Source organism: Pseudomonas sp. G2-4 (assembly GCF_030064125.1).
Classification (GTDB): Bacteria; Pseudomonadota; Gammaproteobacteria; order Pseudomonadales; family Pseudomonadaceae; genus Aquipseudomonas.
On record NZ_CP125957.1, the window covers coordinates 1653634 to 1711304 of the forward strand.

A 57671-nucleotide genomic window follows, 5' to 3' on the forward strand; every position below is an offset into this window, starting at 1 on the left:
CGGTGATGGTGTCGGCGCCGATCAGTTCGAGTTTGGCGCTGAGCCCGCCGTAGATGGTGTAGTCGTAGGCGCTGAACTTGACCATGGCTTTCTGGCCGGGATGGAGGAACGCCACGTCCTGGGGGCGGACCTTGGCTTCGATCAGCAGGTTGTCTTCCAACGGTACGATTTCCACCATGTCGCTGCCCGGCTGCACCACGCCGCCGATCGTGTTGACCTTCAGTTGCTTGATCACCCCGTGCACGGGCGAGACCACGGTGGTGCGGGTGACGCGGTCGTCGATGGCGATACTCGACGCGGCGATTTTCGACAGTTCGGTGCGTTTCTCGTTGAGGTCCTTGGCCGCGTCGGAGCGGAAGGATTGTTCGGACTCGTCGATCTTGCTCTTGATCTCATTGATCGCTGATTCGGCCCGAGGGATTGCCAAGGTGGTGGCGTTGAGCGAGCCGCGGATTTCCACTGCGCTGCGTTTGAGCCGCAGGATCTCTACCGGCGATACGGCACCGGTGCGCACCAGTGGCGCGGACATGTTCATTTCTTCTTGCAGCAAGGCCAGGGAGGAGCTGAACTGGCCTTGCTTGGAGCGAAACTCCGCCAGCTCCTGGGTCTTCTGCCGCAGTTGCTCGGTCAGGGTCCGTTGTTCGCTGGCCAGGCGCCGCTGCCGTTGCTCGTACAGCGAGCGCTCGTCCTCGGCCACTTGCGGGGCCTTGGCGATCACCTCTGCGGAAAGCTTGAATGGCCGGCCCTCGGCCTCGGCCGACAGGCGCTCGACCTGGGCGGTCAAGGCATAGCGATCGGCCTCGCTCTCACCCTTGTTCGACAGAAACCGTGTGTCGTCCAGGCGCAGCAGGGTGTCGCCCTTGTTCACCATCTGGCCTTCACGGGCGAAAATCTCGGTGACGATACCGCCCTCCAGATTCTGGATCACTTGGATCTTGCTCGACGGAATTGCCTTGCCTTCACCCGTGGTGACTTCCTGCAAGACCGCCAATTTCGCCCAGACCAGCGCGGTGATGATCAGCCCGGCGGCCAGCCACACGGTGACACGCGAGCGCCGGGGCGAATCCTGCAACGTGGCGCCGGCGGTTTCCGGCATGAACTCGCTCTCGGCGCTTTTGCTGAAACTGCCGAAGTAGCTTCGAACGGCGGATTCCGGTGTTTGGGTAGACATGGGGCGATACCCGTCGGTTAAGTGAAATGGAGCTAGGTGCGGCTTTTTAGAAGAGAACTGAGTGCTGCTTTTGAGAAGAGAGCCAGGTGCTGCTTTTTGTGGCGAGGGAGCTTGCTCCCGCTCGGCGGCGAAGCCGTCGTAAAACCTGCCGACGCGGTCTGCCTGACGCTGCGAGGTGAATGGCTTTGGGGCTGCTTCGCAGCCCAGCGGGAGCAAGCTCCCTCGCCACAAAAAGCAGCACCCAGCACAGGTGTCGGATGAGCATTCAAACCGCCGCAGCCCCCACCCGTCCTTTACGCAACGCATCGATGACCGCGTCCTTCGGCCCATCGGCCACAATCCGTCCGTTGTCCAGCACCACCAACCGGTCCACCAGGCTGAGCATCGAGGTGCGGTGGGTCACCAGCAGCACCGTCTTGCCCTGGACATGGGTGTGGAGTTTCTGCCGCAGGACGTCTTCACTGCTGTTGTCCATGGCACTGGTGGGCTCGTCCAGCAGCAGGATCGGTGGGTCGAGCAACAAGGCCCGCGCCAGCAGCACGGCTTGGCGCTGACCACCGGAGAGCAACTGGCCGCGCTCGCCCACCGGGCGGTCGAAACCTTGGGGATGCTGGCGGGCCAGTTCGGTGACCCCGGTCAACTCGGCCACTTCCAGCATGCGCGCGTCGCTGATGTAGCGGGCGCCGAGGGTGAGGTTGTCCCGCAGGCTGCCGGCCAGCAACGGCAGGTCGTGGGCGACGTAGCCGATCTGTTGGCGCAGGTCGGCGACGTCCAGTTGGCGCAGGTCCAGGCCGTCGAGCAGCAACTGGCCTTCCTCCGGCGCATAGAAGCCCATCACCAGCCGCGCCAGGGTACTTTTGCCCGAGCCACTGCGACCGATAATGCCTACCCGCTCACCAGGCTTGAGGCTGAAGCTGATGTTGTCCAGCGCCGCAGCGTTCTGCCCGTTGTAGTGGAACGTCACGCCGTTGACGTCCAGCGCGCCCTGCAACTGGGTGCGATCCAACGGCCGCTGCTTGGCATCGCGCTCCTGGGGCAACGCCATCAAGGCATCGGTGCTGCGCATGGTGAGCTGGGCTTGCTGGTAGCGGGTGATCAGCCCGGCGATCTGCCCCAGCGGAGCGAGCACTCGGCTGCCGAGCATGTAGGTCGCCACCAGCGCACCGACGCTGAGGTTGCCGGCGATGATGCTGTAGACCCCGGCGACGATGGTCGCCATGCCAGCCAGTTGTTGCAGGAACAACGTGCCATTGGTCGCCAATGCGGAGAGGTTGCGTGCGTGGCTGTCCAGGCGGGTGAGGGCGCCGTGGGTGCTTTCCCACTGATGCTGGCGCTCGCTTTCGGCGCTGCAGGCCTTGAGGGTTTCCAGGCCACCGAGGGTTTCAATCAACAAAGCTTGGCGCTGGGCGCCGAGGGCCAGGCTTTTTTGCACGGTGTCGCGCAGGCGTGCCTGTATGATCATCGCGAAGGCAATGGTGAGCGGAAAAGCTATCACCGGAATCACCACCAGCCAGCCGCCCAGCAGGCCGATCACCACCAGCATCAGCACGGCGAAGGGCAGGTCGATCAGGCTGGTGAGGGTCACAGCGGTGAGGAATTCCCGCAGGCCCTGGAAGTCGTGGATGCTCTGGGCAAATCCGCCGATGGTCACCGGTTTGGCCTTCATCGCCATGCCGGTGATGCGCTCGAACAGCGTGGCGGAAAGAATGATGTCGGTTTTCCTGCCGGCGGTGTCCAGCAGATGGGCGCGCACCACCCGCAGTACCAGTTCGAAGCCGGTGCCGATCAACAGCCCCACGGCCAACACCCACAGCGTAGAGGTGGCTTGATTCGGCACCACGCGGTCGTAGGTCTGCATGACGAACAACGGCACCATCAGCCCCAGCAGGTTGATCAGGAAACTCGCCAGGATCGCGTCGCTGTACAGCCAGCGCGACAGTTTCAAGGTGTCGCGAAACCACGCCTCGACCCGCGGTATCAGAGGCGAGCGCAGGTCTTCGAGTTCATGGCGCGGCCGGGCGAACAACGCCTGGCCGCTATAGTCGGCGGTCAGCTCCTCGCGACTGACCCATTGCTCGCCGCCATCGGCTTCGCTCGGCAGGATCAGCGCCTTGCCGTCCTCGCCCCAGCGCCGCAACACTGCGCACCGGCCACCGGCCAGAATCAGCATCACCGGCAAGTTGAGCGGCGAGATGTCGCCCAGGTCGCGGCGCAGCAACCGCGCCTGCAAACCGGCCCGGGCCGCTGCACGAGGCAGCAGCTCCAGGCTCAGGCGTTGGTGCGCCATAGGAAGCCCGGCGCTGAGGCTGGCGCGGCTGACTGTCGCGCCATGGAGTTTGCAGAGGATCAATAGACCGTCGAGCAAAGGATCGTCGAAGTTCAGGCGCGGATCGGCGCCAAGGGTTGCGGGTTCCATGCTGGTCACATTGATCGTTCCCATTTTTTTTGGGGGGGCTACTTCAGTTCGGGCAGCCGTGCGTCGCTTTTGACTTCGGTCTGGGCGACCGCGTCGGCCGGCAGCACTATCCGTTGTTTACTCAGGAGCTGACCCATGTTCGCCAGCACCCGGTACATCGAGTACTCCTCGGTGTACCGCACCTCGGTGTAGCGACGGTTGGCGTTGTACAGCTCGTTTTCGCTGTCGAGCACATCGAGCAAGGTCCGCTGGCCGAGCCCGAACTGATCCTGATACGCGGCGCGCACGCGAGAGGTGGTGTCGGCATATTCGCGGGCGGTGGGCGTCTGTTTGCGGGCGTTGGTCATCGCGTTCCAGGCCAGGCGCGTGTCTTCATTGAGCTGGCGCAGGGCGTTGTTGCGAATGTCCATGGCCTGGTTGATCTGGTGGGCATTGGACGCCAGCCGGGCTTTGTCGCTGCCGCCGCGGAACAGGTTGTAGTTCATCACCACACCGACACGCCAGTTGTTGTCGTGACCTTCTTCTCCGCCGATGTTGTTGTTGGCGCCCACGGCCGCCTCGGCATCGAAGCGTGGGTAAAACGGCGACTTGGCCACTTCGTACTGGCTTTCGGCGGACTGTATGTCGGCTTGGGCCGACTTCAGGTACGGGTTGTTATCCACCATGCTTTGCTGGGCTGCGCGCAGGTCGGTCGGCATTTCGCCTTTGGTCGAGGGCGGCGCTTCCAGCTCATCGGGCATGCGCCCGACCACGCTGTAGAAGTTCGCCTCGGCATCGGCCAGATCGACCTGGGCGGTATCGTAGTTGTTTTCCGCCAGGGCCCGACGGGCATTGGACTGATCGGAGTCGGCCGTACTGCCGACCCCGCGCTCGGTGCGCAGGCCGATCTGGTCGTTGACCCGCAGGTGCGCTTGCAGGTTGTTCTTGGCCAGGGTCACCAACTCGCGCCGCTTGAGCACTTCCAGGTAGACCTCGATGGTGCGCAGGGCCAGGTCCTGAGCGGTGCCCTGGGCGTAATAGGCCCGGGAGTTGACCACGCCTTTGGTGCGTTCCACTTCGTTGGCGGTGTTGAACCCGTCGAAGATCATCTGCCGCAGGCGCAGCTCCGATTGGGTGTAGGTGAGGATATTGGTGTGGTGGTTGCCCAAGGCCCGTGTGTTGGTGTTGTCGCTGTAGCCACGACCGTAACCGGCATTCAAATCCACCGATGGGAAAAAGCCCCCTCTGGCGACTTTGACGTCCTCATTGGCCGACAGACGGCTGTCTACCCGTTGTGCCAGCTCCGGGTGAGTCGCAATGGTGCTCTGGATAGCTTCGGTCAAGGACATGGCCTGCGCCTGAGAAGAACAGGCCATGGCCAGCAAGACCGCGCTGCAGAGGGGGGTTAGAACGCGCATGGGGTACATCTCCTGAGGTCTGTAGTATTTCGATGTCGCCATAAAATTGACGTATTAAAGATCAAAACCGTTTCAAGCTTGTAACAACACAGCTAAGAACATTCTGCGCAGAACCTAAGAAGGATTTTTCATAAGGCTTATTCCAAAAAAAACTTATGTGCTTGGAAAAAACCGGCACATTGTTCAACGGGAAAGCCTTTGGATACGCGGCTTCTGACGGTTTTAAGGCGTCAATAAAAGTTCCATTCAAATTTTGAAACGTATGTGAAGAAGTGCTGAACGGACAGGATGAGAGGCGATTCGGGGTGACGGTTTTTTGTCATTGCGGCGAATGGCTAGCACCTCTCACTGACACGAAAGCTGGCAGATTTTCCAGATTTTCGGGTTGCCGACCTGAGTACGAATTCTTCACCCAGACAGGTGCCGACTGCGGTTGGCAACGGAGGAAATGCACATGGCAGCGCTCATCGGTACCGTCAGCAAGGTGGTAGGGCAGGTTTTCGCAGAAGCGGCCGGTGGTCTGCGGCGACCTCTGGTGGAAGGTGATCGGCTCTATGCCGGCGAACACCTGATCACCGGGGCCGAGGGCGCGGTAGCGGTGCATTTGCAGAACGGTCAGGAGTTGACCCTGGGTCGCGGAAGCAACCTGACCCTGACCCCGCAGCTGCTCGCCAACCATGCGCCTCATGTCGACACACCTGAAGCGGTGACACCGAGTGACGCGCAACTGACCGATGTGCAAAAACTGCAACAAGCCATCGCCGCCGGTGCCGACCCGACCCAGACCGGCGAAGCCACGGCTGCGGGCCCCGAGGGCGGCAACCCCGGCGGGGTGGGTGGCGGACACAACTTCGTGTTGCTGGAAGAAGTCGGCGGGGAAGTCGATCCGCAGATTGGTTTCCCCACGGCGGGGTTCAATGGGATTCCTGAGTTTCCACCTCTAGAGCTGGCGGGTGATCCGGATAACAACGGCGACGATGGCGCGGTACCGCCCGAAACACCGGACAACCCCGTGACGCTCGATGGGGTCGATGTGGAGGGGGGCGAACTGACCACCCACGAGGCCAGCCTGGCCGACGGCACCACCAGCAATCCGTCGGCGCTGGTGCAAAGTGGCACCTTCACGGTTTCTGCCCCCGATGGGCTGAGCAGCCTGAGCATCGGCGGCATCAGCGTGATCGCTGGCGGCGTGCCCGCAGGCTTTCCTCAAACCATTACCTCGGCGCTGGGCAACACGTTGACCATCACCGGCTACAACCCGGCCACCGGTGTGGTCAGCTACAGCTACACCCTGACGGACAATGAAACGCACCCTGCCGGCGGTGGGGCTAACAACATCACTGAACAGTTCCCGGTCGTGGCCGTCGACACCGATGGCGACACCGCCACGGGTACCCTGGACGTCAACATCACCGACGACGTGCCCCAGGCAATCGACGACAGTCACGCCAGCACGGCATCGGAAACCCTCGTCACGCTCACCGGCAACGTATTGCCCAACGATCATCAAGGCGCGGACCGTATTCCTGTCGGGCCCGACAGCGGGCCGATCATTGGCGGGACTTTCACCGGCACCTACGGCACCCTGGTGCTCAACCCCAACGGCACGTACACCTACACCCTGAACACCAGCGATCCACAATTTGTCGCGTTGCACGGCGGAGGAAGCGGCACCGAAACGTTCACCTACACCCTCACCGATGCCGACGGCGATACCAGCACCGCGAACCTGGTGCTGCAGGTCCACAACAACGACGATCCGGTAATCATCGACGGCCTCGACACCGAGGGCGGTGAGCTGTCATTGCAGGAGAAAAACCTCAGCGACGGCAGCAGCCCGGACGCACCGGCCCTGACCCAAAGCGGCACCTTTACCGTCACTGCGCTGGACGGTGTGCAGACCTTGAGCGTCGGCGGCATCAACGTGGTCAGCGGTGGCGTGGCGGCCGGTTTCCCTCAATCGATTACCACTGCACTCGGCAACACGTTGACCATCACCGGCTTCAACGCCGCGACTGGCGTGGTGAGCTACAGCTACACGCTGCTGGACAACGAAGCTCATCCGAATGCCAGCGGCGCCAACAGCCTGAGCGAACAGTTCGCCGTCGTCGTGACCGATGACAACGGCACCACCGCCAACGGCAACCTGGACGTGAACATCGTCGACGACTTGCCGAACGCCGTGGACGACAGCAACGCCGGTACCGCGTCGGAAACCAACCTCACCCTGACCGGCAGCGTGCTGACCAACGACACCCAAGGTGCGGACCAAGTCGCTTCAGGTCCCATCACCCCCGGCACGTTCACTGGCACTTACGGCACCCTGGTCCTCAACGCCGACGGCTCCTACACCTACACCCTCAACACCGCCGACGCCGACTTCAAAGGCCTGCACGGCGGTGGCAACGGCAGCGAAACGTTCACCTACACTCTGACCGATGCCGACGGCGACACCAGCACCGCAAACCTGGTGCTGCAGGTCCACAACAACGACGATCCAGTGATCATCGACGGCCTCGACACCGAGGGCGGTGAGCTGTCATTGCAGGAGAAAAACCTCAGCGACGGCAGCAGCCCGGACGCACCGGCCCTGACCCAAAGCGGCACCTTTACCGTGACTGCGCTGGACGGTGTGCAAACCCTGAGCGTCGGCGGTATCAACGTTGTCAGCGGTGGCGTGGCGGCCGGTTTCCCTCAATCGATTACCACTGCACTCGGCAACACGTTGACCATCACCGGCTTCAACGCCGCGACTGGCGTGGTGAGCTACAGCTACACGCTGCTGGACAACGAAGCTCATCCGAATGCCAGCGGTGCCAACAGCCTGAGCGAACAATTTGCCGTCGTCGTGACCGATGACAACGGCACCACCGCCAACGGCAACCTGGACGTGAACATCGTCGATGACTTGCCGAACGCCGTGGACGACAGCAACGCCGGTACCGCGTCGGAAACCAACCTGACCCTGACCGGCAGCGTGCTGACCAACGACACCCAAGGTGCGGACCAAGTCGCTTCAGGCCCCATCACCCCCGGCACGTTCACCGGCACCTACGGCACCTTGGTGCTCAACGCCGACGGCTCCTACACCTACACCCTCAACACCGCCGACGCCGACTTCAAAGGCCTGCACGGCGGTGGCAACGGCAGCGAAACCTTCACCTACACCCTCACCGATGCCGACGGCGATACCAGCACCGCGAACCTGGTGCTGCAGGTCCACAACAACGACGATCCAGTGATCATCGACGGCCTCGACACTGAAGGTGGAGAGCTGACGCTCCAGGAGAAAAACCTCAGCGACGGCACCAGCCCGGACGCACCGGCCCTGACCCAAAGCGGCACCTTTACCGTGACTGCGTTGGACGGTGTACAGACCCTGAGCGTTGGCGGTATCAACGTGGTCAGCGGTGGCGTGGCGGCCGGTTTCCCTCAATCGATTACCACTGCACTCGGCAACACGTTGACCATCACCGGCTTCAACGCCGCGACTGGCGTGGTGAGCTACAGCTACACGCTGCTGGACAACGAAGCTCATCCGAATGCCAGCGGTGCCAACAGCCTGAGCGAACAATTTGCCGTCGTCGTGACCGATGACAACGGCACCACCGCCAACGGCAACCTGGACGTGAACATCGTCGATGACTTGCCGAACGCCGTGGACGACAGCAACGCCGGTACCGCGTCGGAAACCAACCTGACCCTGACCGGCAGCGTGCTGACCAACGACACCCAAGGTGCGGACCAAGTCGCTTCAGGTCCCATCACCCCCGGCACGTTCACTGGCACTTACGGCACCCTGGTCCTCAACGCCGACGGCTCCTACACCTACACCCTCAACACCGCCGACGCCGACTTCAAAGGCCTGCACGGCGGTGGCAACGGCAGCGAAACGTTCACCTACACTCTGACCGATGCCGACGGCGATACCAGCACCGCAAACCTGGTGCTGCACGTCCACAACAACGACGATCCAGTGGTTATCGACGGCCTCGACACTGAAGGTGGAGAGCTGACGCTCCAGGAGAAAAACCTCAGCGACGGCAGCAGCCCGGACGCACCGGCCCTGACCCAAAGCGGCACCTTTACCGTCACTGCGCTGGACGGTGTACAGACCTTGAGCGTCGGCGGCATCAACGTGGTCAGCGGTGGCGTGGCGGCCGGTTTCCCTCAATCGATTACCACCGCGCTGGGCAACACCTTGACCATCACCGGCTTCAACGCCGCGACTGGCGTGGTGAGCTACAGCTACACCTTGCTGGACAACGAAGCTCATCCGAATGCCAGCGGTGCGAACAGCCTGAGCGAACAATTTGCCGTCGTCGTGACCGATGACAACGGCACCACCGCCAACGGCAACCTGGACGTGAACATCGTCGATGACTTGCCCACTGCTCATGCCGATTCCGCTTCGGTGGATGAGGGCGGGACGGTCAGTGGCAACGTCTTGAACAACGACGTGGGCGGCGCCGATGGGCCCGCCGCGAGCGGTGCGGTGATCGGCGTACGCGCCGGCGACGACACCTCGACCCCGGCGGTGGGCGGCCTCAACACTCAGATCAACGGGGCCTACGGCTACCTGACCCTGGATGCCAACGGCAACGCCGTCTACCACAGCAATCCGAACACCGTCAGCGCCCCCGGTGCCACCGATGTGTTCACCTACACCGTGCGCGATGCCGACGGTGATGAAAGCACCACCACCATCACCATCGATGTCCATGAAAGCTGCCTCGTCGCCGCGTCCGACCAGGAAATCAGCGTTTACGAAAAGGCCCTCGACCTGAACCAGGACGGCCAGGACCTGGCGCCCGGCACCGTCATCGGCAGCGCCCCGAATAGCACCAGCGAAACCGCCACGGGTAGTCTGGTGGGCTCGGTCAGTGGTGCCGTCGGTGCCGTGACTTTTGCCCTGGTGGGCAATGCCACCGGTGCCTACGGCCAGCTATTGCTTCATCCTGACGGGTCCTACACTTACACCTTGACCTCGCCGGCCACGACCGCACCCGCCGCCAACGACGGGCCGAACGTGTTGAGCGAAAGTTTCACCTATCAGGCCACGGACTCCCTGGGCAATACCGTCACCAATACCATCGTCATCGAGATCGTCGACGATGTGCCCAAGGCTCATTGTGATACCGCTTCGGTGGTGGAGGGCGGGACGGTCAGCGGCAATGTGCTGGACAACGACGTACTCGGCGCCGACGGCGGTGCAGTCATCGGTGTGCGCGCCGGCAACGACACGTCGAACCCCGCCACTGGCGGTCTCAACAGCCAGATCAACGGCACCTACGGCTACCTGACCCTGGACGCCAACGGCAATGCCGTTTACCACAGCAACCCGGATTCAGTCGGCGCGCCGGGCGCCACGGATGTGTTTACCTACACGGTGCGCGATGCCGACGGTGACGAGAGCACCACGACCATCACCATTGACGTGCACAACAGCTGCCTGGTTGCCAATCCCGATCAGGACATTGCCGTCTACGAAAAAGCCTTGGATCTTAACCAGGATGGCCAGGATCTGGCCCCCGGCACCGTCACGGGCAGTGACCCGGGCGCCACCAGCGAAACCGCCACCGGCAGTCTTGTCGGTTCGGTGACCGGTGCTACTGGCGCAGTGACCTTCAGCCTGGTGGGCAATGCCACGGGCGCTTACGGTCAGCTATCACTCCACCCCGATGGCTCGTACACCTACACGCTGACCTCGCCCGCCACGACGACGCCCCATGCCAACGACGGCCCGAACGTCCTGGGTGAAAGCTTTACCTATCAAGCGACGGATGCCTTGGGCAACAGCGTCACCGGCAACCTGGTGGTGAGCATCGTCGACGACGTGCCCAAAGCCGTCGCGTCCGAGCGTTCGGTGACGGCGGTGGAGATCGATTCGAACCTGCTGATCGTGCTCGACGTGTCCGGCAGCATGAAAGACGATTCCGGCGTGCCGGGGCTCTCGCGTATGGATCTGGCCAAACAGGCGATCAGTGCCTTGCTCGACAAATACGACGACATGGGCGACGTCAAAGTCCAGCTGGTGACCTTCAGCGGCAGTGCCACCGACCAGAGCGCCGTGTGGGTGGACGTGGCAACTGCCAAGACGCTGATCGCCGCGCTGAACGCGCACGGTGACACCAACTACGATGCGGCCGTGGCGATGGCCAAGACTGCGTTCGCAACCCCCGGACAACTGACCGGCGCCCAGAACATTGGTTATTTTTTCTCCGATGGCAAGCCGACCTTGGGCGAAATCGGCTCGGCGGACGAGGTCGCGTGGAAAGCCTTTCTCGATGCCAACAGCATCAAGAATTACGCCGTCGGCCTGGGCAGCGGCGCCAGAAACGTCAATCTCGACCCGTTGGCCTATGACGGCAGCACCCACACCAACACCAACGCGGTGGTGGTCACCGACTTGAATCAACTCAATTCGGTGCTCTCCGGCACCGTGCAAGGTGCGCCGGTTACCGGCAACCTGCTGGGCGAGGGTGGCTCGTTCGGCGCCGATGGCGGGTTTATCAAAAGCCTGGTGGTCGACGGCACCACGTACAGCTACAGCCCGACCGCCAACGATGGTCATGGCGCACTGACCGCCAGTGGCGGGATCAACCACGGCAGCTTCAATACCGCTACCAACACCCTGAGCATCGCCACTGACCATGACGGCACCCTGGTGGTCAACCTTGACACCGGTGCGTTCAGCTATACCTCCCAGACCGCCACCAGCACGTTGATCACCGAGAACATCGGCTACACTGTCAGCGACAACGATGGTGACCTGGCCAGTTCCAGCCTGGTGATCAAAGTCGTTCCCAACAGCCCGCCGGTGGCGATGGACGACAACATCATCACCAACGTGCTGTCGGGCAACATCGTGGTTCCTGGAGAGTTGCTGCTGGGCAATGACAGCGACGCCAACGGCGATCCGCTGACTGCTTCGCCCACCGGTTTCAACACCGGCTGGGTCGCCAAAGGGGCGGACTTCACCGGCAGCACTGGTACGGCCAGTTTCACCGGTAGCAATGTGCAGTCGATCAATCTCAATCGCAGCGCCTTCGTTGCCAATAGCGCGACCATGACGGCGGTGCTGGTGGTCAGCGGTGCGCTGGGAATGGTGTCGAACAACAACGCCAACGATGAAGACCGGCTCAACGTCACCCTCAAGCAGGGCGAAACCCTCACCCTGGATCACAACCTGGCGGGCGGTCGCATTGCCCTAGAATACTCCCTCAATGGGGGGCCATTCATTGCGATCAGCGACGGCGCTTCGTTCACTGCGGCGGCGACCGGCAACTACCAGATCCACGTCACCAACATTGCCAATGGCAGCGGCGGCAACCCCAACGGTGCGGAGAACTATCAACTGACCATGACCGTCAACTACGCCGGCGCCCAGGACAGCACACCGGATTATCACGGCACCTATACCGCCAGTGACAACCACGGCGGTAGCGACAGCGCGACGGTGGGCATCAGCTACCAGGCGGGCCACACCCTGACGGGCACCGCGGGGGACGATGTGCTGATGGCCGGCAACGGTGACAACATCCTCAATGCGGGCGACGGCAACGACATACTCAGTGCCGGCACGGGCAACAACGCCCTGCATGGCGGGGCGGGCAATGACTTGCTCTACAGCGGCACGGGCAACGATCTGCTCGACGGCGGTACGGGTAGCGACACTGCGAGCTATGCCCATGCGACTGCCGGGGTCACCGTGAACCTGGGGCTGTTGGCGGCGCAAAACACCTTGGGCGCCGGCACCGACACATTGGCGGGCATCGAAAACCTGATCGGCTCGAACTTCAACGACACCCTTACCGGTGACGGCGCGAGCAACCGCATCAACGGCGGATTGGGCAATGACGTGCTCAACGGTGGTGGCGGCGACGACTTGCTGATCGGCGGCCTGGGCAACAACACCCTCACCGGCGGCAGCGGCGCCGATACCTTCCAATGGCAGGCGGGCAACACTGGTCATGACGTGATCACGGACTTCACACCCGGCCTCGATAAACTCGACCTGTCCCAACTGCTGCTGGGGGAAAACGGCAGCGCCGCGTCCCTGGACGACTACCTGCACTTCTCCGTCACCGGCAGTGGCGCTTCGGTCACCACCAGCATCGACGTCAGCAGCATCGCGGGGGGGACGCCGAACCAGACCATCGACCTGACCGGCGTCAACCTCGCCAGCCAATATGGCGTCACACCGGGCGTGGACGGAATGATCGCGGGCGCCGATACGGCGACCATCATCAACGGCATGTTGAATGACCACTCGTTGAAGGTGGACACGGTGTGAGGTGAGCTGAAATAACAAAACCCGCGATTTCCGGTCTGGAAATGGCGGGTTTTGTTTTTCTGAAACTTGTGGGTGGATCCACAGATTTGCTGGACGCATGCATGCCTTTGTGGCGAGGGAGCTTGCTCCCGCTCGGCTGCGCAGCAGTCGTAAATTGCCTGACGCGGTGTGCCTGGAGGATTGAGTTGTTGCATCTGGGGCGGCTTCGCCACCCAGCGGGAGCAAGCTCCCTCGCCACAGGAGATCCAGGCTCGTGCCACATTCAAGGCCTGCGCAATGTCTTCTGCCTGAGGATGTAGACCGTCACCAGCACCGCACTGGTCAGCATGAACCCTCGCGCCCACGGCAGGGGCACCAGGTAGCAGGAAAAGAGGATGCTCACCCACATCAGCCCGATGGCGTAGACCTTGCCCTTGAGCGGGATGCCGTTGCCACTGAGGTAGTCGCTGATCCAGGGGCCGAGGCGGGGATGGCTCACCAGCCAGCGATAGAAGCGTGGCGAGCTGCGGGCGAAGCAGGCGGCGGCCAGCAGCAGGAAAGGAGTGGTGGGCAGTACGGGAACGAAGATGCCAATGACCCCCAGTGCCACGCTCAGCCAGCCAATGGCCAGCAGAACGTAACGCAGGATCAGCGAGCGATTGCCAATGGGCGCGTGCACCCGGTCGCTCAGTGGTGGCGCGGCTTGAGGATCGCCGGTTTCTCGTCTGGAGCGTTGCACAGCAGGTACAGGGCGGTGAGGGCTTCCGGGATCTGTACGATCATGTCGTCCATCAGGTTCGCGTCGGCGGCGATATCGGAAAACTCCGGTTGTTCGTCGAACAGGCCGGAACCCACCATGATCGGCAGCAACATTTCGCTGACTTCTTCCTCGGCGGTTTCGAACCAGGCGGCTTCGCGCAGGAACACACCTTCCATGAAGCCGATGCACCAGCCACGCAGTTCCGAATCGTCCGGGTCATCGCCCAGGTCCAGTTCGCACGGCAGCTCGAATTCTTCGTCGGAAGCCAATTGACGGGCGATGTGGGCCTTGAGGCCTACCAACGTGGCTTCGATTTCGGCGCGCTGGGCTTCGTCGCTGTAATGCGGCTCCTCGGCGAACAGGGCGTCGATCCATTCACGATCCGGCACCGTTTCGGAGCAGATCGACAGGGCGGTCAGATAGCCGTGAGCGGCCACGTAATCCAGCGCCTCTTCGTGCAGCTCATCAGCGTCGAGGAAGACTTGCAGGCGGGTCAGTTGCTCAGCGAAGGACATTACGGGCTACCTTGGGGAATAAACAATGCGGGAATTCTAGGCCTTCTTGAGCGCACAGGCCAGCCGCGTGGCGTATTTGCCTTGCCGGTAAGGGCTGGGTTGCCCCCATGCACTGGCACATATCCCCCGTGGCGAGGGAGCTTGCTCCCGTTGGGGCGCGCAGCGGCCCTGTTTTTTTGGGGCGGCTTCGCCACCCAGCGGGAGCAAGCTCCCTCGCCACGGGTTCGTGCCTTTTCCAGCTCTCGTCTCAAGCACCTCTTGTCAGCAGCGCCCTTCGCGACGAAGGCCTCGGGTATACTGCCGCGTTTTGTGATGCCCTGCGGCGTCCCCACCGGTTCGAAACGCGCACTTACGATTTGCCGGTGCGGCTTTTGTGATTCTGAACCAGCCTTGCAGGGATGTTTCGGTGATTTTTGGAGTTTCTATGCTCGAACAGGCTCAACGCGTCCTCAAGGACATCTTCGGCTACGACAGTTTCCGTGGCCGTCAGGGTGCCATTATTGAGCGCGTGGCCAGCGGCGGCGATGCCCTGGTGCTGATGCCCACCGGCGGCGGCAAGTCTTTGTGTTTCCAGGTGCCGGCGCTGCTGCGCGACGGCCTGGCGGTGGTGGTATCGCCGCTGATCGCATTGATGGATGACCAGGTCGCGACCCTTGAAGAGCTGGGCGTTGCCGCGGCGGCGCTGAATTCCACCTTGAGCGCCGAGCAACAGCGAGACCTGGCGACGCGCATCAAGCGTGGCGAAGTGAAAATGCTCTACCTGGCGCCCGAACGCCTGGTGCAGCCGCGCATGCTGGCGTTCCTGCAGAGCCTGGAAATCGCCCTGTTCGCCATTGATGAAGCCCACTGCGTGTCCCAATGGGGTCATGATTTCCGCCGCGAATACCTGCAATTGGGGCAACTGGCGGAGCTGTTCCCCGACGTGCCGCGTATCGCCCTGACCGCCACCGCCGACAAACGCACCCGTGAAGAAATCGTCGAGCGCCTGCACTTGCAGGACGCCGAGCGGTTCCTGTCGAGCTTCGACCGGCCCAACATTTTCTACCGCATCGTGCCCAAGGAGCAGCCGCGCAAGCAGTTGCTGGTCTTCCTCGCCGAGCGGCGCAGCGATGCCGGCATTGTCTATTGCCTGTCGCGCAAGAAGGTCGATGAAGTGGCGGCGTTCCTGTGCGAGCAGGGCTTTCCGGCGTTGCCATATCACGCTGGGCTGCCCAATGACCTGCGGGCTTACCATCAGAAGCGTTTCCTCAACGAGGAAGGCCTGATCATGGTGGCCACCGTGGCGTTCGGCATGGGGATCGACAAACCCAACGTGCGTTTTGTCGCTCACCTGGACTTGCCCAAATCCCTCGAGGCCTATTATCAGGAAACCGGGCGTGCCGGCCGTGATGGCTTGCCGGCCGATGCCTGGATGGCCTACGGCCTGCAAGACGTGGTGATGCTCAAGCAGATGCTGCAGAACTCCGAAGGCGACGAGCGCCACAAGCGCCTGGAGCAGCACAAGCTCGACGCCATGCTCTCGCTCTGCGAAGAAACCCGCTGCCGTCGCCAGACCCTGCTGGCCTATTTCGATGAAGACATGCCCCAGCCTTGTGGGCATTGCGACAATTGCGTCGACGGCGTGGAAACCTGGGACGCCACCGAACCGGCCCGCCAGGCGTTGTCGGCCATCTATCGCACCGGCCAGCGCTACGGGGTGGGGCATTTGGTGGACGTGTTGCTGGGCAAGGACAACGAGAAGGTCCGCAACTTCGGCCACCAACATCTTTCGGTCTTCGGGGTGGGCAAGGCCCGCACCGAGGGCGAATGGCGATCACTGTTCCGACAGCTGGTGGCCCGCGGCCTGGCCGACATCGACCTGGAAGGCTACGGCGGCCTGCGCCTGAGTGCGAGCTGCCGGCCCTTGCTCAAGGGCGAGGTCTCCCTCGAACTGCGCCGCGACCTCAAGCCGGCGACGGCGGTCAAGAGCAGCAAGAGCCAGGCCAGCCAACTGGTGCGCGGTGAAGAGCGCGATCAGTGGGAAGCCTTGCGCGCCCTGCGCCGCAAGCTGGCCGAAGAACACGGTGTGCCGCCGTACGTCATTTTCCCCGACTCGACGCTGCTGGAAATGCTCCGCAGCCAGCCTACGTCCCTGGCCGAAATGGCCCGGGTCAGTGGCGTCGGCGCGCGCAAGCTGGAACGTTATGGCGAGGCCTTCCTCCAGGTGCTCGGTGGCGAGGTCGAGGCGCCGAAAGTGGTGGCCGATGTACGCCACGAACTGATCACCCTGGCCCGCGCCGGAATGACGCCGCTGCAGATCGCCGGGCAACTGCAATGTTCTGAGAAGAACGTCTACGCGATGTTGGCCGAGGCCATCGGTAAACAGCAATTGTCCCTGGAGCAGGCACTGGACTTGCCCGAGGAGTTGATGGGCGAGGTGCAGGATGCGTTTCTGGATGGCGAAGGCGAGTTACCGCCGGTGTCGGAAATCGCCGCGCTGTTTGTCGGCCGAGTGCCTGAAGGTGTCCTGTATTGCGTCAGGGCTGCATTGCAGTCGGAATTCGAAGTTTGATCAATGAGTTACGCACCTTTAACGATTCAGTACAGGGCAAACCTTGCTTGAATCCGAAGCTCATGCTTAGCTGACTAATAATTAGTTTTTCTCTATTTCAGATCTGATGAGTTCTTATATGCCTTTAACCGATCAACACCGTTTTGGCATGCAGCTGGCGCAAATGTCTCGAGGCTGGCGCGCCGAGCTGGATCGTCGCCTGGCCGGGCTCGGCCTGTCCCAGGCGCGCTGGCTGGTGCTGCTGCACCTGGCCCGTTTCGAACAGGCGCCGACCCAGCGTGAACTGGCCCAGAGCGTCGCCGTCGAAGGCCCGACCCTGGCCCGATTGCTTGACAGCCTGGAAACCCAGGGGCTGGTGCAGCGCCAAGCCGTGGCGGAGGATCGCCGGGCGAAGAAAATCGTGCTCTGTGCGCCAGCCCGACCGTTGATCGAACAAATCGAAACCATCGCCACCCAATTGCGCCGGGAGTTGTTCGAGGGCGTCGATGAGGCGGACATGCGCGTGTGCATGCGGGTCCACGGCACGATCCTGGCCAACCTGGAAAAATCCTGAGGCACATCCCCGGCGCCAGACTTTTGAGATTCGGCGATTAGCGAACTATAACCAGTACTAGGCGTTCGTATTGGATGCGTTTCGCCCAGTCTGGTAATTGAAAGGGATGCCCATGCTTGGAAGTTTGCAGTCCACGTTGCGCAGTTGGGTCAACGTGTCGGTCGTCGTGGGGGCCCTTGGGTATTCGGCTTTGGCCTCCGCGCTGGGGCTGGGGGAGATCACGCTTCATTCCGCTTTGAACCAGCCATTGCGCGCCGATATCGCCCTGGTCGATGTGGCTGGCGTGAGTGAGGGCGATTTGTCGGCCAGCCTGGCCAACCCTGACGATTTCAGCCGTGCGGGTGTGGAGCGGGTGTTCTTTCTCAACAGCCTGCGCTTCACGCCCGTGCTGCGCGGTGAGCGCAGTTTCATTCGGGTGACCTCCAGCAAACCCGTCGAGGAACCGTTCCTCAATTTCCTGGTGCAACTCAATCAGCCCAACGGGCGTCTGCTGCGCGAATACACCGTGCTGCTCGATCCGCCAGGCACGCCGGGTATCGTGCCGGCTCGTGACGAACCCGCAGACGCTCCCCAGTCCTCGCTGGCGACCCAGGCAGCGCCTGCCATCAAGCCGCCCCCAGCGGTACAGGGCAAACGCTACACGGTCGTGCAGGGGGACAATCCTTGGGTCATCGCCAAACGCCTGCATGACGCCGGCAGCAACGCGTCGGTCAATGAGCTGATGCAAGGGATCCAGGCTCTGAACCCTGGCAGCGACCGGCTCTCCATCGGGCAGCGCTTGCTGTTGCCCGACTCGGCGGTGCTGCCAACGCCTGCTCAAGCGGCTGCCCCGGCCTCCGTCGCGTCCGACGAGCAATTGGCTGCCAGCGTGCTGCAGAACCAACAGCAACAGCAAACCATCGACGAGCTGCAGGCCCGCCTTCAGGCCCAGGACCAGGAAATTGCCGGCCAGCGCAAGCAGATCAGCGAATTGCAGACGCAACTGGCCGAGGTCATGCCTGCTTCGGTTGCGGTGCCGTCGCAGCAATCGGAGCCACCGGCACCCGTAGCGGAGACAGCCGCACCGTCAGTGACAGAACCGGTTCCAGAAGCTGAGGGCATTGACTGGCTGTGGGTAGCGGGGTTGGTGGGCCTGCTGGGTTTGCTGGTGCTGTTACTGTTGCTCCGTCGTCGGCAGCAGGAGCAGGCTGAAGTGCAGCCAATGCCCGGGCATCCCGAACCGATGCTGGAGGACGACACCGACACCTATGCCTCGACAACCGACACGAAGCAGCCCGAGGCAGCCGCGTCGTTCCATAATGGTGACGCGCCCTTGGGGGATGTGCTGGACGGCGTCGGGATCTACCTGACTTATGGGCGTTTCACCGAAGCCGCAGGGTTGCTGCGGGCCGCGTTACTGGCGGAGCCGGAGCGCACCGATCTCGGGCTTAAATTGCTGGAAGTACTGGGCAAGCAGGGCGACATCATCGGTTTCCAGGCCCAGGAACATCATCTATTGGCCCAGGGCGTTGATGCAGGAACGCTGGAGGAGATTCGTGGACGCTACCCTAAGGTCGCGGCGATCACGCCCCCTGTGGTGGCGCCGGTCGAACCGCTGGCACCGGCCTCTGTACCTGAACCTACAGGCGCACCCGGCGACGAGTTCGAGTTGGATCTTGAGGCGCTGTCCATGGAGAGCAGCTGGGACCTGACCGATGCCCCGGACAACGCCCCCGGAAAAAGTGCCGCGCCATCGCCTGCTGTCAATGCGCCCGAGGAGTTATCACTCTCGGGTTTCGACGAGGCGGACCTGCAATGGGGCGCGCCACTGGAAACCGAGTCGCTGGACGATGCTTTTCTCGACGGTTTTGCCGATGAAGAGCAGTCCCTGGAGCTGGAGTCGCTATCACTCGAACCCATGCCCCTCGAACCTGTGTCCTTCGAGGCCGTGTCCTTCAAGCCTCAGGCACCGGAGCATTCGATCAAACTGGAGCAGGCGCAGAACTGCATCGACGATGGCGATGTGCAGACCGCCATCACCCTGCTTGAAGAATTGCTCGAAGAGGGTGACGAACCCCTCAAGCAGACTGCCCGGGTGTTGCTGGCAGGGATTCGCTGAAGCTCTATCGATGGGTGTTGCTTGTGCCGGCGCTATCGCGAGCAAGCTCGCTCCCACAGTTGGGGGGGTACACCGCAAACCCCTGTGGGAGCGAGCTTGCTCGCGATGACGGCCTGTCAGGCTGTCAATCTTTCCCAGGCAAACTTTCAGCCCTTTAGAACGTCTGCCCCAGATTCAGGTAAACCGCCCGCTCATCATCATCGTTAAAGCCATAACTGAAATTCAATGGCCCCAGTGGCGTGTCAAACCCCAGGAAAATACTGGCGGCATTGATGTAGCCGCTGTCGAACTCATTGTCGTTGTTCCACGCCCGACCGCGTTCCAGCGAGCCGCCGATGTACAGCGGAAAGTCCAGCGGCAGGTAGGCGCGTGGCGTGAGCCGGCGGTAATACACTGCGCGCATCAGGCTTACGTTCTGCCCGGATATGCCGTCTTCGCGAAAGCCTGACAACTGCCGCGCACCACCGAGCACAAAGCTTGAAGTCACCACTTCGGCCGTGTCGAGGGTACGGCCATAGCGTCCGCCGAGGATGAAGGTGTCCGGGCCGCTGCTCAGGGCCTTGTCCAGCTTGAACTCCCACTGGCGATAACGCTCATCGGAACCCAGTCCCGGTTCATACTGGCGCCAGGTCAGGCCGATGTCTTCGCCTTCGTGGGGGAAATACACGTTGTCGAAGGAATCGAATGAGTATTTAAGTTCGTAGAAACCCTCGTTGAAGTTCTCGCTGGGCTGGTCGTGGTCGCCAATGCGCACGTCCGCCTTGCCCCAGGCTTGGCCGACACCGAAACGGATTTCACCACTGTTGCCGATCTGGCGGCCCACGTTCAGGCCGAAGCCATAGCGCTCGACGCGATACTGGGCCACTGGATCGTTGTCCAGGATCGATTCCACGTTGCGCGATTCGAATTGCCCATAGGGGGCGATGAAGTAGCGCGAGCCAACATCCAGCGGCTGGTAGAACTCGCTGTACAACTCTTGCTTGCCGCCGATTTGCGCCCGGGTCAGCCATTCGGCGCCCAGGCGATTGATGCCGTTGACCCGATAACTGGCGCCGAGGTTGAAGGCGCTGTCGCCGCGCATGTCGTCCGAAAGGCTCAGCCCCAGCCGCAGGTAATCAGTGCCGGTGCGTTTGCCCCGGGCGCTGATCACCAGTGTATGGTCCGCCCCCTTGTGCACCACACGGTATTGCACCTGTTCGAAGTAATCCAGGCCGTACAGCGTACCCATGTCGGTCTGCAAGCGACCCAGGTCCAGCGGTTCACCGATTTGCTGGCGAACGTAGTAGCGAATCACGTCGTCGCCGACTTTCGAATCGTTATCTACCCGAATCGCGGTGATGACCGGTGTGCGTTCGCTCGGGGTACGCGCCGCCGTGAGTGCGGGATCGGTCGGCTCCGCCGGACGCAGGCGCGCGAGGCGGACCTCGAGTATCCGGGTGGCGCGGTAGCCGGCGTCGATCATTTCCTGGGCTCGGCCGAAGTCAGTAGAGCCGAAGCTCGCCAGGGCCGGCTGGATCAGCACGTCGTCTTTTTTCAGCGTCGCCAGTTGCTCTTCAGAGTTACGCCGGGTCATCAAGGTCGTCGACTGGTTCAACACGTCGAGTACCGTGACCAATTGCTTGCGGTTGCGCAGAGGTGTGCCGATGTCGACCACGATGGCCACGTCTACGCCCATCTGCCGGGCCACGTCCAACGGGATATTGTCGCTCATGCCGCCGTCCACCAACAGCCGGCCATCCAGTTCCACCGGAGCGAACACCGCTGGGATCGACATGCTGGCGCGAATCACCTTGGGCAGATGGCCTTTGCTGAACACCACTTTTTCGCCGCTGGCGATGTCGGTCGCGACCGCGCGGAAAGGGATTGGCAGTTTGTCGAAGTCCCGAGTGTCGCTGGCATGGGCCAACAGGCTTTCGAGCAGCAGGGCCAGGTTCTGTCCCTGAATGACCCCCAGTGGCAGGCCGAGGCTGCCGTCATCGCGAAAGCTCAGTTTCTGTTTCACCAGGAAATCCCGGTCATCCTGCTTGCGCCGGAAGGGCACGTCCTTGCGCGGCGGCGCATCGGACAGCGCTTGTTGCCAGTCAATGCCCAGGGCGAGTTTTTCCAGCTCGTCGATCTTGTAGCCCGAGGCATACAACCCGCCGATCACCGCGCCCATGCTGGTGCCGGCAATCGCATCGATCTTGATGCCTTGCTCTTCCAAGGCCTTGAGCACGCCGATGTGGGCCAGGCCGCGTGCCGCGCCGCCGGACAACACCAGGCCGATTTTCGGGCGCGGCGCTTCGACGGCATGAGTGAACAGGGGCAATAGCAACAGAAGCAGGCAGGGCAGCAGGCGGCGCATCGTCAATCTCGGGCGGGCGGTCAAAGGCGGGTATTATAGCGACGCCTTCGAACCCAGGAGTCCACCGGCAATGAGCGAACACAAACCGGAAGTCGTCATCACCTATTGCACCCAATGCCAATGGCTGTTGCGTGCCGCCTGGCTGGCCCAGGAACTGCTCAGCACTTTCGGCGACGACTTGGGCAAAGTGTCTTTGGTGCCGGGCACCGGCGGGATATTCCACATCAGCTGCGACGGCACGCAGCTCTGGGAGCGCAAGGCTGACGGTGGCTTTCCGGAAGCCAAGATCCTCAAGCAGCGGGTCCGCGATCAGATCGACCCGGCGCGGGATCTCGGCCACAACGACCGGGTTCAGTGAGACGTTGCTTCGGTGCCAACCCCGGGTTTCTTTGAGCCGCTGCCCAGTTGGCTCGACACGACGATGGCGGCGATGATCACCACGCCGCCAAGCAGCATGCGCAGGGTCGGATTTTCATCGAACAGCAGCCAGGCCATGGTGATGCCGTAGACCGGCTCCATGGCGAACACCACCGCTGCGGTGCGGGCCTTGATCACCGCCAGGCTGGCGACGAACAGGCTGTGGGCCAGGCCGGTGCAGAGCACGCCGAGCAGGGCGATCCACAGCCAGTCGAGCGGGCGCACGTCGCTCAGTTGCGGCGCGGCCATCGGCAACAGGCACAACCCGACCACCAGGTTCTGGCACAGCGCGGATTGGACCGGCGGCACCCGAGCGGAACCGGCGCGGTTGGTCAATGACAGCAGGGAAAACAGCAATCCCGAGGCCACCGCCCACAGCAGACCGGTGGTGGCGCCACTGGCCATGTCGAAGTCCGGCGTAACCAGCACCAGGCCAACGCTCACCAACACCACCAGCAGAATCTCATTGGCGCGAATCCGCTCGCGAAAAATCAGCCCTTCGAGCAACACCGTGAAGGCCGGGAAACTGGCGAACCCCAATGTGGCGATGGCCACGCCGGCGATTTTCACCGATATGAAGAAGCTCACCCAGTGCCCGGTCAACAACAGCCCGCCGAGCAGCAAGCGACGGGCGTCTTGGGCCTGGAGTTTCTGCCAGCGGGTGCGGCTGGCGAAACGGGCAAAAACCGCCAGGGCCAGCACCGCGAATACGGCGCGCCCGAAGACGATGACTGTCGGTGAAGCGGCGGCGAGTTTGCCGAACACACCGGTCAGGCCAAACATGAGTGCGCCAATGTGCAGGGCGCCGAGGGCGGTACGGGGCGTCATTGCGGTCCTTGTTCAAACGGTTGCGGATGAGGGTATTGAACCCGTAACCGGCCGTTTTTGTCTGTCGCGATCCTAGCGATTTTTAGCGCGAAGCTAGCGTTGGCGCCGCAGTTTGCCCGGCGTGGCGCCGAATTCGCGCAGCATTGCGGCGGCGAAGGCGCTCTGGGAGCTGTAGCCGACCCGATGGCCGATCTCACCGATGGGCAGGTCCGAACCGCGCAGTAATTCGACGGCTTTGTGCAAACGGCGGCTGCGGATGTAATCCATCGGGGTTTGCCCGCATTCGGCGACAAAACGCGCGTGCAGACGGGCACTGGAGAGACCGGCGACCTGCGCCAGGTCCGCCACTTGCAGTGGATAGGCGGCGTATTGGTCGATATGGGCATTGAGTGCGGCGTAGGGCAGGCGCCGACCGCCGAGCGTCTCGTGGCGAGTGCCATTGAGGCTGGCCAGGAGCAACACCGCGCCTTGTTGGGCAATCAGGGGGTCTTCCACAGGGCTGCCCGCCAGCCAACTGACCAACTGGCTTTGTCCCGCATCCAGGGGCAGGCGAGCGCTGTCATCGAGCAAGCGGCGGCTGGCGTCGGCATGATCTCCCATGGATTGGCCGAGCCATTCATCGCTCGGCACATCCAGCACCAGGCAACGACTGCCATGGGGGCTGCCGCAAGCGTGATGGGCGCCGGCCGGCACCACCACGAAACTCTGTTGCACCACCTGGCTGCCGTACCCTTCGACCTCGAAATCCAGCGCGCCGGACAGCCCGAACACCAATTGGGCATGGTCGTGGCTGTGGACAATCAAGTCGTGGCTGTATTGGCGTAGCGTGAGGATCGGTCTCATCGCGGTCTCCCGTGGCAGGCGGTCAGTCTACACCGAGGGCGCGGCGCCTCGCGCTGTCATGTAACCGACTTGTGTTTGTCATGGGGCATTAACCGCTGGCGTGCACAGTGGCACAAACGATCAGAGGGTTGCCCATGACCAGCGCCGAGCTCGCCAGACCCAGCCGCAAACAGCGTGTTCGCACCCTATGGATTTCCGACGTGCACTTGGGCACCCGGGATTGCCAGGCCGAGCACTTGTCGCAGTTCCTCAAGGGCTATCACGCCGACAAGATCTACCTGGTCGGTGACATCATCGACGGCTGGAAACTGCGCGGTGGCATGTACTGGCCCCAGGCTCATACCAACGTCATTCGCCGCCTGCTGACCATGAGCAAGCGCGGCACCGAGGTCATCTACGTCACCGGCAACCATGATGAGTTCCTGCGGCGTTATTCGAAGCTGATCCTGGGCAATATCCAGTTGGTGGACGAAGCCGTGCACGTCACCGCCGACGGTCGGCACCTGCTGGTGATCCATGGCGATCAATTCGACGTCATCACGCGTTACCACCGTTGGCTGGCGTTCCTTGGCGATTCGGCCTACGAATTCACCCTCACGCTGAACCGCTGGCTCAACCATTGGCGGGCCCGTTATGGCTACGGTTACTGGTCGTTATCGGCGTATCTCAAGCACAAGGTCAAGACGGCCGTCAGCTTCATCAGCGATTTCGAAGAAGCCATCGCCCATGAGTGTGTGAAGCGCGAACTGCACGGCGTGGTGTGTGGGCATATTCACCATGCCGAGATTCGGATGGTGGGTGAGGTGGAGTACCTCAATTGTGGCGACTGGGTGGAGTCGTGCACGGCGCTGATCGAGCATTGGGATGGGTCGATCGAGTTGTATCGATTGGCGGAGGCTCAGGCGCGGGAGGCGCTGCTCAAGGCCGAGTTGAAAGTTGCCGAGCCGGTGTAGGCCGGCCTGACAGCCTCTCAAGCAAACATACAATCCCTGTGGCGAGGGAGCTTGCTCCCGCTGGGTGGCGAAGCCCCTTCAGGAAGTCGGAGCCCCAGAAAAACAGGGCCGCTTCGCGCCCCAGCGGGAGCAAGCTCCCTCGCCACATAGGTTTCTGTGTCTGTCAGAGCGGCGACTGTTCCGCCATCGCTGCCTTGTAGATCGACTGCTTCGGCGCGGCAAATACCCTTTCCAGCATCGGCTCGAAGAAACTCAACGGCAGGGTGTCGTACCCGGCATCGAACGCGGCTGCGTCGTACTTCGCACAAAAATCAATGGTCGCCTGGTACTGCGGATGCCCGCTGAATTGCTCCCGCAGGTGCCGGTCCATGCCCAAGTGATGAAAGAAGTAATAACCCTGGAAGATCCCGTGTTTCTCCACCATCCACAGGTTGTCGGCGCTGACGAAGGGCTTGAGGATGGCCGCCGCGATGTCCGGGTGGTTGTAGGAACCCAGGGTGTCGCCGATGTCGTGGAGCAGGGCGCAGATCACGTATTCCTCGTCCCGCCCGTCACGGTAGGCACGGGTGGCGGTTTGCAGGGAGTGGGTCAGGCGATCCACCGGGAAGCCGCCGAAGTCTCCGTCCAGCAACTTCAGGTGGGCCAGGATCCGGCCCGGCAATTGCCGTGCGTAGGCACTGAAGTCGGCCGCGATGATCGCCCAATCCTGCTGAGTGCCGTCCTGCATGTGGGTAAAGCGTGCGCGTGAGCTCATCGATCGTCCTTTGATGGCTGGGCTGCTAGAACGCGACCTTGCCCAGCAGCATGTCGCGGTACATGGCGAAGTCGCCGAGCAAACTGTAGAACGGATACTGGAAAGTGGCGGGGCGGTTCTTTTCGAAGAAAAAGTGCCCGACCCAGGCGAAGCCGTAGCCCGCGACAGGCAGGGCGAGCAACCACCACCCGCTACCCGCGATGAGCGCCAGGATTAAAATCAGAATGAGCAGGGAAGTGCCGACAAAGTGCAGCCGTCGGCAGGTGCTGTTGCTGTGTTCGCTGAGGTAATACGGGTAGAACTCAGCGAATGTGTTGAAACGTCGGGTGTTTTCCAAGACAGCAGGCTCTTTGGTTATTGTTCTTTGTTTCAGTCTAGAGCGATCATATGTAACGGCCAGTGACAATAAGCGCCACTTTAGTATCCTTCGCAAATCCAGCCGCACCCTGCGGCTCGTCATGCAAGTAAAAACGCCATGAAGGAACGAACGACTTCTTCAAGCTGGGCGATGGGGATTGTCAAGGCGCTGGAAATGGACGGCTTGGATTGTCGGGCGCTGTTCAAGCAGCTGGGGCTGGACTTTGATGCGCTGGACGATCCGGATGCGCGCTTTCCCCAGGATTCGATGACGCGGCTCTGGCAACGGGCGGTGGAGCTGTCGGGCAACCCGGCCATCGCCCTGAACATGGGTAAAGTGGTACGCCCGGCATCCTTTCATGTGGTCGGTTACGCCTTGATGTCCAGCCGCACCTTGCTGGAGGGTTTCCAACGGCTGGTGCGTTATCAGCGGATCATTGCTGAAAGTGCCGAATTGAGTTTTCGCCGGCTGGAAGAGGGCTACGGGCTGATTCTGACGGTGCATGGCGACCATCTCCCCCCCACCCGCCAAAGTGCCGAAGCTTCCCTGGCTTGTGCACTGGCGATGTGTAACTGGCTGACCGGACGCACCCTGCATCCGGTGAAGGTGTTGTTCCAGGGCGCCGAACCGGTGGACCTGGCCCCTTATCAACAAGCCTTCCCGGCGCCGCTGGTGTTCGGCGCCGCCTATGACGCACTGATTTTCGAACGGACCGACATGGAAGCGCCGCTGCCCACGGCCAACGAGGCCATGGCGCAACTCCACGACCGGTTTGCCGGTGAGTACCTGGCGCGTTTTTCGGGAAGCCGTGTGACCCACAAGGCGCGGCAGGTGCTGTGCCGGCTACTGCCCCAGGGCGAGCCCAAGCGTGACGTGGTGGCGCAGACCTTACACTTGTCCCAGCGCACCTTGCAGCGGCGCTTGCAGGAAGAAGGCACCAGTTTCCAGAGCCTGCTCGACGACACCCGCCGCGAACTGGCCGAGCAATACCTGGCGCAACCGGCCATGACCCTACTGGAAATCGCCTATCTGTTGGGGTTTGCCGATCCGAGCAATTTTTTCCGTGCCTTTCGCCGCTGGTTCGCCATCACGCCCGGCGAATACCGGGCGCGCGCAGAGCGCGGTCAAACCGGTCAGTGACGCCAGAACGCCGGGATACACAACACGAACACCGTGATGATCTCCAACCGGCCCAGCAGCATGCCACCCGACAGAATCCACTTGGCCGCATCCGGCAACGGTGCGAAGTTGCCGGCCGGGCCAATGGTTTCCCCCAGCCCGGGGCCGACACCGGACACGGTACTGGCCGCGCCGGTCAGTGCCGTCATCCATTCCACGCCCAGCAGCGACAGCAGCAGGGCGATCACGCAGATGGTGATGGCGAAGAAAAACGAGAAGGTGAGGATCGAACGGACGATTTCTTCATCGAGACGGTGACCGTTGTATTTCTGCTTGATCACCGCACGAGGGTGGATCAGTTGATTAAGGTTGGCCCGAAGCAGGATATAGGCCACTTGGAAGCGGAAGATCTTGATCCCGCCGGCCGTCGAGCCCGAACAGCCGCCGACGAAGCCCAGGTAAAAGAACAGCATCAGTGAGAAATTGCCCCACAGGCTGTAGTCCCCCAAGGCAAAGCCGGTGGTGGTGACGATCGATGTCACGTTCAGTGCGACATGCCGCAGCGCATCCAGCCAATGCAGGTCGGTGGTCAACCAATACCAGGTCCCGAGCACCAGCCAGGTCACCAGTAGCACCGCTATCAGCCCTTGAACCTGCTGATCCTTGATCAGTGCCCGGCGATTGCCCCGCAACGTCGAGACGTACAGAGCGAATGGCAGGCTGCCGAGAATCATGATGACAATGATGACCCAATGCACGGCCGGTTCAGCCCACTTGGCCAAGGACTGGTCCGATGTGGAGAAACCACCCGTGGAGATCGCCGACATCGAATGGTTGATGGCGTCGAACAGGCTCATCCCGGCCCACCAGAGCGCCAGCGTACCGAGAATCGTGATGCCCACGTAGGACGCCACGATCAGCCGCGCCACCATGTGGGAGCGCGGCATGACTTTTTCCGAGCGGTCGGACGATTCGGTCTGGAACAGCCGCATGCCACCGATGCGCAACAGCGGCAGGATCGCCACGGCCATGGCGATGAAGCCGATACCGCCGAGCCAGTGCAGCAGCGAGCGCCACATCAGGATGCCGGGGGACATCTTGTCCAGGCCGCTCAGGACGGTGGCGCCGGTGGCGGTGATCCCCGACATGCTTTCGAAGAACGAATCGGTATAGCTGATGTGCTGGGTCAGCAGGAAAGGCAGTGCGGCAAAGATACACACCACCAGCCAGCTGCTGACGGTCAGCAGGTACATGTCGCGCGGGCGCAGGTGCACATGTTCCGGGCGCCCGGGAAGAACGAGGGCCAGGCCGGCGACGAAGGTGATCATGCTCGACCAGAGGAACGACGGTAGATCGCCGGTACGCTCGAAGATCAACAAGGTGACCATGGGCACGACCATGAAGATCGCCAGGGTGATCAGGAAGATGCCGATAATGAAACCAATGATCCGCAGGGTCGGCAACGCCATGAAGTCCGCTCGGGCTGAAAGGGAAGGGCGCCATTCTACCTGCGGCAAGCCTCATGTAAACCGGCACCCGGCGACGCTTGGGGCAAGTGCACCTCTGGTAGCGGAATTTGAACTAACGAACTCGCCGTACAAGCCACTAGAATAGCCTGACATTTTTTCAGGAGGTGGCCGATGCAGGCTCTCGACGCTTTGCTCAACCGTGTTTCCGTCCCGCGCCTGGTCGACCCGGCACCCACGCCCGAACAGCGCGAGGTCATGTTCGCCGCTGCGATGCGGGCCCCGGACCACGGCCAGTTGCGGCCATGGCGTTTTCTGACGGTCGAAGGGCAGGCGCGTCATCGCATGGGTGAGCTGTTGGCCGAAGCGGCGCGGCTCAATGATCCGCAGGCACCCGAAGCGGTCGTGGAAAAGGCCCTCAATGGCCCGTTGCGCGCGCCCCTGGTCGTGGTAGTCATTGCCCGTTTGCAGGACCATTTCAAAATTCCGAAATCCGAACAACGGCTGGCGGCCGGTTGCGCGGCCCACGGCATCCTGCTGGCGGCTTACGCCCAAGGCGTTGGCGGGGTCTGGCGTACAGGGGAGCTGTCGTACTCGCCTCATGTCGCCGAGGGGCTCGGCCTTGAGGAAGGGGAAGAGGTGATCGGTTTCCTTTACCTGGGCACGCCGCAGAAGGAAGCGCGCACGGCGGCGAAGGTGGAAACGTCGGAGTTTGTCAGTGAGTGGACGGGCCAGTAGAAATAGCCTGGCGAAGCTCTTGTGGCGAGGGAGCTTGGCTCTTGTGGCGAGGGAGCTTGCTCCCGCTGGGGTGCGAAGCACCCCTGACGCCAGACACCGAGGTGTGTCAGGTCGGTTGCTTTAGGGCTGCTGCGCAGCCCAGCGGGAGCAAGCTCCCTCGCCACGGGGAAAGTGCCCGGCCTTGGGTTACTTGCAAGCGTCAGCAATAGCCTCGGCCAGCAGGTCCAGGCGCGTGGCATCGATGCCCGCCACGTTGGCCCGGCCCGTGCCCACCATGTAGACGCTGTGCCGCTCCCTCAGGTGCTTGACCTGTTCCGGCGTCAGGCCGGTGTAGGAGAACATTCCGCGTTGTAAACCAATGTGGGCGAAACGTTCGCGCAAGCCGTGGGGCTCAAGGGCTTCCAGCAGGCCACTACGTAACTGCGCGATGCGCAAGCGCATGGTCTGGACTTCGTCGGCCCACAGGCTTTTGAGTTCCGGGTTGCCGAGGATCGTCGCCACCACTGCTGCGCCATGATCCGGCGGTGTCGACCATAGGTTACGAGCGATGTTTGCCAGTTGACTGCGGATGTCCACCAGCTTCTCGGCATCCCGGGCGCAGACGATCAGCGCGCCGGTACGGTCGCGGTACAGGCCGAAGTTCTTCGAACAGGAGCTGGTGATCAAGACTTCCGGCAGCGCATCGGCAAACAGCCGGACCGCCCACGCGTCCTGCTCCAGCCCATCACCAAAGCCCTGGTAGGCGAAGTCGATCAGCGGCAGCAGGTCCCGGCTGCGCACCACGTCCAGCACCTGGCGCCATTGATCATGGGACAGGTCGAAGCCGGTGGGGTTGTGGCAGCAGGCGTGCAGCAGCACTACATCGCCTTTCGGCGCCTGCTTCAGGGTCGCCAGCATTGCCTCGAAATCCAGGCGATTGTCGGCACCCACGTAGGGATAATGGCTGGCCTTGACGCCGGCGGCGGCAAAGATGGTTTCGTGGATCGGCCAGGTCGGGTTGCTCAGCCAGACGCCGCGGCCCGGCAGGCACTGGGCGATGAAGTCGGCACTCAGGCGCAGGGCCCCGGTGCCGCCTGGGGTCTGGGTGGCGCCGGCACGCTTTTCGCCAATCAGCGGTGAGTCGGCGCCCAGCACCAGTTCATTGAGCAACTGGCCGAACGCGGCGTCGCCGTGACCGCCGATGTAGGTCTTGGTGGTCTGGCGATCCACCAGCCGCTGCTCGGCCTGCTTCACGGACTGAAGAATCGGTGTCAGGCCCTGGGCGTCTTTATAGACGCCCACGCCCAGGTCGAACTTGCTCGGATTACTGTCCGCCCCGTAGGCCTCCATCAGGCCGAGGATCGGGTCGCCGGGCACCCGGCCGATGGCATCGAAATGCATTACTTGCGGCCCTCGGCGGTCTTGGCCACGTCATCGGTGCGGGCGGCCATGATGAAATCGTTGCGGTGCAGGCCCTTGATGGAGTGGCTCCACCAGGTCACGGTGACCTTGCCCCATTCGGTGAGCAGGCCCGGGTGATGGCCTTCGGCCTCGGAGATTTCACCGACGGCGTTGGTGAATGCCAGGGCGTGCTTGAAGTTCTTGAACAGGAAGACTTTTTCCAGCTGCATCACGCTGTCGCGCACTTCGATGTTCCAGTCCGGGATCTGCTTGATCAGGACCGGCAGTTCTTCGTCGCTGACTTGCGGGGCGTCGGCGCGGCAGGCTTCGCAATGGGCTTGGTTCAGAGTGTTCATCATGTGTTCCTGGATCGAATATTTGAAAAGCGTCGATGCACCCACGCTAAAGCAAAGCGGCGCTGTGCAACAGACTCAATTGAGACCAAAAGCTGCGGTTCACGCGGCTTTTGGTGGAAATTTCGGCGTATGCAAGCCCAATTCCCGACCGCGCTTGACCATGCTCATGATGTCTTCATGGGCCAGGTCGAACAGGCGCTTGAGTTCAGGCAGCACGAAGTACACGGGTTGCAGGATGTCGATGCGGTACGGCGTGCGCATGGCTTCCAGAGGATCGAAGGCTTGATGCTCCGGCTCGTCCGACAGGCAGTAAACGGTTTCCTTCGGCGAAGAGAGGATGCCACCGCCGTAGATGCGCCGGCCTTGCGGGGTTTGCACCAGGCCGAACTCGATGGTCATCCAATACAGGCGCGCCAGGTAGACGCGTTCTTCCTTGGAGGCCTGTAGGCCAAGTTTGCCGTAGGTGTGGGTGAATTCGGCAAACCAGGGGTTGGTCAGCAGCGGACAGTGGCCGAAGATCTCGTGGAAAATGTCCGGCTCTTGCAGGTAATCCAGTTCTTCACGGGTACGAATAAAGGTCGCGACTGGAAACTGCTTGTTGGCGAGCAATTCAAAAAATGTCTGGAAGGGGATGAGCGCCGGCACCCGGGCGACTTGCCAGCCCGTGGTCGCGCCCAGCACCTGGTTGATTTCGCCCAGTTGCGGAATGCGATCGTGGGGCAGGCCAAGCTTGTCGATGCCGTCCAGGTATTCCTGGCACGCACGACCTTCGATGACTTTCAGCTGGCGGGTGATCAGCGTATTCCACACCGCGTGTTCTTCGGCGGGGTAGTGGATAAAACCTTGCGCATCGGGCTCGCGGGCCACGTACTGCGTCTGCTTCATGCTGTTCTCCTGCTGATTTCCCTCGGAGGGGAAGGCTGTTTGTTTTTATGTCCAGCGATGCATTAGAGATAACCCGAAGCAGGGGTGCGTGCAGTAGGAGAAAGCAGTCTTGCTAGGCCAAGAATAGCTGATTTCGTAAAGTTTTCGTTACGGATGGCGTCATGCTTCGGCTATATCGAGATTTTCGGCTGGGAAATGCCCTACAGCTGTCACATAATCTTTACAACTATTTGGGTGCCTAAACAAAAAGTTCGACACAAAACCCGTGGCGAGGGAGCTTGCTCCCGCTGGACTGCGCAGCAGTCCCAAAAAACAGGGCCGCTTCGCGACCCAGCGGGAGCAAGCTCCCTCGCCACAGGATGGGTTGTTGGGCTTGAATGGCGCCTTCTATCTCATCCACACCCGGGCCTTTTTATGCGCATCAAAGTCCATTGCCAGAATCGCATCGGCATCCTGCGGGACATTCTCAACCTGTTGGTGGAGTACGGGATCAACGTCGCCCGAGGGGAGGTCGGCGGCGAGCATGGCAATGCGATTTATCTGCACTGCCCGAACCTGATCAACATTCAGTTCCAAGCCCTGCGTCCGAAATTCGAGGGCATCGCCGGGGTATTTGGCGTCAAGCGCGTAGGGCTAATGCCCAGCGAGCGTCGGCACATGGAGCTCAACGCGTTGCTCGGTGCCTTGGAGTTTCCGGTGCTGTCCATCGACATGGGCGGCTCCATCGTCGCCGCCAACCGGGCGGCGGCGCAGCTACTCGGCGTGCGGGTGGACGAGGTGCCGGGGATTCCGCTGTCCCGGTATGCCGAGGATTTCGATTTGCCGGAACTGGTGCGCGCCAACCAGTCGCGGATCAACGGGCTGCGGGTCAAGGTCAAGGGTGATGTGTTCCTGGCCGACATCGCGCCACTGCAATCGGAGCACGACGACAGCGAGGCCATGGCCGGTGCGGTGCTGACATTGCACCGCGCCGACCGGGTGGGCGAGCGCATCTACAACGTGCGTAAGCAGGAGCTGCGCGGCTTCGACAGTATTTTCCAGAGTTCGAAAGTGATGGCGGCGGTGGTCCGTGAGGCCCGTCGGATGGCGCCGCTGGATGCTCCGCTATTGATAGAGGGCGAGACCGGCACCGGCAAGGAATTGCTGGCCCGTGCCTGTCACCTGGCAAGCCCGCGCGGGCAATCGCCCTTAATGGCGCTCAATTGTGCCGGGCTGCCGGAGTCCATGGCCGAGACCGAGCTGTTCGGCTACGGCCCCGGCGCCTTCGAGGGGGCCCGGGCGGAAGGCAAGCTCGGCCTGTTGGAACTGACCGCCGGCGGTACGCTGTTTCTCGACGGGGTCGGGGAGATGAGCCCGCGCTTGCAAGTCAAATTGCTGCGCTTCCTGCAGGACGGGTGTTTCCGCCGCGTCGGCAGTGATGAAGAGGTCTACCTGGATGTCCGGGTGATCTGCGCTACCCAGGTGGATTTGTCCGAACTCTGTGCCCGGGGAGAATTCCGTCAGGATTTGTACCATCGCTTGAACGTCCTTTCCTTGCACATCCCGCCCCTGCGCGAATGCCTCGATGGCCTGGCGCCGCTGGTGGAGCATTTCCTCGACCAGGCCAGTCGCCAGATTGGTTGTCCGCTGCCCAAGTTGGCCCCCGCGGCGATGGACCGCCTCAGTCACTACCATTGGCCGGGTAACGTCCGGCAGCTGGAAAACGTGCTGTTCCAGGCCGTTTCCCTGTGCGATGGCGGGACGGTGAAGGCCGAGCACATTCGCCTGCCGGACTACGGCGTGCGTCAGCCCTTTGGCGATTTTTCCCTCGAGGGAGGGTTGGACGACATTGTCGGGCGTTTCGAGAAAGCGGTGCTGGAGCGCCTGTACTCCGAGCATCCCAGCAGCCGGCAGCTGGGTAAGCGGTTGGGGGTTTCTCATACGACTATTGCCAATAAGTTGCGTGAGTATGAGGTCGGTAAAACCGAGTCATAGCTATTTAACTATTGTGTTTTTGCTGGCCTCATCGCGAGCAGGCTCGCTCCCACAAGGTTATCGATTGCTCACAATCATGGGAGCACTGGAGATCCAATGTGGGAGCGAGCCTGCTCGCGATGACGACAGTGGCCGTTGCCAAGGTCAAGCGTTGCCGTAAGCGGCACAACACCGCCGGTTTTTCGTCTTCGAGACATTTCAAAAACCCCTTCCAGAACCCTCCAGCCCTTTGTTTGCCGGGGTGCTGGGCGCCAGAAAAAAGTTGGTCTGCAAATTGCTTATGCCTCAGCAGTACAGCAGTGGACGGCAAACGTCCGGCATGCAGAGGAACGACAGTGGACAAGTACCTTTATGTGGCAATGACCGGCGCCAGCCAGAACGCGCTGGCGCAGCGGGCCCATGCCAACAACCTGGCGAACATCTCCACCAACGGTTTTCAGAAAGACCTGGAGCAGGCGCGCTCGATGCCGGTGTTCGGCGACAGCTTTCCGGCGCGGGCGTTTGCCATGTCCGAGCGGCCCGCCACTGACTTCACCCCGGGAGCACTGGTGGAGACCGGTCGTGACCTCGATGTTGCGGTCAGCGGGCAGGGCTGGATGGCCGTGCAGAATCCCGATGGCGGTGAAAGCTACGTGCGCACCGGCAGCCTCAACGTCGACGCCCTGGGTGTGCTGCGTGCCGGCAACGGCATGCCGGTGATGGGCAACGGTGGGCCGATCGCGGTGCCGCCGGAGCAGAAAATCGAAATCGGCCAGGACGGCACCATCAGCATCCGCGCCATGGGCGAAGGTCCGCGCGTGATGGCTGAAGTCGACCGCATCAAGCTGGTCAACCCGGACCTCAAGACCATGACCAAGGGCCTGGACGGCTCGATCCGGACCAAGGACGGCCAGCCGGCGCCTATCGATGGCACCGTGCAGCTGGTGTCCGGGTTCCAGGAAGCGAGCAACGTCAATGCCGTTGATGAGATGACTTCGGTGCTGGCCCTGGCCAAGCAATTCGAGCTTCACGTCAAGATGATGAACACCGCCAAAGAAGGCGACGAGGCCATGGCCCGGGTCTTGCAGATCTAATCATTAATTACAGCGCTGCGCCGAAAAACAGGCGTACGAGGAGAATCGAATGCTTCCGGCTCTATGGGTTGCCAAAACAGGTCTGTCCGCCCAGGACACCAACCTGACGACCATTTCCAACAACTTGGCGAACGTCTCGACCACGGGTTTCAAACGTGATCGCGCCGAGTTCCAGGACCTGCTGTATCAGGTCAAGCGCCAACCAGGCGCCCAGTCGACCCAGGACAGCGAACTGCCGTCGGGCCTGCAAGTGGGTACTGGTGTGCGCATTGTCGGCACTCAGAAAAACTTCACCGCCGGTAGCCTGCAAACCACCGAGCAGCCGCTGGACATGGCTATCGACGGTCGCGGTTTCTTCCAGATCCTGCAGCCGGACGGCACCACGTCCTACACCCGTGACGGTACGTTCCACCTCGATTCCAACGGCCAGATCGTCAATGCCAGCGGTTTCGCCCTGGAGCCGGCCATCATCATCCCGAACGATGCTCAGACGTTCACCGTGGGCCGCGACGGCACCGTGTCCATCACGGTGGCGGGCAACCCTGCCTCCCAGGTGATCGGCAACCTGCAGACCGCCGACTTCATCAACCCGGCCGGCCTGCAAGCGACAGGCAACAACCTGTTCCTGGAAACCGCCGCCAGTGGCGCGCCGCAAGTCGGCACGCCGGGCCTGAACGGGTTTGGCACCACGCTGCAGAACACCCTGGAAACGTCCAACGTGAGCACCGTGGAGGAGATGGTCAACATGATCACCACCCAGCGCGCCTACGAGATGAACTCCAAGGTGATTTCCACCGCCGACCAGATGCTCTCGTTCGTTACGCAGAATCTGTAATCACGTCTATAGAGGCGGCCTGAGGTCGCCTGCAACACCGAGAGGTAGGGTCATGAATCGCTTCGTATCTGTTCTGGCACTGAGTGGCATCACCGCACTCGCGGGCTGTGTCGGGCCAACGCCCAAGCCCAATGACCCGTACTACGCTCCGGTGTTGCCGCGCACGCCGTTGCCGGCTGCCGCCAACAATGGCTCGATCTACCAGGCCGGTTTCGAGCAGAACCTGTACAGCGACCGCAAGGCCTTCCGGGTCGGTGACATCATCACCATTACCCTGAACGAGCGGACCCAGGCCAGCAAGAACGCCAACTCGCAGATCGACAAGACCAGCGAGACCAGCGTCGGCCTGACGTCGTTGTTCGGTTCCAGCCTGACTACCAATAACCCGATCGGCAGCGGTGACCTGAGCCTCAACGCCGGTTACGGTTCCGACCGGGCCAGCAAGGGTGACAGCAAGTCCGGCCAGAGCAACAGCCTGACCGGTTCGATCACCGTGACCGTCGCCGATGTGTTGCCCAACGGCATCATCGTCGTGCGGGGCGAGAAGTGGCTGACCCTCAACACCGGTGACGAACTGGTGCGCATCGCCGGCATGGTTCGCGCCGATGACATCGCCACCGATAACACGGTTTCGTCGACCCGGGTGGCCGATGCACGTATCACCTACTCGGGCACCGGTGCGTTTGCCGATGCGAGCCAGCCAGGTTGGTTCGACCGTTTCTTCCTCAGCCCGAAGTTCCCTTTCTAGGTGGCCCAGTTGAATCTTAAGCAGCTGTTGATGGGGGCGTTGGTGATGTCGCTGGCCTTTACCGCTCAAGCCGAGCGTTTGAAGGACATCGCCAGCATTTCCGGCGTGCGTACCAACCAGTTGATCGGCTACGGCCTGGTCGTGGGCCTCAATGGCACCGGTGACCAGACCACCCAGACCCCGTTCACCCTGCAGACCTTCAACAACATGCTGTCGCAGTTCGGCATCAAGGTGCCGGCAGGTTCCGGCAACGTGCAGTTGAAAAACGTCGCGGCGGTGTCGATCAGCGCCGATCTACCGGCGTTTGCCAAGCCCGGGCAGCAGGTGGATATCACCGTTTCCTCCATCGGTAACTCCAAGAGCCTGCGTGGCGGCACACTGCTGATGACGCCGCTCAAGGGGATCGACGGCAACGTCTACGCCATCGCCCAGGGCAACCTGGTGGTGGGCGGTTTCGATGCCGAGGGGCGCGACGGCTCGAAGATCACCGTCAACGTTCCGTCGGCCGGTCGCATCCCTGGCGGTGCGTCGGTGGAACGTGCGGTGCCGAGTGGTTTCAACCAGGGCAACAGCCTGACGCTGAACCTCAACCGTTCCGACTTCACCACCGCCAAGCGCATCGTCGACAAGATCAACGACCTGCTCGGCCCAGGCGTGGCCCAGGCGCTCGATGGCGGCTCGATTCGCGTCACCGCGCCGCTTGATCCAAGCCAGCGGGTCGACTATCTGTCGATCCTGGAAAACCTTGAAGTCGATCCAGGCCAGGCCGTGGCGAAAGTCATCATCAACTCGCGTACCGGTACCATCGTGATCGGACAGAACGTCAAGGTTTCCCCGGCCGCCGTGACCCACGGCAGCCTGACCGTGACCATCACCGAAGATCCGATTGTCAGCCAGCCAGGACCTTTGTCCAACGGCCAGACCGCCGTGGTCCCCCGTTCGCGGGTCAATGCCGAGCAAGAAGCCAAGCCGATGTTCAAGTTCGGCCCGGGCACTACCCTGGATGAAATCGTCCGGGCAGTGAACCAGGTCGGCGCGGCGCCGGGCGACTTGATGGCGATTCTCGAAGCCTTGAAACAGGCCGGCGCGTTGCAAGCCGACCTGATCGTGATTTGAGGAACTAGCCGTGGATATGCGCAAGGGCGCTTTGATCAGCGGGGATTCGGGGTCCTACTCGGACCTGAACCGCCTGAACCAGCTCAAGGTTGGCGACAAGAACAGCGACAGCAACCTGCGCAAAGTGGCGCAGGAATTCGAGTCGCTGTTCCTCGGCGAAATGCTCAAGTCCATGCGTTCGGCCACCGAAGCAATGGGCAAGGACAATCCGCTTAATACGCCTGAAGCCAAGCAATACCAGGAAATGTACGACCAGCAGTTGGCCGTATCGATGTCTCGTGAGGGCGGCGGTATCGGCCTGGCCGATGTGCTGTTACGCCAGATGTCCAAGAATAAACCGCTGGCGCCAGGCGAGGCGGCCACCTTGTCGGCTGCCAAGCAGCAAGAGGCGCTGGACAAGGTTGCCAAGGCGCCGGTGCCTACGCCAATAGCGGCCGGCACGCTGCCTGACGGGCCTCTCTCACGCTCCAACGGCCAGCGCCCGCTGTGGGCTTCCCGGGCCGTGAACGCACCGCAAGGGGCGGGCGAGAGTACTCATCGCAACGACATGGAATTGATCAACCAGCGTCGCCTGGCCTTGCCGCCGAAACTGGCGGACCGCCTGCTCGCCGGGCTGGTGCCTTCGGCCTCGGTCAATGCCGATGTGCCAGCGCAGAACGTCTTGACGGATCGCGTCGTTGCCGCCGCCAAGCCGGCTACTGGCGAACTGGCCAATGGCGACTGGCTGGCGGCGCTCAAGGCTTCCGAGCCGAATGGGGGGATGCAGGTTTACGGTCGCTCCGTGGCACAACCGCCACTGGCGCCGGCCCGCAAGGCCTTCCGCGATGCCGACGAATTCGTCGACGCCATGTTGCCGATGGCCAAGGAAGCCGCGGATCGCATCGGTGTCGACCCACGTTACCTGGTGGCCCAGGCTGCCCTGGAAACCGGTTGGGGCAAGTCGGTCATGCGCCAGCCTGATGGCTCCAGCAGTCACAACCTGTTCGGTATCAAGGCCAGCCAGAGCTGGAAAGGTGATTCGGCGCGGGCGATCACCAGCGAGTTCCGCAACGGCGAGATGGTCAAGGAGACGGCCGAGTTCCGTTCCTACGCCTCGTATCGCGACAGTTTCCATGATCTGGTCAACCTGTTGCAAAGCAACAGTCGCTATCAAGATGTGCTGAAGTCGGCCGATAACCCCGAACAGTTTGTACGCGAGTTGCAAAAGGCCGGTTACGCCACCGACCCGAACTACGCCAACAAGATTTCGAACATAGCCCGGCAGATGACGAGTTACCAAAACTACGCTTCGGCAGGCGCCACCACGACTTTATAAGGTCTGAACCATGAGTTTGCTCAATATAGGGATGTCGGGTCTGTCAGCAAGCCAGACCGCGTTGGTGACCACGGGTAACAACATTGCCAACGTCGACACGGCCGGTTATTCGCGTCAGCAGACCGTGCAGACCACCAAGGCCTCCAACCAATACGGCAACGTGTTCATCGGCTCCGGCACAACCCTGGCCGACGTGCGCCGGGTGTATAACTCCTATCTTGAAGCTCAGCTGAAAACCACCACCTCGCTCAACAGTGACGCGGCGGCCTATCAGGGACAAATCACCCCGCTCGATTCCCTGTTGTCGGACAGCGGCACCGGCATGAACGGCGCGCTGACCAAGTTTTTTGCCTCGGTGCAAAACGTCAATGCCAAGCCTGGTGACGATGCTTCCCGTCAGTTGCTGCTCAGCGACGCCCAGGCCTTGAGCAACCGTTTCAACTCGATCGCCAGCCAACTGACGGCACAGAACGAGAATATCAACGGCAACCTGACGAACATGGTTGAACAGATCAACAACCTGGCTGCCACCGTTGCTCAACTGAACAAGAAGATCGCCGAGGTCTCCAACTCCGGTGGTGCTCCTAACGACCTGCTCGATGCCCGCAACGAGACCATTCTCCAACTGTCGACCTTCACGGGTACTCAGGTTGTGGAAAACGGCAGCAGCCTGGACATCTATCTGGGCTCCGGCCAGCCGCTGGTGATGGGCAGCACCGTCAATACCCTGCAAGCCGTGCCGGACAAGAACGATCCGGGACGCGTGGGCATCCAGCTCAACAGCGGTTCCAGTTCGATGGACCTGACTTCGGTGCTCACCGGTGGCGAGATTGGCGGCCTGATGCGCTACCGCAGTACCGTGCTCGACCCGGCTATGAACGAGCTGGGGCGCGTGGCCCTGGTGGTCGCCGACCAGATGAACGCCATTCAGGCCTCGGGCATCGACAAGAACGGCGCTTTCGGTTCCAACCTGTTCAGCAGCATCAACAGCGCCGCTCAGATGAGCCAGCGCAGCGTCGCCGCGTTGACCAACAGCGCAGGCTCCGGCAACTTCAACGTGGCCATCGAGGACACCGGCAAGCTGACCACCAACGACTACAAAATCACCTTCACCACGGGCACGGACTATACCGTCCAGCGCCTGCCCGACGGCACGTCGATGGGCGCGTTCAACACTGCGACCACACCGCCACCGGTGGTCGATGGCTTCTCGCTGACCTTCGGCAGCGGCCCGGCGGTGGCCGGTGATTCGTTCAAGATCACCCCGACCCGTAACGCGGCGACCAGCATCAAGACCGAAATGACCGATTCCAAGCGGCTGGCGATTGCCGCGCCGTTGGGCGCAGCCATCACACCGGGCGGCAGCGGTACGCTGACCATTCCGGCCAGTGGCCAGCCGACGATGACCACCAAGCTGGACATCTACGACGAAGCCACCACCACCATCATCCAGAACGGCATCAAGAGCTCCATGCCGGTCAAGGTGGTGTTTGGTGCGACGTCCACCGACGGCACCAGCCAGGCTTACCGATTGCTGGATGCTAAAGGCGGCCTCATCAGCAGCGGCACGATCAAGCCTGGCCAGAGCAATACCCTGAGCTTGAGTGTCCCGCTCAAGGACGCCAGCGGCACGCCGATCATGGATTCGTCTGTTCCACCGGTGCAACGCACTGTCACGTTTGACATGTCCATCGCTGGTTCGCCATCCGAAGGTGCCGGTATTGATGTCAGCCTCAGTCAGCCCGGCACCCTGGACAACCGTAACGGTACGGTTCTGGCCGGCTTGCAGACTGCCAAGACCGTGGACACCGGTTCCGCCAGCAAAGGGATTTCCCTGAACGACGCCTACGGCAAGCTGGTGGAGGGTGTCGGCTCCAAGGCCGCCCAGGGCAAGCTCGACAGCGCCGCCACTGGTGCAATCCTGGACAACGCCAAGACCGCCCGCGACTCGTTGTCGGGCGTGGACCTGGATGAAGAAACCGGCAACCTGGTCAAGTTTCAGCAGTACTACACCGCGTCTTCGCAGATCATCAAGGCTGCGCAGGAAATCTTCAGCACATTGATCAACAGTCTTTAAGGAGCCGTAGCCCATGCGCATTTCCACCTCCCAGTTTTACGAGAGCACGGCTGCGAACTACCAGAAAAACTTTGCCAAGGTGGTTAAGACCAGCGAAGAAGCCAGTAGCTTGGTACGCATCAATACTGCCGCCGATGATCCGGTTGGGGCTTCGCGTCTGCTGCAGTTGGGCACTCAGGCGTCGATGCTTGCCCAGTACGAAACCAACGCCAACACCATCAAGGCGACCCTGGGCACGACTGAAGCCGTAATGACCAGCATCGGTAATGTGCTGCAGCGCGCCAAGGAATTGGCCGTCGGTGCCGGCAACGCCGGCTACACCGACGCCGACCGCCAAGCCAACGCCTCGGAGCTGGCACAGATCGAAGAGCAGTTGCTGAGTCTGATGAACAGCAAGGACGAAAACGGCAAGTACATTTTCGCAGGCTCCAAGGGCGATACCATGCCGTTCACCCGCAACAACGATGGCAGCTACAGCTACAACGGTGACCAGGTGACCCTCGACCTGCCGGTTGGCGACACCATGTCGATGGCCACCAACAGCACGGGATGGGAAGTCTTCCAGCAGGCCGTCAATACCAGCCGCAGCCAGGTCACCATGACCGCCCCGGCAGTGAATGACGGCCGGGTGGTCTTGTCCGATGGTCAGGTATCGTCCAGCGTCAGCTATAACAGCAAGTTCCGCAGTGGGGAGCCGTACACTGTTGAGTTCACCAGCGGCACCCAACTAAAAATCACCGACTCCGGCGGCAATGATGTCACCGCAGAAGCCAGCCGGGGTGGTGCTTTCGACCCCAACAGCAAAAGCGGCCAGGCGGTGCAGTTCCGGGGACTGGAATTGACTCTGAACATCAATCTGCAGACCGGTGATAACGCCGGCACCGTATTGCCTGGCCATACTTTCACCCTGGCCGCCAAGCCGGACACTTTTGTCCCGACCCGCAGCCCGGGCAACCCGACCACGGTCCAGATTACCGACAGCACGATCACTGATCCGGTGGCGTATCACGCTAGCTTCCCTACCGGTTCGGCTGTGTTGAAGTTCACCAGCGCCACTGATTTCGACCTTTACGCTGCGCCGTTGACCGCTGACAGCCAGCCGGTGTCCAGCGGCACCCTGGCCGGCAACGTGGCTACCGCTTCGGGGGTGAGCTTCACCCTGGACGGTACGCCGGCTGCCGACGATCAGTTCAGTATCGCGGTCAACACCCATGAGACCCAGAACATCCTGGATACCGTGAACCAGCTGAAAACCGCGCTGAGCACGCCGACCAACAATGATCCGATTGCTGTGCAGAAGTTGCAGGCGTCGCTGGCCTCCGGTATCGCTAACCTGGCGAGCGGCACAGATCAATTGTCCAGCGCCTTGAGTTCGGTGGGCGGGCGCGGACAGGCCTTGGAAAATCAGAGCGACACCAACCAGAGCCTGATCCAGGCCAACACCCAGACTCAATCGTCGATCCGTGATTCCGATGCGGCCGAAGTGATGACCCGACTGACCTTGCAGCAGACCATGTTGCAGGCCTCGCAACTGGCCTTCAGCAAAATTGCCCAATTGGGCCTGTTCAACAAGATCTGAGCCGGTATTCACCGAGCCGCCAACCGTCTTTTTTTAAGCGGTTCCGGGGCTCCGACCTGAAAAGGTCGGGGCCCGCCGCTCGAGAGTTTTTGCCGTGAAGTCACTTCCCCTCGTCAGCATTGTCATCCCCGCGTACAACCCACGGTTTTTCGACCAGGCACTGCTCAGCGCCCTGGCCCAGACCTACGAACAAATTGAAATCGTTGTCTGCGATGATTCGCCTGGCGATGAAATTCGCCATATCGTCGAGTCTTTCACCCAGCCGGCGCATCCGGTCCGCTATCTGCGAAACCCTCGACGACTGGGGCTTCAGGGCAACCTGTTGCGCTGTGTCGAAGAGGCGCAGGGTGAGTTCATCAAGGTGCTGTGTGACGACGACCGGCTGTTTGCGCCGAGCATTGCGATGCAGGCCCAGGCGTTGATGGATCATGCTGATGTCAGTGTGGTATTTGCGCTTCGGTTGTTGTGTGATGCGGGTAATTTTATCTTGCCGCCGCGCGTGGACAATTGCCGTTTTTCGCCCAACGACGCTTTGCTCAAAGGCGACGACATGCTGGCGATTTTCGAGAGCACACTGACCAACTTTGTTGGCAATTTCAGTTCAACGCTGATGCGCCGCGCCGATGTGCTGGAATTGCTGCCTGCCTTGATACAGGACGGTGCCGGTTTTGTTGCGGTGCTCGATTTTGCTTTGTTTGTCTGCCTGATGCGGCGCGGTAATCTGATTGCCTTGAATACCGTGTTAAGTATCGAGCGCCTCTACCCGGAGCGTTTGAGCAAGACACCGGAAATGCTCAAGGCTGCCAAGATAGAGTGGGAGTGGCTGGCGCAGATGCTTGTTGCGCGCAGCGGTGAAGCGGCTCCTGCCTCGGGGTGGGTGCGCTGCATTGATCTGGACAAAATCACCGATGAGTCTCATGCCTGGCAAGAGCTCTGCGTAACCCGCGTATTGGGCAACCGCAATACCGTCGTGAATGGTCGAGTGGGGGCGCAAAGTGAGAGTTATGCGGACTTCTATCGCGAATGGCTGACCGTCCGCCGGTTCAGTGAGGTGGAAAAACGCGTCATGCCCGCGCGCGTTGATAGTTGGCCGTTTCGACCGAACATCGTGCCTTTGATCATCGACGCGATCGGCGATGCAACGTCGCTAGCGGCGACGTTACGTAGCATCAAGGACCAGTTGTATCCAGCCCAGGCCGTGGTGGTGCTTTCCGATGCTCATTGCGAAGTGGACGAGCGAGTGCTGCAACTGCCTTATCAGGCCGATTGGCCGAGTCAGTTCAATGCCATCGTTCCCCAGCTGGAAGGCGCGCATTGGTTCTACCTGCTGCGAGCGGGCGACGTCCTGCGCGATTCGGCATTGCTGATCCTGGCCGAGCGAGTTGCCGGGAGGCAGGGCATCCTTTGCGTCTACAGTGATGAAGGGGCGTTTGTTGACGGCGAGTCCTTCGAGCCGGTATTCAAGCCGGATTTCAACCTGGACCTGATGCGCGCTTACCCTTATGTCGGCCGGACCCTGGCTTTCGAGCGTGAACGATTCATGGCTCTCGGCGGCTTCGAATCGGATCACGGTGAGCTGGCGCCCCACGATCTGCTCTGGCGGCTGGTGGAAGAGGCCGGCCCTCAGACCGTCGAGCATATCGCAGAGATCCAGGTCGAGTCGGTCCTGAGCTTCGCCCAATGGTTGTCGCTGCCCGAGGTCATCGATGGCAATGCCCGCTTGGTTGGCGCGCATCTGGGCCGTATCGGTATCAATCATGAGATTTCCCCGGACACGTTGCCGTTGATCAACCGCATCAACTACCGACACGGCGACCGCCCACTGGTATCGATTATCGTGCGGACCGGCGATTCGCTTGCAACCTTGCAGCGTTGCGCCGAGAGCCTGATCGAGCGCACGGCCTACGCTCACTATGAAATCCTTATCGTGGACAGCGGCGTCCGGGATCCGGCCATGCTCGACTGGCTGGAGAACATGTCGCAGCTGGGTGCGAGCATGTTGCGGGTGCTGCGTCATGTCGGCGAGGACAATGATGCAGCGGTGCGTAATTTCGCCGCTGCTCAGGCCCGGGGCGAATACCTGCTATTGCTTAGTCCGCACCTGATTGCTTGCGAAAATGACTGGCTGGACGAGATGATCAATCATGCCCAGCGTCCTGAGGTTGCGGTGGTCGGTGCGAGAATACTCAGTCTTCAAGGCACGATTGTTGGCGGCGGGCAGATTCTCGGGTTGGCTGGGCCGGTGGGCACGCCGTTCTACGGTGAGTCCGCGGCTTCGCGCGGCTACATGCAGCGTTTGCATACGACCCAGAACTGGAGTTCAGTCAGCAGCGACTGTCTGATGGTGCGCAAGCAGGTTTTCGATGAGCTCGGCTGCCTGGACGATACGTCCTTTACCTTCGGCCTCAGCGATGTCGATCTGTGCCTGCGCGCAGGCAAAAGCGGCTATCTGGTAGTCTGGACGCCTTACGCCACGGTCATGAAAGTCGACCCCCAATCGACCGCTGCCCAGTCTGAAGAAACCCCGTTGGTGGAGCGCGAGCACGAAGTCTTTTATCGCAAATGGCTGCCGCAGATCGCCCGGGATCCGGCCTACAATCCTGCACTGAGCCTGGGGGCTTCCAGCTTCAGTCTGGAACCGTCGCTGCGCAACAACTGGAACCCGTTCTGCACCCGCGCCCTGCCATTGATACTTGGCTTGCCGGTCAACGCCACCGCGGTCGGGCATTATCGTGTCACGGCCCCGTTGGCCGAATTGGAGGCCGCCGGACGGGTAATCGCCCGGGTTGCCTACGAGTCGCCTCCTACTGTTGAGATCGAGCGTCTGTCGCCGGACACGATCGTATTGCAGGGGCGCTACAGCGAAGGGGCCGCCGGCGATATTCTTAGAATGAAGAAATACTCCGGTGCCTTGCGGATCTTCGAACTCGACGATTATGTCGTTAAGGCGCCCAAGAAAAACACTCATGCACGCAACAAACCGGCCAATATCGAGCAGATGCTGCGTGAAGGAATCGGGTTGTGTGATCGCGTGGTGGTGACGACACCTTCGCTCGCTGATGCCTTGTCCAGTATGCACAATGAAATCCGCATCGTGCCCAACATGTTGCCGCCCGAGCCTTGGGCGAAGCTGACCAGCCGGCGCAGTACGTCCTCCAAGCCTCGGGTGGGTTGGGGCGGAGGGACCAGCCACAGTGGTGATCTGGAGATCATTGCGGAGGTGGTTCGCGAGCTGGCAAATGAAGTGGAGTGGGTGTTCTTCGGCATGTGCCCGGAAGCATTGCGGCCCTATATCCATGAGTTCCATGGTTCAGTCGCTTTGACCCACTATCCATTCAAACTGGCCAGCCTGAACCTCGACCTGGCGCTGGCTCCCCTGGAGTTCCACATCTTCAACGACTGCAAGAGCAACCTGCGCCTGCTGGAGTACGGCGCCTGCGGCTACCCGGTGATCTGCACCGACACCAAGGCCTACGACGGTTTCCTGCCGTGTACCAAGGTACGCAGCAACAGCACCGAGGAATGGATCGCAGCGATCCGCATGCACTTGGCCGATCCTGATGCCAGCTATCGGATGGGGGATGAACTGCGTGAGGCGGTGCTTCGGGATTTCATGCTCAGTGGCGATAACTTGCAGCATTGGTTGTGGGGATGGTTGCCAGACTGATTTGTGAGGAGAGGATAATCCCTGCGCCACAAAAAGCGGTGTTCGGCGTTTTTCCGACGTCTCCTTCCATGCACCTCCCTGATGCGAGCTGGCGCGTTTCCTGCAGGTCCCCCTTATATCGCCATAAAACGAGCGCTTCGGCCGTATCGGAGCGCCCTGATCGGCATTGGCATTGAAGGTGTAATCCCCGCGCCCGCAAAGCGAAACAACGCTTGGCCGAGCCCGGTGACGAACAAGAGGGGAGACGATGAAGGCAGTTATCTTGGCAGGTGGTCTCGGCACACGCATCAGCGAGGAGTCGCACCTCAAGCCCAAGCCGATGATCGAGATCGGTGGCAAGCCAATTCTTTGGCACATCATGAAGCAGTATTCCGCCCATGGAATCCACGACTTCGTCATTTGCCTTGGCTACAAGGGCTATGCCATCAAGGATTTCTTCGCCAACTACTTCCTGCACACCTCCGACGTCACCTTCGACATGTGCAACAACCGCATGGACGTTCATCAGAACTACAGCGAGCCGTGGCGCGTGACCCTGATCGACACTGGCGAAGACACCATGACCGGCGGTCGTCTGCGTCGAGCGGCGCGTTATCTGGAAAATGAAGAAGCGTTCTGCTTCACCTATGGTGACGGTGTTTCGGACCTCAATATCGGCGCGCTGGTGGATTTTCATCTGTCACACGGCAAGCTGGCCACGGTCACTGCAGTCCAGCCTCCCGGACGCTACGGCGCGCTTGAGCGCGATGGCGATAGCGTCCTGGGTTTCACCGAGAAACCACGGGGGGATGGTGGCTGGATCAACGGTGGCTTCTTTGTACTCTCGCCGAAGGTCTTGCCTTACATCGCTGATGATCAGACTTCCTGGGAAGCCGAGCCGCTGGCGGCATTGGCGACCGAGCAGCAGCTCCAGGCGTTTCAGCACGACGGTTTCTGGCATCCAATGGACACCCTGCGGGATAAAAACCACCTCGAAGCCCTGTGGCAAAGCGGGGAGGCCCCATGGAAGCAATGGGACTGAACCCGGAGTTCTGGCGCGGTAAGCGGGTGCTGGTCACCGGCCATACCGGCTTCAAGGGCAGCTGGCTGACGCTGTGGCTGCAAAGCCTTGGCGCCCAGGTCAGCGGCTTTTCCCTGGACCCGGCCACCAAGCCGAGCCTGTTCGAGTTGGCCCGGGTGAGCGAGGGCATCGATGATAGGCGCGCTGACTTGCGCGACCTAGGCGCCTTGCTCGAAGTGCTCGCTGACGTGCAACCGCAGATTGTCCTGCACCTGGCGGCCCAACCGCTGGTGCGTGAGGGGTATCGCGATCCGTTGGGTACCTATTCCAGCAATGTCATGGGCACCCTTAACCTGCTCGAAGCGATCCGTCAGATCGGTGGCGTGCGCGCCTGTGTATTGGTGACCACCGACAAGGTCTACGCCAACCAGGAATGGTTGTGGCCCTATCGCGAAAATGAACCCTTGGGCGGTCACGATCCCTACAGCAGCAGCAAGGCCTGCTGCGAATTGCTGGCGCAGTCTTATGCCGCTTCGTTTTTCTCCGCCGATCGTTACGCCGAACATGGCCTGGCCCTGGCCACGGCCCGAGCCGGAAACGTGCTGGGCGGCGGTGATTTCGCCCCTGAGCGCCTGATTCCGGACGTGCTCAAGGCCTGGTCGGCGGACGAGCCGGTGACGCTGCGTTATCCACAAGCCGTGCGCCCGTGGCAACACGCCTTGGAGCCGTTGGCCGGTTATCTACAGTTGGCTGCTGGCCTCTATGAGCAGGGGCCGGAATTTGCCGGTGCCTGGAACTTCGGCCCTGGCGAAGCGGACATGTGCAGCGTTGGCGAAGTCGTCCAGCTATTGGCCGAGCGCTGGCCGCAAGCGCCCGGCCTGCGCATCGAACCGAGCGACTTACATGAGGCTGGCCTGCTGCGCCTGGACAGCAGCCGCGCCCGGCAATTGCTGGGTTGGCAGCCGCGCTGGTCGTTGCAGCAGTGTCTTGCCCAAACCCTTGATTGGCATTTGGCGTGGCAGAACGGCGACGACATGCGCCAGGTCACGCTGGGTCAATTGAATCTGTACCGAGGCACGTTGTGAGCGAGTTCGCATTGAAGGCATTGCCGCTAGCCAGCTTGTTCAGCGTCCAGCACAAGCGCTTCGAAGACCAGCGCGGACATTTCGCCCGGTTGTTCTGCGAAGGCAGCCTGAACGCGTTCGGCCAGCCGTTTCATATCCGTCAGATCAACCATTCCTGCACCCGGGAGCGGGGCAGCGTGCGCGGCCTGCATTACCAGAATGCGGCGCAACCGGAAGCCAAGCTGATCACCTGCCTGCGCGGTGAGGTCTGGGACGTGGCCGTGGATCTACGACCCGATTCCGAAACCTTCCTGCATTGGCATGCCGAGCACCTGAAAGCTGGCGATGGTCGCAGCCTGTTGATCCCGGCCGGGTTCGCCCATGGCTTCCAGACCCTCACCGACGATGCCGAACTGCTTTACTTGCATAGCGCCGATTACGCCCCAGAGCACGAGGGCGGTCTGTCGGTGAATGATCCGCGGCTGGCGATTGCCTGGCCACTGCCTGTCAATAATCTGTCGAGCCGGGATAGCAACCATCCGTTGCTCGACGAGCGTTTCGCTGGAGTGCGTCTATGAACTGCCGAGGTTGCGGGACTGCCCTGGCCTTGCCATTGATTGACCTCGGCACTTCGCCGCCGTCCAATGCCTATGTGCGAGCCGACCAATTGGATCAGGCCGAGCAGTGGGTGCCGCTCAAGGTCGCCGTGTGCCAGCAGTGTTGGTTGGTTCAGACTGAGGATTACACCCGCGCCGACACGCTGTTCGACGCCGAGTATGCCTATTTCAGTTCGTTCTCCAGCACTTGGCTGGCCCATGCTGAACGCTATGTGGCCGAGATGGTCGAGCGCTTCGATCTGAACGCCGACAGCCGTGTGGTGGAAATCGCCGCTAACGACGGTTACCTGTTGCAGTACGTAGCCAGGCGCGGCATCCCGTGCCTGGGGGTCGAGCCGACCCGCAGCACCGCCGAGGCGGCTCGCGCCAAAGGCCTGGAGATTCGCGAACTGTTCTTTGGCCGCGAAACGGCTTTGCAATTGAAGAGTGAAGGCCGGGCTGCCGATCTGATGGCGGCCAATAATGTGCTGGCCCATGTGCCGGACATCAATGATTTCCTCGCCGGTTTCGCCACGCTGCTGAAATCAACGGGGGTGGCCACGTTCGAGTTTCCACAGCTACTGACGCTGATGGCCGGGCAGCAGTTCGATACGCTCTATCATGAACACTTTTCCTATCTGTCGCTCACGGCGGTGCAGACCCTGTGTGAGCGCAATGGCCTGGAGGTGTTCGACGTCAGCCAACTGTCGACCCACGGCGGTTCGTTGCGGGTGTTTGTCCAACGTGCCGATGGTATTCGTCGTCCGGTACAGGTCACGGTACAGCAGCAATTGCAGGCTGAACTGGATGCGGGCGTGAAAACCACCGCGTACTACGCCACCTTGGCGCCGGCTGCCGAGGCCATCAAGCATGGCTTGCTGCGCTTTCTGTTGCAGGCCAAGGCCGATGGCAAGCGTGTGGTCGGTTATGGCGCGGCGGCCAAGGGCAACACGTTGCTCAACTACGCTGGGGTCAAGCCTGACCTGTTGGCCTGGGTGGCGGACGCCAACCCGCACAAACAGGGCAAGTATTTGCCGGGCAGCCGGATTCCCATCGTGTCGCCCGAGCGTATCGCGGCAGAGAAACCCGATTACGTCCTCGTCCTTCCTTGGAACTTGCTGAGCGAAGTTGGCCAGCAGTTGGCTGAGGTTCGCCAATGGGGCGGGCAATTCGTCATCGCGGTGCCTGAGTTGACGGTGCTATGAAGGTTTTAGTGACCGGAGCCACCGGGTTTGTCGGCCGTCATCTGGTTGCGGCCTTGCTCGCTCGCGGTTGCCAGGTTCGAGCAGTCGCGCGCCGGTTTGAGCCGGCCAGGGCATTGCCCTGGTTCGACCAAGTTGAATTCGTCGCGGCCGATGTCCACGCGGAAGAATTGGACGTCGTTGCGTTGACCGAGGGGGTCGATGCCTTGGCGCATCTGGCGTGGCCGGGACTGCCGAATTACCAGGCACTGTTTCATTTCGAACACAACTTGATGGCCGACTATCAGTTCATCAAACAGGCCGTTCTGGCGGGGGTCGGGCAGGTGCTGGTGACTGGCACCTGTTTCGAATACGGCCTGCAAAGCGGGCCACTCGACGAACAGACTGCGCCGCAACCGGCCAACCCTTATGGGTTGGCAAAAAATACCTTGCGCCTGTTTCTTGAACACTTGCAACGCGAGCACCCGTTTACCCTGCAGTGGGCACGTTTGTTCTACCTGCACGGCGCCGGCCAGAACCCTAACAGCCTGCTCGCGGCGCTGGACCGGGCCATCGATGCCCAAGCCTCGGTATTCGATATGTCCGGGGGCGAGCAACTGCGCGATTACCTGGCAATCGAAACAGCCACTGCTTATCTGGCGGGTCTGCTGTCGCGGCGCGAATTCAATGGTGTCGTCAATTGCTCAAGTGGCGAACCGGTGTCGGTTCGCGCGCTTGTAGAAGCGCGGCTGCGTGAGCGTGGCGCGGCCATTCGCCTGAACCTGGGCCATTATCCCTATCCGACTCACGAACCCATGGCGTTCTGGGGCGTGGCCGAACGTTTGCACACCTTGTTGGGAGCCGAACATGATGCGTGAGCTGTACCGGGCCACCAGTCTTCCGGTTCTGCAGAACCGTACCTTCGCCGATGAGCAGTCGGCCAGAGCCTCGGCGAGTGCCGATATGGTCCTGGTCCAGGACGAAGTGAGCGGGTTGGTTTTCAATCGGGCATTCGATGCGGACAAACTCAGCTATGACAGCGACTACCAGAATGAACAGGCTCATTCCGGTCAGTTCCAGCAGCATCTCGCTGACGTGGAAGGCATCATCGCCCGGCATTTCAGCGGCCAGGAACTGATCGAAGTCGGTTGTGGCAAAGGCTATTTCCTGGAGCTGCTCAAAGAGCGGGGCTATGCCATCACCGGCATCGACCCTGCTTATGAAGGCGGCAACGCCGACGTGATCAAGGCGCCGTTCACTCGCGATCTGGGCCTATCGGCTGACGCGGTGGTGCTGCGTCACGTGCTGGAGCATATCCAAGGCCCGGTGGCTTTCCTTGCTGAAATCGCGGCGGCCAACCGAGGCGGGCAGATTTACATCGAAGTGCCGTGCCTGGACTGGATCCTGGAGCATCGTGCCTGGTTCGACCTGTTCTACGAGCACGTCAATTATTTCCGCCTCGATGACCTACGACGGATGTTCGGTACGGTACATGAGGCTGGACACCTGTTCGGTGGTCAGTACCTGTACATCGTTGCCGATCTGGCCACGTTGCGCCTGAAGCCGGAGCAGCCTGTTCCAGCCTTGCAATTGCCCGACGAATTCACCGCCAGTCTCGGGCGGGCGGTGCAGATCATCCAAGCTTCGCCGCAGCAGGGTTCGGCGATCTGGGGGGCATCCTCCAAGGGTGTGATCTATTCGTTGTTCCTGCAACGAGCCGGTGTTGCAGTGGACTGCGTGGTGGATATCAACCCGGCCAAGCAGGGGCGATATCTGCCGTTGAGTGGGATGCGGGTTTCCTCGCCCGAGGAGGCGATGGATGCTCTGCCTGAAGGGGCGCATGTATTTGTAATGAATTCCAATTACCTCGAAGAGATCAAGCGGATGACCGGTGGGCGCTACGTCTACCACGCCGTTGACAGTGCTTCGTTCCAATAATCGCGAGATTCGAAAATGACCGACAACACTATCCATAAAGCTTTCGAAGCCCAATGCCAGACCGAAATCGCCGGTCAAGGCCAAGACCAGAAACTGGTCGGCTTGGCCAAGGAGTTTTTCAACGAATCGGCCCGCCACAAGTACAGCTACCATTTTTCATGGATGGGTCGGCCGATCATCCAATTGCCACAGGACATGATGGCGATGCAGGAGTTGATCTGGCAGATCAAGCCTGACCTGATCATCGAATGTGGCATCGCTCACGGTGGCTCGATCATTTATTACGCCTCGTTGTTGGAGCTGCAAGGCCATGGCGAAGTGCTGGGCATCGACCTAGATATCCGCCCCCATAACCGCGAAGCCATTGAAAGCCACCCGATGAGCAAGCGCATTTCGATGATCGAAGGTTCGAGCATCGATCCGGCCATTGCCGAGCAGGTCCATGCGGCGGCCAAAGGCAAGAAAATCATCCTGGTACTCGATTCCAACCACACCCATGACCATGTGCTTGAAGAGCTGCGCCTGTATGCGCCGTTGGTTTCGGTGGGCAGTTATTGCGTAGTGATGGACACCGTGGTGGAAGACATGCCGGCGGACTTTTTCCCGGACCGTCCATGGGGCCCGGGCGACAACCCGAAAACCGCAGTATGGAAATACCTTGAAGAAAATGGTGACTTCGAAATCGACCGGCAGTTGCAGAACAAGCTGCTGATCACCGTCGCACCGGATGGCTATCTGCGCCGGGTTCGTTAATTCATCCGTTTCAAGTCATTGGCGTCTGACAGGTTGTGGGGACTAGGAAATATGCAGGTTCGAAATACGCTTCAAAACAACGTGGCACCGCTGAGCGAGCGGTTCACCGTGGTGGTCATCTCCCACAACCGCAGCGCATTCCTGCGCCGTACATTGCATTACTACAGCAGCTATCCGTGTTCGGTCCTGGTGCTGGATTCATCGGTGCAACGGGATGAACAGATTGCCCGGGATTTTCCATCGGTCGATTACCGCCACCTGCCCCAGTTCACTTACAAGGGACTGCAGGACAAGCTGGTGTATGGCGTCAATCAGGTCAAGACGCCCTACATGGTGTTCGCCGCCGACGATGACTTCCTGCTGCACGATGCCTTGACCGAGTCGGTGGAGTTTCTCGAAGCCAACCACGACTATGGCCTTTGCCACGGCTACGGCATCATGTATTTGTCCTGCGCGACAGAAGTCTGCTACTTCCGCCGTGACCGCAAGGTGCACGAGGACTACGACAGCGAACTGGCCGAGGACCGGGTTATCCGCTTCATGGATCAATTCCTGCCGCCGTTCTATGCCGTGACCCGCACCGATCTGCTGCAACAGTGGTACGCCCTGTTGCCGGCGGGCACCAGTTTCGAGTGGCAGGAAATCGGCCATACCTTTTATCTGTTGGCTTGCGCCAAGGCGCGGATCCTGCCGATTCCATTCGCCGTTCGCGAACTCAACTACGGCGGCTCAGAGCACAACACCAACGTGTTGACCGTGCTCAGTTACAAAGATGCAAAAAGCGTCGCCGAGCGAGAGCAATTCGCCGAGTTCCTGGCGTCCCTTCCGACACCGCTGCGAGAGCAGACGCCGGGTCGCGTCAAGCAGATTGCCCTGGACAGCTTCGCGGCCATGGCCGACTGCCTGTTGCAGGGACGCTCACTCAAGGGCACGCAGATCATCCGTTCGACCTGGCTGGAGGCGGGGGGCGAGCCGGTCCGTTCGTTTGGCCCACAGCAATTTGTCGAAATGCCGTTCTACAATCAACGGGTCTTCGAGCTGCTGACTCAATTTGAATTCCTGCTGCATGCGATGCCGGCCGGTCGCCTTCAGCTTCAACAGTTGGAAGGCATCCTGCTGCGCCAGCATGAACTGATGCGCCTGCAACCCAACGACAACGAGCGCACGATACGCAGCCGGTTATGGGAGGCCCAGGGCCTTTACGCATTCAACCGTACTGTGGTCAAGCGCCTGGCCGAGTCGTTGAAAAACAGCGACGAACCAGACGAAGCGGTGAAATTGCAGGCCTGGACCGAGAGGCTGGATTCGGTGCCGGGCCAGCAGGATCGCCGGTTGCTGGAAAACATGCACTCCGGCCGTCTGTTGAGCTGGCTTGAAGCACGCAACCCCAACGCACAACAGCTTATATCCATTGCGGCTCATCTGGCCGAGCATCAGGGCGGCCCGCGATTTGGCATCCTGTTGCTAGACTTGGACGCTGACATGTTCAAGCTGCAGGCCACCTTTGACAGCCTGGTCAACGGTCATTGCAAAGCGTTCAACGTGGTGGTCTTCACCACGGGAGACTTGCCAGCGACCACCTCCGTGCGCGACACCGTGCACTTCGTCAAAGTCAGCACCACCAATTATGTCGAGCGCATCAATCAGATCATCGGGCAGTCGACTGCTGACTGGATGGTGCTGGCCGAGGCCGGTGACCAGTTCACACAGAGCGGCCTGTTGCGCGCCAGCCTCGAGCTGATTGGTGCTGACGGCGTGCGCGCGGTGGCCATGGATGAAATTCAGCGCAAGGCTGATGGCAGCCTCACCGACGTGTTCCGCCCGGGCGTCAACCTCGATCTGCTGCAATCGGTGCCGTCGTTGATGGCGCGGCATTGGCTGATTAATCGCGAGGTGCTGGCCCAGGCTCGCGGATTCACGCCCGAATACACCCAGGCGCTGGAGCAGGATCTGCTGTTGCGCCTGATTGAAGACGCAGGGCTGGCCGGCCTGGCGCACCTGGCCGAGCCGTTGCTGATCTGCAATGCTCCGGCAGGTGAAGAAAATCCTCAGGAGCGTCAGGTGCTGACGCGTCACTTGGCTGCCCGAGGGTATCGCGCCCAAGTCACCTCGGCACAGCCCCTGACGTACCAGATCGATTATCAGCATGCTGAACGGCCCTTGGTATCGATCATTCTCGAAAGCCAGGACAACCTTGAGCAAATCCAACAGGCGCTGGTCAGTGTGCTGCAACGCACGCGTTATCACCGTCATGAAATCTTGATCGCTGACAACCACAGCCAATCCGAAGAACTGACCCAATGGTTGGCCAGCCTGGAAGGCAAGGGCGACCGAGTTCGCATCCTGCACAGCGGCCGACGCCTCAGCGCTTCTGCCCTGAACAACTGGGCGAGTGCCCAGGCCAAAGGGGATTACCTGGTCTTGCTGTCGGCCCAGGTGCAAGTGATCAACGCCAACTGGCTCGACAGTCTGCTCAATCAGGCCCAGCGGCCCGAGGTGGGGATTGTCGGCAGCAAGCAAATGGACAATCGTGGTATCACTAGCCAGGCTGGGCTGGTGCTCAAGCCCGATGGGAGGGTGGCTTCGGTGTTCGTCGGCGAACGCAAGGACGCCAAGGGCTATCTCAATGGCCATCAGGCGGAGCAGAACTACTCGGCGGTGTCTGGTGCTTGCCTGATGATTCGCAAGGACCTGTTCGAAGCCGTGGGCGGCCTGGACGAAGAACATTTCGCCGAGGCCTTTGCCGACGTCGACCTGTGTCTGAAAGCTGCCGACGCAGGCTATCTCACGGTCTGGACACCCCAGGCCCAGATGCTGCACGCCGGTACGTTCCCCGATGCGCCGGAGGCGGCCGACGCCTTGCGCGACAAGTGGCAGGCGCGCTTCGACCGCGACACCGTTCGCAACCCCAACCTTGCCCTGACCGACACAGGCTTTGCGCTGGGCACCGCCACAGCGGTGGATTGGGCGCGGTTGCTTGCATAGGTTTTCCCGTCTTCCCATCACTGCATAGCCCTTTTCAAGAGGGCTTTTCAGCAAAATAGCGTGACCTACGAGTCATAACGCGCATCTTCACTGTATTGTATTGACCGGGAAGATGGCGCCTGGCCCTTATCAGGCCCAGTGATAGCCCTTTGCACTTCCCGTTTGTCGGCGCCCCTCGATTCCTTGCGAGCGGTGGTATTGGGCTGTTTTTGATTGGGAAGCCGTAATGATTGGCATAAAAGGCATTGCGAGCTACGTTCCTGTAGCCGGCGTGGACAATTACGCACAAGGTGCAAAATTTGAAAAGGATGAGGAATTCATCCTTGGCAAGATTGGTTCCGCCTTCTTGCCTCGCAAGGATGACGGGCAGGAAACCTCGGACCTGTGTGTCGAAGCGGTCAACGCGCTGTTTGCCAACAATCCCGGCCTGAAACGCGAATCCGTCGACGTGCTGATCGTTGTCACCCAAAACGGCGACGAAGAAGGTCTGCCCCACACGGCGGCCATCGTTCAGGACAAGCTCGGCCTGCCGACCACCGTGGCGGCGTTCGATATTTCCCTGGGTTGCTCCGGCTATGTCTACGGTATCTATGCGATCAAGGGGTTCATGGAAGCCGCTGGCCTGAAGAATGGCCTGTTGGTGACTGCCGACCCGTACTCGAAGATCGTCGACCCGGAAGACCGCAATACCACGATGCTGTTCGGCGACGCCGCTACCGCTACCTGGATGGGGGAGGATGCCCCGTGGCAACTGGGCAAAGCCAAGTTCGGCACCGACGGTTCCGGTGCGCCGCACCTGAAGGTCAGCGACGGCGTATTTTTCATGAACGGCCGCCAGGTCTTCAACTTCGCCTTGCTCAAGGTTCCGGCCCATTTGCATGAGTTGCTCGCCGACTCTAACCTTCAAGCCAGCGACATCGATGCGTTCTGCATTCACCAGGGCAGCGCGGCAATCGTCGACGCCGTGGCGCGACGTTTCGAGGGCGAGCCGGAGAAGTTCATCAAGGATATGGTCGAGACCGGCAACACCGTGTCGTCGAGCATTCCACTGCTGCTGGAGAAGCACGTGCTCGATTCCGACTGGAAGCGTGTGGCGTTGAGTGGCTTCGGCGTAGGCCTGTCATGGGGCTCGGCGATCATCTATCGCCCCTGAGCCACTAAAACCCGGGCACAAAAATAGCGTCCAAGGTGTAACCTTGAACGCTATTTTTTTGCCTGACGCGAAAGCGAGACGCCATGAGCGAGTTCTTTGAGCGCAATCTCCAGATAATCCAGCAGCGTTGGCCGGCCTTGGCTGAGCGCTTGTCAATGGAGGATGTCGGTGGATTGCAGGCCGACCTGGTAGAGGGGCTGGGGTCGACCTTGAGCGTCAACGGTATCCAATTGACCAGTCGACATGACCGTCTCGCCGAAGCAGACCTGCAAGCCGCCAGTGTGGCACTGAGCGCCTCCACTGTGCATGTCTACGGCACCGGACTGGGCGATCTGCAGAATCGCTTGCTGGAGCGGGCCGGGCTTGAACGGCTATTTGTGCATGTCCTCAACGGTGCGGTGTTCGGCCTGGTGCTGCAGGTGCTGGATCAATCGCCCTGG

At 61.3% G+C, this 57671-nt stretch carries 40 protein-coding genes and 1 pseudogene (2 of these 41 only partly in view); 27 read left to right on the plus strand and 14 right to left on the minus strand.

The annotated features are described in order from the left end of the window. The 3 genes from QNH97_RS07400 to QNH97_RS07410 form a co-directional block, all read right to left on the minus strand. A protein-coding gene (locus QNH97_RS07400; protein ID WP_283556255.1) for an HlyD family type I secretion periplasmic adaptor subunit crosses the window boundary here: on the minus strand, positions 1–1171 show its 5' portion. It extends 194 nt beyond the left edge of the window; only the first 1171 of its 1365 coding nucleotides appear in the window; its start codon is at positions 1169–1171; its stop codon lies off the left edge, out of view. Positions 1172–1436: 265 nt separating this feature from the next. Continuing rightward, positions 1437–3596 carry a type I secretion system permease/ATPase gene (locus QNH97_RS07405; RefSeq protein WP_283556256.1) on the minus strand — a complete coding sequence of 720 codons (2160 nt, stop codon included), beginning with the start codon at positions 3594–3596 and terminating at the stop codon, positions 1437–1439. A gap of 29 nt (positions 3597–3625) precedes the next feature. Further along, positions 3626–4984: a TolC family outer membrane protein gene (locus tag QNH97_RS07410; RefSeq protein WP_283556257.1), complete on the minus strand. Its 1359-nt coding sequence runs from the start codon at positions 4982–4984 to the stop codon at positions 3626–3628. Between the two features lie 454 nt (positions 4985–5438). Here QNH97_RS07410 and QNH97_RS07415 point away from each other — a divergent pair, with 454 nt between their 5' ends. Beyond that, positions 5439–13280 (plus strand): retention module-containing protein, encoded by a 7842-nt coding sequence (locus QNH97_RS07415; RefSeq protein ID WP_283556258.1) that lies wholly within the window; start codon positions 5439–5441, stop codon positions 13278–13280. Between the two features lie 262 nt (positions 13281–13542). Here the strand turns inward: QNH97_RS07415 and QNH97_RS07420 are convergent, their stop codons facing one another. Next, positions 13543–13938 carry a YbaN family protein gene (locus QNH97_RS07420; RefSeq protein ID WP_283556259.1) on the minus strand — a complete coding sequence of 132 codons (396 nt, stop codon included), beginning with the start codon at positions 13936–13938 and terminating at the stop codon, positions 13543–13545. An 8-nt stretch (positions 13939–13946) separates the two neighbouring features. Continuing rightward, complete coding sequence (locus QNH97_RS07425; protein ID WP_025212452.1) at positions 13947–14534, minus strand: UPF0149 family protein; 588 nt, start codon at positions 14532–14534, stop codon at positions 13947–13949. Between the two features lie 424 nt (positions 14535–14958). On the opposite strand from QNH97_RS07425, the gene recQ reads away from it, so the two are divergent. From recQ to QNH97_RS07440, 3 genes are all read left to right on the plus strand, one after another. Further along, on the plus strand, positions 14959–17085 hold the full coding sequence (gene recQ, locus QNH97_RS07430) for a DNA helicase RecQ (protein WP_283556260.1): 2127 nt from the start codon (positions 14959–14961) through the stop codon (positions 17083–17085). A gap of 118 nt (positions 17086–17203) precedes the next feature. Beyond that, positions 17204–17638: a MarR family transcriptional regulator gene (locus tag QNH97_RS07435; protein ID WP_003184113.1), complete on the plus strand. Its 435-nt coding sequence runs from the start codon at positions 17204–17206 to the stop codon at positions 17636–17638. 112 nt (positions 17639–17750) lie between these two features. Continuing rightward, complete coding sequence (locus QNH97_RS07440) at positions 17751–19736, plus strand: FimV/HubP family polar landmark protein (RefSeq protein ID WP_283556261.1); 1986 nt, start codon at positions 17751–17753, stop codon at positions 19734–19736. Positions 19737–19890: 154 nt separating this feature from the next. On the opposite strand, the gene QNH97_RS07445 is transcribed toward QNH97_RS07440, so the two are convergent. Then, positions 19891–22080 carry a patatin-like phospholipase family protein gene (locus QNH97_RS07445; protein WP_283556262.1) on the minus strand — a complete coding sequence of 730 codons (2190 nt, stop codon included), beginning with the start codon at positions 22078–22080 and terminating at the stop codon, positions 19891–19893. A 70-nt stretch (positions 22081–22150) separates the two neighbouring features. On the opposite strand from QNH97_RS07445, the gene QNH97_RS07450 reads away from it, so the two are divergent. Next, positions 22151–22438, plus strand: a complete 288-nt coding sequence (locus QNH97_RS07450) for an Rdx family protein (protein WP_283556263.1) — start codon at positions 22151–22153, stop codon at positions 22436–22438. Here the strand turns inward: QNH97_RS07450 and QNH97_RS07455 are convergent. After that, positions 22432–23325, minus strand: coding sequence for a DMT family transporter (locus QNH97_RS07455; RefSeq protein ID WP_283556264.1), 894 nt, complete (start codon positions 23323–23325; stop codon positions 22432–22434). The genes QNH97_RS07450 and QNH97_RS07455 overlap by 7 nt on opposite strands. 93 nt (positions 23326–23418) lie before the next feature. After that, positions 23419–24168, minus strand: coding sequence for a helix-turn-helix transcriptional regulator (locus QNH97_RS07460; RefSeq protein WP_283556265.1), 750 nt, complete (start codon positions 24166–24168; stop codon positions 23419–23421). Positions 24169–24302: 134 nt separating this feature from the next. On the opposite strand from QNH97_RS07460, the gene QNH97_RS07465 reads away from it, so the two are divergent. Then, on the plus strand, positions 24303–25121 hold the full coding sequence (locus QNH97_RS07465) for a UDP-2,3-diacylglucosamine diphosphatase (RefSeq protein ID WP_283556266.1): 819 nt from the start codon (positions 24303–24305) through the stop codon (positions 25119–25121). Between the two features lie 163 nt (positions 25122–25284). Here the strand turns inward: QNH97_RS07465 and QNH97_RS07470 are convergent, their stop codons facing one another. Continuing rightward, the gene (locus tag QNH97_RS07470) at positions 25285–25875 is read right to left on the minus strand and encodes an HD domain-containing protein (RefSeq protein ID WP_283556267.1); all 591 of its coding nucleotides are present in this window, start codon (positions 25873–25875) and stop codon (positions 25285–25287) included. 25 nt (positions 25876–25900) lie between these two features. Beyond that, positions 25901–26212: an Mpo1-like protein gene (locus QNH97_RS07475; protein WP_283556268.1), complete on the minus strand. Its 312-nt coding sequence runs from the start codon at positions 26210–26212 to the stop codon at positions 25901–25903. Between the two features lie 138 nt (positions 26213–26350). On the opposite strand from QNH97_RS07475, the pseudogene QNH97_RS07480 reads away from it, so the two are divergent. Beyond that, positions 26351–27410 (plus strand): annotated as a pseudogene (locus QNH97_RS07480) (AraC family transcriptional regulator). Here QNH97_RS07480 and QNH97_RS07485 read toward each other — a convergent pair. Beyond that, positions 27367–28821 (minus strand): TrkH family potassium uptake protein, encoded by a 1455-nt coding sequence (locus tag QNH97_RS07485; protein ID WP_283556269.1) that lies wholly within the window; start codon positions 28819–28821, stop codon positions 27367–27369. The pseudogene QNH97_RS07480 and the gene QNH97_RS07485 overlap by 44 nt on opposite strands. 171 nt (positions 28822–28992) lie before the next feature. On the opposite strand from QNH97_RS07485, the gene QNH97_RS07490 reads away from it, so the two are divergent. After that, on the plus strand, positions 28993–29556 hold the full coding sequence (locus tag QNH97_RS07490; protein WP_283556270.1) for an NAD(P)H nitroreductase: 564 nt from the start codon (positions 28993–28995) through the stop codon (positions 29554–29556). 186 nt (positions 29557–29742) lie between these two features. Here the strand turns inward: QNH97_RS07490 and QNH97_RS07495 are convergent, their stop codons facing one another. The 3 genes from QNH97_RS07495 to phhA all read right to left on the minus strand — a co-directional run bounded on the left by QNH97_RS07495 (position 29743) and on the right by phhA (position 32177). Then, a complete protein-coding gene (locus QNH97_RS07495) occupies positions 29743–30936 on the minus strand; it encodes an amino acid aminotransferase (protein ID WP_283556271.1) in 1194 nt (397 codons plus the stop codon). After that, complete coding sequence (locus tag QNH97_RS07500; protein WP_013692526.1) at positions 30936–31292, minus strand: 4a-hydroxytetrahydrobiopterin dehydratase; 357 nt, start codon at positions 31290–31292, stop codon at positions 30936–30938. Before QNH97_RS07500 ends, QNH97_RS07495 begins: the two co-directional genes overlap by 1 nt. 99 nt (positions 31293–31391) lie before the next feature. Next, positions 31392–32177, minus strand: coding sequence for a phenylalanine 4-monooxygenase (gene phhA / locus QNH97_RS07505; RefSeq protein ID WP_283556272.1), 786 nt, complete (start codon positions 32175–32177; stop codon positions 31392–31394). Between the two features lie 414 nt (positions 32178–32591). Here phhA and QNH97_RS07510 point away from each other — a divergent pair, with 414 nt between their 5' ends. The 19 genes from QNH97_RS07510 to QNH97_RS07600 all read left to right on the plus strand — a co-directional run. Next, positions 32592–34151 (plus strand): sigma-54-dependent transcriptional regulator, encoded by a 1560-nt coding sequence (locus QNH97_RS07510; protein WP_283556273.1) that lies wholly within the window; start codon positions 32592–32594, stop codon positions 34149–34151. A 335-nt stretch (positions 34152–34486) separates the two neighbouring features. After that, positions 34487–35224: a flagellar basal body rod protein FlgF gene (locus tag QNH97_RS07515; RefSeq protein WP_283556274.1), complete on the plus strand. Its 738-nt coding sequence runs from the start codon at positions 34487–34489 to the stop codon at positions 35222–35224. A gap of 49 nt (positions 35225–35273) precedes the next feature. After that, positions 35274–36059 (plus strand): flagellar basal-body rod protein FlgG, encoded by a 786-nt coding sequence (gene flgG, locus QNH97_RS07520; RefSeq protein WP_283556275.1) that lies wholly within the window; start codon positions 35274–35276, stop codon positions 36057–36059. 52 nt (positions 36060–36111) lie between these two features. Next, a complete protein-coding gene (gene flgH, locus QNH97_RS07525; protein ID WP_283556276.1) occupies positions 36112–36807 on the plus strand; it encodes a flagellar basal body L-ring protein FlgH in 696 nt (231 codons plus the stop codon). Positions 36808–36837: 30 nt separating this feature from the next. Further along, the gene (locus tag QNH97_RS07530) at positions 36838–37923 is read left to right on the plus strand and encodes a flagellar basal body P-ring protein FlgI (protein ID WP_283557438.1); all 1086 of its coding nucleotides are present in this window, start codon (positions 36838–36840) and stop codon (positions 37921–37923) included. 10 nt (positions 37924–37933) lie between these two features. After that, positions 37934–39238, plus strand: a complete 1305-nt coding sequence (flgJ, locus tag QNH97_RS07535) for a flagellar assembly peptidoglycan hydrolase FlgJ (protein ID WP_283556277.1) — start codon at positions 37934–37936, stop codon at positions 39236–39238. 10 nt (positions 39239–39248) lie between these two features. Beyond that, positions 39249–41315, plus strand: a complete 2067-nt coding sequence (gene flgK / locus QNH97_RS07540) for a flagellar hook-associated protein FlgK (RefSeq protein WP_283556278.1) — start codon at positions 39249–39251, stop codon at positions 41313–41315. Between the two features lie 13 nt (positions 41316–41328). Then, entirely contained in the window at positions 41329–42894 is a 1566-nt protein-coding gene (locus QNH97_RS07545; protein WP_283556279.1) for a flagellar hook-associated protein 3, read from the plus strand. Positions 42895–42988: 94 nt separating this feature from the next. Then, positions 42989–46561 (plus strand): glycosyltransferase, encoded by a 3573-nt coding sequence (locus QNH97_RS07550; protein ID WP_283556280.1) that lies wholly within the window; start codon positions 42989–42991, stop codon positions 46559–46561. A 247-nt stretch (positions 46562–46808) separates the two neighbouring features. Beyond that, entirely contained in the window at positions 46809–47582 is a 774-nt protein-coding gene (gene rfbF / locus QNH97_RS07555) for a glucose-1-phosphate cytidylyltransferase (RefSeq protein WP_283556281.1), read from the plus strand. Beyond that, the gene (gene rfbG / locus QNH97_RS07560; protein WP_283556282.1) at positions 47564–48646 is read left to right on the plus strand and encodes a CDP-glucose 4,6-dehydratase; all 1083 of its coding nucleotides are present in this window, start codon (positions 47564–47566) and stop codon (positions 48644–48646) included. Before rfbF ends, rfbG begins: the two co-directional genes overlap by 19 nt. Next, a complete protein-coding gene (rfbC, locus tag QNH97_RS07565; protein WP_283556283.1) occupies positions 48643–49203 on the plus strand; it encodes a dTDP-4-dehydrorhamnose 3,5-epimerase in 561 nt (186 codons plus the stop codon). The genes rfbG and rfbC overlap by 4 nt, the downstream gene beginning before the upstream one ends. Continuing rightward, positions 49200–50426, plus strand: coding sequence for a class I SAM-dependent methyltransferase (locus QNH97_RS07570; protein ID WP_283556284.1), 1227 nt, complete (start codon positions 49200–49202; stop codon positions 50424–50426). Before rfbC ends, QNH97_RS07570 begins: the two co-directional genes overlap by 4 nt. Next, entirely contained in the window at positions 50423–51280 is an 858-nt protein-coding gene (locus tag QNH97_RS07575; protein WP_283556285.1) for an NAD-dependent epimerase/dehydratase family protein, read from the plus strand. Before QNH97_RS07570 ends, QNH97_RS07575 begins: the two co-directional genes overlap by 4 nt. After that, positions 51270–52340 (plus strand): class I SAM-dependent methyltransferase, encoded by a 1071-nt coding sequence (locus tag QNH97_RS07580; RefSeq protein WP_283556286.1) that lies wholly within the window; start codon positions 51270–51272, stop codon positions 52338–52340. The genes QNH97_RS07575 and QNH97_RS07580 overlap by 11 nt, the downstream gene beginning before the upstream one ends. A 15-nt stretch (positions 52341–52355) precedes the next feature. After that, on the plus strand, positions 52356–53093 hold the full coding sequence (locus QNH97_RS07585; protein WP_283556287.1) for a cephalosporin hydroxylase family protein: 738 nt from the start codon (positions 52356–52358) through the stop codon (positions 53091–53093). Between the two features lie 51 nt (positions 53094–53144). After that, positions 53145–56078 (plus strand): TIGR00180 family glycosyltransferase, encoded by a 2934-nt coding sequence (locus tag QNH97_RS07590; protein WP_283556288.1) that lies wholly within the window; start codon positions 53145–53147, stop codon positions 56076–56078. A 226-nt stretch (positions 56079–56304) separates the two neighbouring features. After that, positions 56305–57231 (plus strand): ketoacyl-ACP synthase III, encoded by a 927-nt coding sequence (locus QNH97_RS07595; RefSeq protein ID WP_283556289.1) that lies wholly within the window; start codon positions 56305–56307, stop codon positions 57229–57231. Between the two features lie 83 nt (positions 57232–57314). Continuing rightward, positions 57315–57671, plus strand: the 5' end (the start) of a protein-coding gene (locus QNH97_RS07600; protein ID WP_283556290.1) for a motility associated factor glycosyltransferase family protein. It continues 936 nt past the right edge of the window; 357 of the gene's 1293 nt are visible here — the first part of the coding sequence; it begins with the start codon at positions 57315–57317; the stop codon falls past the right edge of the window.

Excerpts from the sequence above, each read along its gene's own strand:
- QNH97_RS07410 (WP_283556257.1), bottom strand. The coding sequence starts at position 4,984 with ATGCGCGTTCTAACCCCCCTCTGCAGCGCGGTCTTGCTGGCCATGGCC.
- QNH97_RS07415 (WP_283556258.1), top strand. The coding sequence starts at position 5,439 with ATGGCAGCGCTCATCGGTACCGTCAGCAAGGTGGTAGGGCAGGTTTTC.
- QNH97_RS07425 (WP_025212452.1), bottom strand. The coding sequence starts at position 14,534 with ATGTCCTTCGCTGAGCAACTGACCCGCCTGCAAGTCTTCCTCGACGCT.
- recQ (WP_283556260.1), top strand. The coding sequence starts at position 14,959 with ATGCTCGAACAGGCTCAACGCGTCCTCAAGGACATCTTCGGCTACGAC.
- QNH97_RS07435 (WP_003184113.1), top strand. The coding sequence starts at position 17,204 with ATGCCTTTAACCGATCAACACCGTTTTGGCATGCAGCTGGCGCAAATG.
- QNH97_RS07440 (WP_283556261.1), top strand. The coding sequence starts at position 17,751 with ATGCTTGGAAGTTTGCAGTCCACGTTGCGCAGTTGGGTCAACGTGTCG.
- QNH97_RS07445 (WP_283556262.1), bottom strand. The coding sequence starts at position 22,080 with ATGCGCCGCCTGCTGCCCTGCCTGCTTCTGTTGCTATTGCCCCTGTTC.
- QNH97_RS07450 (WP_283556263.1), top strand. The coding sequence starts at position 22,151 with ATGAGCGAACACAAACCGGAAGTCGTCATCACCTATTGCACCCAATGC.
- QNH97_RS07455 (WP_283556264.1), bottom strand. The coding sequence starts at position 23,325 with ATGACGCCCCGTACCGCCCTCGGCGCCCTGCACATTGGCGCACTCATG.
- QNH97_RS07460 (WP_283556265.1), bottom strand. The coding sequence starts at position 24,168 with ATGAGACCGATCCTCACGCTACGCCAATACAGCCACGACTTGATTGTC.
- QNH97_RS07465 (WP_283556266.1), top strand. The coding sequence starts at position 24,303 with ATGACCAGCGCCGAGCTCGCCAGACCCAGCCGCAAACAGCGTGTTCGC.
- QNH97_RS07470 (WP_283556267.1), bottom strand. The coding sequence starts at position 25,875 with ATGAGCTCACGCGCACGCTTTACCCACATGCAGGACGGCACTCAGCAG.
- QNH97_RS07485 (WP_283556269.1), bottom strand. The coding sequence starts at position 28,821 with ATGGCGTTGCCGACCCTGCGGATCATTGGTTTCATTATCGGCATCTTC.
- QNH97_RS07490 (WP_283556270.1), top strand. The coding sequence starts at position 28,993 with ATGCAGGCTCTCGACGCTTTGCTCAACCGTGTTTCCGTCCCGCGCCTG.
- QNH97_RS07495 (WP_283556271.1), bottom strand. The coding sequence starts at position 30,936 with ATGCATTTCGATGCCATCGGCCGGGTGCCCGGCGACCCGATCCTCGGC.
- QNH97_RS07500 (WP_013692526.1), bottom strand. The coding sequence starts at position 31,292 with ATGAACACTCTGAACCAAGCCCATTGCGAAGCCTGCCGCGCCGACGCC.
- phhA (WP_283556272.1), bottom strand. The coding sequence starts at position 32,177 with ATGAAGCAGACGCAGTACGTGGCCCGCGAGCCCGATGCGCAAGGTTTT.
- QNH97_RS07510 (WP_283556273.1), top strand. The coding sequence starts at position 32,592 with ATGCGCATCAAAGTCCATTGCCAGAATCGCATCGGCATCCTGCGGGAC.
- flgG (WP_283556275.1), top strand. The coding sequence starts at position 35,274 with ATGCTTCCGGCTCTATGGGTTGCCAAAACAGGTCTGTCCGCCCAGGAC.
- flgH (WP_283556276.1), top strand. The coding sequence starts at position 36,112 with ATGAATCGCTTCGTATCTGTTCTGGCACTGAGTGGCATCACCGCACTC.
- QNH97_RS07530 (WP_283557438.1), top strand. The coding sequence starts at position 36,838 with ATGGGGGCGTTGGTGATGTCGCTGGCCTTTACCGCTCAAGCCGAGCGT.
- flgK (WP_283556278.1), top strand. The coding sequence starts at position 39,249 with ATGAGTTTGCTCAATATAGGGATGTCGGGTCTGTCAGCAAGCCAGACC.
- QNH97_RS07545 (WP_283556279.1), top strand. The coding sequence starts at position 41,329 with ATGCGCATTTCCACCTCCCAGTTTTACGAGAGCACGGCTGCGAACTAC.
- rfbF (WP_283556281.1), top strand. The coding sequence starts at position 46,809 with ATGAAGGCAGTTATCTTGGCAGGTGGTCTCGGCACACGCATCAGCGAG.
- rfbG (WP_283556282.1), top strand. The coding sequence starts at position 47,564 with ATGGAAGCAATGGGACTGAACCCGGAGTTCTGGCGCGGTAAGCGGGTG.
- QNH97_RS07570 (WP_283556284.1), top strand. The coding sequence starts at position 49,200 with ATGAACTGCCGAGGTTGCGGGACTGCCCTGGCCTTGCCATTGATTGAC.
- QNH97_RS07575 (WP_283556285.1), top strand. The coding sequence starts at position 50,423 with ATGAAGGTTTTAGTGACCGGAGCCACCGGGTTTGTCGGCCGTCATCTG.
- QNH97_RS07580 (WP_283556286.1), top strand. The coding sequence starts at position 51,270 with ATGATGCGTGAGCTGTACCGGGCCACCAGTCTTCCGGTTCTGCAGAAC.
- QNH97_RS07585 (WP_283556287.1), top strand. The coding sequence starts at position 52,356 with ATGACCGACAACACTATCCATAAAGCTTTCGAAGCCCAATGCCAGACC.
- QNH97_RS07590 (WP_283556288.1), top strand. The coding sequence starts at position 53,145 with ATGCAGGTTCGAAATACGCTTCAAAACAACGTGGCACCGCTGAGCGAG.
- QNH97_RS07595 (WP_283556289.1), top strand. The coding sequence starts at position 56,305 with ATGATTGGCATAAAAGGCATTGCGAGCTACGTTCCTGTAGCCGGCGTG.